Source organism: Cyanobium sp. Maggiore-St4-Cus, assembly GCF_024345615.1.
GTDB lineage: Bacteria > Cyanobacteriota > Cyanobacteriia > PCC-6307 > Cyanobiaceae > Cyanobium_A > Cyanobium_A usitatum.
Genome location: NZ_JAGQBL010000010.1, coordinates 54,498 through 103,123, shown reverse-complemented (window position 1 = coordinate 103,123; position 48,626 = coordinate 54,498). Strand labels below are relative to the sequence as shown.

The following is a 48,626-nucleotide window of genomic DNA, read 5'->3' as shown; positions in this document are numbered from 1 at the left end:
AAGGTCGGCCACCAAGGTGCGGTAGCTGGCCTTATCCACCACCCCCTTAAGGAAGCAGCTCACGAAGCCGGTGTTCTCCGCCATCGTGTGGGCCTTTTTGGTGCCTTCACGCAGTTGGGAAGCGAGCGCAACAGCCATAGGTGCCGGTCTGAGGAACAGGTATATCGGCAGCAACTTAGAGGGGGCACCCTGGATTGGTTTGCCCCTTTGCGAAGAGTTCACGACTGGAGTAGTAGGCCCGCCATGCGCATTGGTCCTGGGGCTGAGTCGATGCTTTGTACGCCCCATTTATGCGATTCCGATGCCTGGCTGGCTCTCACTCATTGAGAGCCAGTCCTCAGCGGACCTGCCGGAATCATGCCCAAGCTGAAACTTGGAACCAGCCCTGGGCTGGCAACATCACTAGGAGCCCGCGTCACGCAACAGCATCCATGGCCGACGCCGACGCCAGCCCCCCCCCGGCAGGCGAACCCATCAGTGAGCAGGAAGCCCTGCGCCGGCTCCGCCAGAGCGAAGACTCCTCCCAGCAGTACTACGGAGCCTGGTGGCTGGGCCGGATGCGCAGCCAGCACCCAGAGGCAGTGCCCCTATTGCAACAAGCTCTGCGCCAACGCCGGCCCAGGGATAGTGGGGCCGGCGTGGAGGAGAACGCAGTAGCCCGCAATGCCGCCCGCGCCCTCGGCAAACTGGCCCCAGCAGCGCAAGCGGCCATCCCCGACCTGCTCGACACCCTGCAGGATGCCGACGACGGACTACGGGAAGCGGCAGCCCGAGCCCTGGGCCAACTCGCAGCAAAGACAGCCATCGAGGCTCTCTGCGAGAAGCTTGCAAGCGGCCCCGCTGTGGCCGGCGCCCAGCAGGCCAACAGCCCCCGCCTGGTGGAACCCTGCGAAGCCCTCCTGGAGGCCCTGGGCGACATCGGTGTCAACGAGCCGCGGGTGCTGGCCGTGGTGAAACCCTTCCTCGCCCACGAGCGCCCCCTGATCCGCAGCGCTGCGGCGCGCACCCTGCTGCAATTGAGCGGTGAGGCGCGCTGGGGGGAACTGCTTGTGGACCTACTTGACCATCCCCAGCTGCAGGTGCGTCGTGCAGCCCTGATGGATCTAGGTGCCGCTGGCTGGCGGCCCGGATTTAAAGCCATTGCCGCCACCCTGGCCGAAAACAGTCTGAAATTGATGGCCCTGCGGGGGCTGGTGGAGCAGGGCAACGGCGACCCCGGCGACGAGGCCCTGCTGGCTTGCATGGACGCCTTGCTGTGAGCATGGATTCACCGGTGGCAGCCCGGATCGCAGCCCTGCAACAGGCCGGCAGTGCCCTGGCCCTACAGCAAGCCACCCAGGAACTGGCCAGCTGCGCCGATGCCAGCGCCGCTCCGGTGCTGGTGGAGGTTTTGGGCTTCAACAACCCCGGTGCGGCAGTAGCCGCCGTGGAGGGGCTGATCAGCCTGGGGACAGCGGCCGTGGATGCCCTGTTGCAGCTCGACCCCGAAAACTACGGAGCCCGGGCCTGGGCCGTGCGCGCCCTCGCCGGCATCGGCGATGTGCGCGGGCTAGAGCTGCTGCTCGATGCCCTCGGCAGCGACGTAGCTGCCAGCGTGCGCCGGGCTGCCGCCAAGGGGCTCGGCCAGCTGCAACTGGCCGAGCTCCCCCCTGCCCAACAGCAGGACGTCCAGCGCCAGTGCCTCGGAGCCCTACTGGCCGCCACCAGCGATGGCGAGTGGGTGGTGCGCTACGCGGTAGCGGTGGGGCTGGAGTTGCTGGCAGCTGGCCTACCAGCGGGAAGTCCGGAGAGGCAGCTGGCCCAACAGGGCCTGCTCACACTCCAGGAAGCGACTGATGGCACTCCTCCGGTGGTGCAGAGGCGCGCCAACTTGGCCCTTTCACGGCTGGAGCTGCAATGAAGAAACGGGTGCTGTTTGTCTGTCTTGGCAACATCTGCCGCTCCCCAGCCGCTGAAGGGGTGTTTTTGCACCTGCTGGAGCAATCTCAGGCCTGTGACCGATTTGTGGTGGATTCGGCTGGCACCGGTGGCTGGCATGTGGGCAAGGCTGCCGATGCCCGCATGCGCGCAGCCGCCAGCCGCCGCGGCATCCAGCTACCCAGCCGGGCGCGACAGCTGGGGCGAGCGGATCTCAACCGCTTCGACCACATTCTCACCATGGACGCCAGCAACCTGCTTCAGGTGCAAGCCCTAGTCGGGGAAGCTGGCGGCAGCAGCCTCGCCCGCATCGAGCCGCTACTGAGCTACTGCAGTCGGTTTGATGTCAGCGAAGTGCCCGACCCCTATTACGGGGGAGCCGAGGGATTTGAGCACGTGCTCGACCTGCTGGAAGACGCCTGCAGCGGCCTGCTGCAGGCCCTAGACGACTAAGCGACTAAAGGTCTAAACGCCGTTAGCGGCGGGCCAGGCCTCCTCCGGAACCCTCTCGCGGAACAGGTCCACGAGTGCCTGGATCACAGCCTCAATGGCCATACCGTCCGTTACCAGCTCCACCGCATCCTCGGCCTGGCACAGCGGCGCCACCTCCCGGCTGGAATCCTGGTGATCACGGGCAACTATCTGGGCCTCCAGTTCAGCCAGAGGTGGCACCTCAAAGCCCCGCCGATCGAGGTCTTGGGCGCGACGGCGGGCCCGCTCCGCCGCAGTGGCCGTGAGAAAAACCTTGAGCTCGGCGTCGGGGAAAACGGCGGTGCCGATGTCGCGGCCCTCGGCCACCAGCCCCCCCTTAAGCCCCATGGCCTGCTGCTGGGCAGTGAGGGCCTGGCGCACACAGCCGTGGGCAGCCACCAGGGAGACCTGGGCCGTTACCTCCGGGCTGCGAATCGCCTCGGTCACGTCGAAGCCATTGATGCTCACAAGCTGCTCGCCGGCGCCGCTGGCACTGAGCTGCAGATCCAAGCCCAGCAGCAGGGGTTCCACAGCCGCCGCATCGGCAGGGTCGGCTTCCTGGCGCAGCACCCACCAGGTGAGGGCCCGGTACATGGCGCCGGTGTCCAGGTAAACCAGGCCCATCTGGCGCGCAAAGGCACGGGTGACGGTGCTCTTGCCCGCCCCCGCTGGTCCATCAATGGCAACGATCGGCAGACGAGACATCAGAAAACAATGGTCGATCAGGCGGCTTGAACCGCAGTGCACCGCAGTGGCGAGCAGGGCCAAGCCTTGCACTTGCTGCAATGGCTCCAGGCTATGGGGAGCCACAAGTTCCACATAATCCACCCTCAGGCCCGCCGCTTCCAGCTGCTGGGCCAGCTGGGAAGTGAGCGCTGGGGCTTGGGAAAGGCCGCCACGCAGTTGGGCAGCCGCAGCCGCCAGACCAGCTGGCAGCGCCGCGGCCTGCTTGCGCTGGGAGGGGGAAAGGCGACGGTTGCGGGAGCTGCAGGCGAGCCCGTCGGCCTCCCGCACTGTGGGGCAGCCCTGAATGCGCAGCGGCAAGCCCAGATCCGCCACCACCCGCCTCAGGATCACCAGCTGCTGCCAATCCTTTTCGCCAAGCAGCAGGAGATCAGGGCGCACCAGGGTCAGCAGCCGAATCACCACGGTGGCCACCCCCTCAAAGTGCTGGGGCCGGTGGAGGCCACAGAGCCCCTGACGCAAAAGCAAAGGCGGCACCACCCGGGTCAAGCCGGCCTCGCCCCGGGGGTAGATCTCCGCCACGCTGGGAGCAAACAGGGCCGTGGCACCGGCGGCGGCGGCTAGATCAATGTCGGAGCGGAGGTCCCGGGGATAGGACTCGAGATCTTCCCCAGGGCCGAACTGCAGGGGATTGACAAACACACTCAGCAACACAGATGGGGGCTGGCCTGACCCTTGCCTCAGTGCCGCTGCTCGGCGAATCAGCTGCTGATGACCCTCATGCAGCGACCCCATCGTGGGCACGAAATGCAGGGGAGCCTGCTGCTGCTGCCGCCAGGCGGCTAGGTCTTGGCATGTTTCGAGCAGGTCCAAGGAAAGAGCGGCGGCAGCCAACAAAAAACCCACCCGCCAGATTGGCGGATGGGCTGATTGAGGGGAGCTGGCTTAGCTCAGCTCACTGGAGCACTTCGAGACGCACTTGAGCAACGCCACTGGCTGTGAGGCCTAAGGACTGGGCAGCTCCATGGGCAATGTCAATGACGCGGTTGCCGTGGAAAGGACCCCGGTCGTTGATGCGCACCACGGCGGTGCGGCCATTCCAGAGGTTGGTCACACGCACCTTGGTGCCGAAAGGCAGGGTGCGGTGGGCCGCCGTGAGGGTGCCAGGACGAAAGACTTCGCCGTTGGCAGTGCGGTTGCCAAAGAATCCGGGGCCGTACCAACTTGCCTGACCCTTGGAGCTATGCACCACACGGGGCGCTGGCTTTGGGGCAGGAGCGATAGGGGTCGGAGGAGCCTGCTTGATCTGGGTGTCACTTGGTGACAGCTCCACATCAACCTCGCGGATGGCGACTGCAGGCGAAGGGCCTTGGGGCTCAGGGCTGGAAACAGCCATCGCTACAGCATCGTTGCTGGTTGAGGCGAGGCTGGACTCGGCGATGGCGGGAACCAAAGCACTGCCGGAGAGAAGCAGGGCGAGAGCCCCAAGGGAGAAGGTGCTGCGCATAACAAACGAAACTCGCCGCTGTTGCGGCAATCACCAGCCAGAGGCAATTAGTGATTCGTCAGCGTTGGATTCGATCTCAAACTGAATGGAGTTGAGATACGAATTCGCGTTCGGGGTTCCTATCGGGAATTGACGACAGGGCAAAGTTAACTGCTTCAGCCGGCCGTTTCGGTCAAAAACGACACCTACAAGATTGATCAGCAATTGTCATCCAAGCGACCAGGGCAGGCGCTTACAGGGCTGAGCGGGGGTAGGCAAGGCCAGCGAGGATCAGCGACCCAAATCACAATCATCAGCGCAGCTAATCGTTTGGGGTGCCAATCGGGCAATTGGCCCCGGATTTGGGCAGGTGGCATCAGAGGATCGGAGCTGCAGATGGGTTCGCACGGGATGGACTACCGCACAGCCGGGGTGGATGTGGTCGCAGGCAGGGAGTTTGTGGAGCGGATCCGGTCCAGTGTTGAAGCGACACGGCGCCCTGAGGTTGTGGGCGGGCTCGGAGGCTTCGGGGGGCTATGCCGACTGCCCGCCGGGCTACGGGATCCCCTGCTGGTCTCCGGCACCGACGGGGTTGGCACCAAGCTTGAGCTGGCTCAGGCCTACGGCCGCCACCACGATGTGGGCATCGACTTGGTGGCGATGTGCGTCAACGACGTAATCACCAGCGGGGCCGAGCCGCTTTTCTTCCTTGATTACATCGCCACAGGCAAGCTCAGCCCGGAGGCCATGGCTGAGGTGGTGGAGGGCATCGCCGATGGTTGCCGCCAAAGCGGCTGCGCCCTTCTTGGCGGCGAAACAGCCGAAATGCCTGGCTTCTATGCCCCGGGCCGCTACGACCTGGCCGGTTTCTGCGTGGCCGTGGTCGAGGCGAGCGCCCTGATCGATGGACGGGCCGTTAGTCCAGGGGATCGCATCCTGGCGGTGGCCAGCAGTGGGGTCCATAGCAATGGCTTCAGCCTGGTGCGCCGCATTCTTGAGAGCCAGGCGGTCGATGAACTCACGACCCTGCCCCACAGCAACCAAAACCTGATAGATGCCCTGCTCGCCCCCACCCGTCTCTATGGAACCTTGGTTAAAGCCTTGCTTGCCAGCAAGTTGCCCATAAACGGCATGGCCCACATCACCGGCGGCGGCCTGCCTGAAAACCTGCCCCGCTGCATGCCCACTGGGGTGCACGGCGTGATCGACCCAACCAGCTGGCAGCGTCCACCTCTGTTCCACTGGCTGCAGCAAGCCGGCGAAGTGCCGGAGGCCGATCTCTGGAACACCTTCAATTTGGGGGTGGGCTACTGCCTAGTGGTGCCGGCAGCTGCAGCGGATCAAGCTCTCGCAATCTGCCAAGACACTGGCTACGAAGCCTGGGAGCTGGGCGCGGTGGCCAATGGCAGTGCTGGAGCGCAACCGCTGGCAGGACTTCCCTTCAGCGCTTGATCAGCCCGGCTGCCAATGGCCAATTGCATCAGAGTGGGCTGTTGGGACGGTCGGAAGACGCTCTCCTGCCTAGGGTGCTGGCCTCGAAGTTGATCAACACCTATCGCCCCGGTTCCTGAGCCAGGGCGATGTTCGAGCCATACGTAGTCGTATTAGGAGTGGCGTCATGACGCAATCAATAGGTTCACCACAGCGAATAGCGGCCCCAAGTCCCCTGGGCTCCTCCGCTGCCCCCCCCCTCGGCACTGGTCAACGCATCACCCGCCGCCGCAGCTCGGCCGGCCCCGTAGCCCCAGCCCGGCCGCAACGCCCCCGAGAGCTTCAGGCAGCCCCCCAGCGGGGTGGAGTGAGGCCCACCTTCCTCACCCTGCGAGATCACGGCAAGGTCTATGTAGCCGACCTGCCCCGGCTCTCAGACGGCCAACTGGCCCACGTGACCAAAGAAGCGCGGGAGGTGCTTGAAAGCCTGGGCCGCCGGCTTGAGGAGCTTGAGGCTCAGCCTTTCCTATCCCAGGCCGAACAGGACACCAGGATCCGGGCTTCCACCAAGCGGGATGTCACGGAGCGCTTCCTGCGCTCAATCGATGACGAGCTGCAGCTTCGCCACAACAACCCCGCCCTGAGGGCAGCGGCTGGTGAGTCGCTGGCTCGAGCCTTCCTGGAGCTGGCACGCCACCGGCTGCCTGGCGCCACCTTCGATTCCCTGCTGCAGGAAGCCCTGGCAGCCTGCGGTCCCGAAGCGGCCGCCGAAGCCGAAAGCCACGGCGACCACGGTCCCAGCCCTGTGGTGCCCCTGGTACGCCCCCAGGCCATGCCGGTGGTGCTCACCCTCGATCCAGCCCCCCAGGCCGGCTAGTCGCTCTGGAAGGGATTGGCAGGCATGCCCACCTCCAATCCCAGCGCCAGATCATCTAGACGGCGGCGCTCCTCCTCAGACAGGTTCCAGGCCAGGGCCGCCGCGGCCTGCTCCACCTGCTCCGGCCGGCGCAGACCGGGAATCGGCAAAGCGCCGTGGGCACGACACCAGTTGAGGGCCACCGCCGCCAGGCTGGCGTCGCGACTGGCCGCGATTCGGGCCATCTCAGCCTGGAGCTCAACCAAGGCGGGAGCTAGCCGGCGGAACAAAGCTCCCCTTGGCCCCCTAGGCAGAGGCCCATCCGCCATTGATCTGGCCAGCAGCCCCAGGGCCAGGGGGCTGTAGGCGATCAAACGGATACCCAGCTCACGGCAGACCTCAGCCACCCCGCCCGGCTGGATCGGATTGGGTGCCAGCAGCGATAGCTGCACCTGGAGGCTGCTGAGCGGCACTCCCCGCTCGGCCAAGCGCCGGTGCACCGACCGCAGGCGACGCGGTCCCATATTTGAAACGCCAAGGGCCGCCACCTCCCCCTGCTGCACTAGATCAGCCAGACCCTCAAGCAAGGGGGCCTCCTGCCAGGGGGCGTAACGAGCCGTGCTCCAGTGCAGCTGCACCAAATCAATTCGACCGGCCAGGCGCCGTTTCGACGCTGCAAAAGCCCGTTCATAGCCGCGGCGCCCCAGTCGCCAGGGGAAGGGGGCGAGCTTGGTAGCCACCAGCAGCTGGTCGCGCTGTGCCGCCGGTAGGGCCGCCGCAAAGCGGCCCAAAAGGGCCTCACTGCGGCCGTTAAGCCTGCCAGTGCCGTAGGAGTCAGCGCTATCAAAGGTGTGCAGGCCGCAGACCACAGCCCGCTGGAAGGTGGCTTCAAGCACCGGATCCTGGCTCGGGTCGTAGCCCCAGAGGAACTGGTTTCCCCAGGCCCAAGTGCCAACACCGATGCTTGGTTGGCCAATTGGATGCGCCATCGTGGAGTTACTTGCCAACCCTGATACTCCCCAAAATGCCCGATGCCCTTAACCCCGGCAGCACCGCCAGCTTGCCCAATGCTGCAGCCGAACCGGCGCTCCCCCCAGACCCAGTTCTTTGCCAACACTGCGGACGCACCGCCAGCAATGGCATCAGCTGCCAGGGCAGCTGCGTGGCCGACTCGGGCTACTGAGCACGCCCATGGCTCGAATGTTCAGCCTGGGCCTGATGCTGCTGGCCTGGGCCAGCGCCGCCCAAGCAGGGGGTTTCGGGCGCTGGGAGATCGGGCTAAGAGGCTGCTCACTGAGGCAGGGCCAGATGGAGCAACCCCAGCTACTGCGCGAACAGAAGCAGAACTGCGTCCGGTTGCGGCTTGAACAAAACATGGAGGGGCTGCTGAGTGTGCGCCTGATCACGCCCTCTGCCAACCAACTATTCGGCAGCAGGAGCCTGGTGTTCGCCGGTGTGCTCGCCCCCGGTCAAAAGCCGATGCGCTGCGGCGCCGATGGCAAATGCAAACCGCAATGGCCTATCCAGCTGGATGTGACCACGGTGGCCACCAACGTGGCATTAGACGGATCTCCAGCGCCCACCTTGCCCCGGGCCCAGCTAGCCAAAGGGACATGCCTGCTGGAACGCCATCGACTGAGGTGCGAGGCCAGTGATTCCAGCGGACAGAGGTGGGAAGCTCAGGCCCGCCTCTGAAATGAGGCGGAGCTTCAAACCGAAGCCATTAAAAAAGGCGGCACCCAGATTCGAACTGGGGGTAAAGGATTTGCAATCCTCTGCCTTACCACTTGGCCATGCCGCCGGCCGGGGAGCAAACTCCCTGCAGCGGATCGTATCAGCCACGGCATGTCCTCCCGTCTGCTGGTTCTAAGCAACGGCCACGGTGAGGATCTGATCGCCCAACGGGTTCTGCAGGCCCTACGGGTGCGGCTGCCCAACCTGGAAATCCAGGTATTGCCCCTGGTGGGACTCGGCGAAGCGTTCAGCGCCGACGCAGCTGCCGGCCACCTGCAGCGGATCGGCCCCCAGCTGCAGCTGCCTAGTGGTGGCTTCAGCAACCAGAGCTTGTGGGGCCTGGCCCGCGACCTCGGGGCAGGCCTGCCCCTGCTGAGCTGGCGCCAACTGCAACTTGTGCGCCACTCGGCCCGTCAAGGCAGCCCGGTGCTAGCAATTGGCGACCTGCTGCCCCTACTGCTGGCCTGGAGCGGCGGCGGCAGCTTCGGCTTCATCGGCACCCCCAAAAGCGACCACACCTGGGCCACGCCGGCACCACCGGACTGGGCGGCGACACCGCTCGCAGATGCCTACCACCGCTGCAAGGGCAGCGAATGGGATCCGTGGGAATGGGCGTTGATGGGCAGCCGGCGCTGCCGGCTCGTTGCCGTGCGCGACCAGCTCACCGCCCAAGGGCTGCGGCGCCACAAGGTGCCAGCCCTGGCTCCTGGCAACCCAATGATGGATGGCTTCCGCCACACCCCTCTGCCGGCCGGGCTAGCAAGCCAGCGGCGCCTAATCCTGCTGGCCGGCAGCCGCCTGCCCGAAGCCCTCGGTAATGCCCGCCGGCTGCTGGGCTGCCTCAGCCTGCAGCAGCCGCGGCAGCCGGCCAGCGTGCTGGTGGCCTCTGGATCGGCGCCCACGGCTGCCGCCTGGGCCGAGCTGTTGGAGCAAGCGGGCTTTACGCCCCTACCGCCTGCAGCAGCCAGTGCCGCCAGCGGAGCTATTAGCAGCTGGCAGCTGGGCAGCTGGACCCTGCTGCTTGGCCAAAACCGCTTCGCCACCTGGGCCGGCTGGGCCGAGATCGGCCTGGCCACTGCGGGCACTGCCACGGAGCAACTAACGGGGCTGGGGGTGCCCTGCCTATCGCTGCCAGGCCCGGGGCCGCAATTCAAATCTGGCTTTGCCCGCCGCCAGAGCCGCCTGCTTGGGGGCGCCGTCATGCCCTGCCATTCCCAACAGGAGCTGGCCCTAAAACTGCAACAACTGCTCGACGATCCAAGCGAATGTGCCCGGCGTGGTGCCCTAGGCCGGGAGCGGATGGGGACGGCCGGTGGCAGCGCCCAGCTAGCCGAGCTGGTGGAGCAACAGCTGCTGGGATGATGCGGCCACCACTGCAGCTCCGTCGCCCATGGCCGGCATCCCCGATCGGGCCTACAACGCCGCCTGCGGCATGTTGGCCAGCCAATTGAGCATCAGCCTGGCGGCCGCCCGCCGCAAGGTCGACGTGCGCAGCTCCCAGGAGGGCCTTAAAGAAACCGCAGCCAAGCTCGCCCTGGCCCAGCAGATGCTTGCGGAAGCCCATGCCAGCGGCGAAAACCACCATGAGTTGCTCAGCTCCCTGCTGGAGGCAGTCGGCAGCGACGAGAACTTCATGGTGGAGGACTGAGCCAGCCAGGGCCCTTCAGCGGTTGCCGCCGGTGGAGTGCTCAAAGAGCAGGTGAAAGCGCTGGCGATCCAGGTCGGCCAGCACCGGGATGCAGCCAAAGCAACGCTCAGCCAGCTGCCAGCGCTCCTCCCGCTTCAGCATGGTTTCCAACCTGTCGCGAGCGGGAAGCAAGTAGCGCACATCGCCGGCGGCGTAGGCCAGCTGGACATCAGAGAGATCTTCCACCCGGCCCCAATCGGAACTCTGGGCCTGCTTGTCGAGCTCAATGCCCACCAGCTCCTGCACCACTTCCTTGAGGCCATGGCGGGGGCTGTAGGTGCGGCCCAGCCGGCTGGCCACCTTGGTGCAAAAGATCGGATCGACGGCAATTGCCAAGTTTTCAGCCAGGGCAGCCACGTCAAAGCGGGCGAAGTGGAAAACTTTTTCAATTGCCGGGTTTTCCATCAAGACCTGGAGCCGGGGTGCCGAGCTCTGGCCGCGGTGGAGGCGGATGCAGCAAACGTTGTCATTGTCGTCGCAGATCTGTACCAGGCAGAGCCGGTCGCGGCCATGAATCAGACCCATCGCCTCGGTGTCCACCGCCAGCGCCCTAGCCCCGGCGTAAAGGGCCGCCCACTCGTCATCAAGATCACCGTCAAACACGGCGAAGCGGGCGGGAGCCGGCAGGTTGCTGGGGGCAGACGAAGCGGTCACACGGAAAGGGCGAATGCCTTGCCATGCTGACAAGCCATGCCCCCTAGGGGTGGCGTCACAATTGGATGGATGGCCAACCTCAGCTCCACCCTGCTGCTCACCCTCCTACTAGCCGTAGGCCTGGTTTTTTTCTTGCGTGCCGCCAGTAAAGACCGCACCACCACAGTCGAGGTGCGCTCCTCGCGGCCGCCGCTGGAGGTGTTGAGCCAGCTGAGCGAATGGCTGCTGCAACGTGGTTGGCGCGCCGAATCCACTGACCCCGAGCGCCGCCACCTCTGCTTCCGCGCCGAGGTGGCTGCCAGTGAGTGGTTGGCGGTGCTGCTCTCCGTGCTGGGAGCGGTGGGGGCCTCCTGCCTTGGGCTGGTGCTGCGCCAGCTGCTGCCCCAGCTGGGCTGGTGGCCCCTGTTGCTGGCCTTACTGGGGCCGGCGGCTGGGCTGATTTATCGCACTCGGGCGATGCGGGCCGAAACCCTGGAGCTGCGCCTGATCAGCCATGACAGCGCCACGGGCAGCGCCTTACGACTGAGGGCCCACCGCGATGAGCTAATAGCGCTCGAATTGGAAATGGGTCCCAAGCTGGGCCTATTCAGCGACGGCAAGCTGCTCAGCTCCCCCATCTGACCCTTGCCTGGCAGTCATGCAACGATTCCGCCCCCTGGCTTTCGTCTTGACCGGAGTGCTTGCGATAGCTGGGGGCGCGGCTGCTCAAGCGCCGCCGCTGGCCAACTTTGATCCGCTCACAGGGCCGCGCAGCCGGCTGAGCAAAAACTGGCGAGGCCTGGCTGAGCTGCCCAGCAGCACCGAAATCCTGGTGCTAGCGGGTCATGCCGATTCCCAGGGGATTGGCGGAGCCGGCACAGGGGGAGAGGCCGTCGACCTCGGCGCAGCCGCGCCGATGCAGCCGGGCATGCGCGACGAGCTCTATTGGAACCTGCTCACCGCCCAGGCGGTTGTGGCCCTTGGACAGCAGCGGGGTCTGGCCATCCGCTTCTACGACCCACCGCTGCGCAGCATTGCTGACGGCGACGATCCACGCACCAACTGGAGCGTGGGCAAAGCCCATGCCCAAGCCGGTGGGTATGCCCTGGAAATCCACTACGACGCCTACGGACCAGATGGTGTGGGTTCGGGCCTGATCCCTCCCCTGCATCGCCCCCCAACCCGCCTAGACGAAAGCCTGGCGCTGGCATTTGGCCCCTATCCCCTGCTCTTCCGCGACGGCCTAGGCGCCCCCAAGCGGGGCATCGCCATTCTCGAGATCGGCAAACTCGAGGGCCAGCTAGAGGCATCTCTGCGAGATCCCCGCAGCCGCAATGGCACTATCCAAGCGATCGCTGAGCGGGTGGTTTCAGCTTTGCAACGGGGTCTGGAGCAGGGCTTGCAACCAGCCCCACCAATGCCTGGTCTGGCCGCCACCAAACCAGCGACCATCAACCCATCACCTAATTCAGCGCCTGATGGGGGGCGCAGCGGTCCGCAAGCGAGCCGTCCTCCAGCCAATCCTGGGGACGAGTGAACAGGTCTGTGAGCAAGGCCTCACGGCTGCCAGCCTCCGGCTGATATCCGTATTCCCAGCGCACCAAGGGCGGCAGAGACATCAGGATCGACTCGGTACGTCCGTTGGTCTGCAAGCCGAAAATCGTGCCCCGGTCAAACACCAAATTGAACTCCACATAGCGGCCCCGCCTGTAGAGCTGAAACTGGCGCTCCCGCTCGCCATAAGGGGTGTGCTGTCGCTTCTCAGCGATCGGCAAGTAGCTGGGCAGGAAGGCGTTGCCGCAGGCACTGGCCAGGGCAAACAGCTGCTCCCAACTCTGCGGCACCGGGCCTAATTGGTTGCTCACAGCCGCCGCAGGCCCATCGGGGTCCTGGCCCTTGTAGAGCACCCCGCGGGGATCCTGGTAGTCGTAAAAGATGCCGCCCACGCCGCGGGTCTCGTCCCGATGCTTGAGGAAGAAGTACTCGTCGCACCAGGGCTTGAACACCTGATAAAAAGCGGGATTAACGCTGTCGCAGGCTCCTTTGAGCGTGCGATGGAAATGCTGGGCGTCTTGCAGGAACGGGTAATAGGGAGTGAGATCGGCGCCGCCGCCAAACCACCACACCGGGCCCGCTTCGAAGTAGCGGTAGTTGAGATGAACGGTGGGGATATAAGGATTACGGGGGTGCAGCACCATCGAGGTGCCTGTGGCAAACCAGCGGTGCCCCTTGGCTTCCGGCCGCTGGCTGAGGATCGAGGGGGGCAGCTCGGAGCCCTCTACCTCTGAGAAGTTGACGCCGCCCTGCTCGAAGACGCGGCCGCCCTTCATCACCCGGGAGCGACCGCCGCCTCCCTCCGGACGCTCCCAGCTCTCCTCGGCGAAGCAACCTTCGGCATCAAATTCTTCTAAACCGGCGCAAATGGAGTCCTGCAAGCCCATCAGCAGGGCCTTAGCCCTGGTGCGGGAGTCGGCCGGTGGAGCTTCCAGCAGGGCCTTAAGCATCGACACTGCGCCACATGGCGCTGGAAACGTCTAACCATTTCAGCCCAGCCTCCCCCCAGACAAGTAATCGAGAGGGTCTGTCACGCCCATGCTGACGGTCAAAAGCAGCAGCGAGGCCCCTAGGATCGCAGTCTCTGATTGGATTTCCGATGGCATCTGTGGAGCAGGCTCAGGCCGCCCTCAACGCCGTTCAGGATGCCGGCAGCGGGCGCAGCCTGATCGAGCTGGGCTGGATCCAGCAGACGCGACTGGTGGGCGATCGGGCCGTATTTCGCCTTGCCCTACCTGGGTTTGCCCAGAGCCAGCGCGATCGGATCGCCGCTGAGGCCAAGGCGGCCCTGCTCGCCCTTGAAGGCATCAACGACGTTCAAATTGAGTTGGAGCAGCCCAGCGGCGGCGCTCCAATCGGTGCCGCTGGCCATGGTCACGTGCCGGAACGCGGTCAACTGCCAGAGCGCCAGCCCATCCCTGGGGTGCGCCAGGTCATCGCCGTCAGCAGTGGCAAGGGCGGAGTGGGCAAGAGCACGGTTGCCGTGAACCTGGCCTGTGCCCTGGCTGCTTCAGGACTGAAGGTGGGCTTGCTCGATGCGGACATCTACGGGCCGAATGCCCCCACCATGCTGGGAGTGGCTGATCGCACGCCTGAAGTGAGCGGCGAAGGCGCCCAGCAATTGATGACACCGATCGAAACCTGTGGCATCGCCATGGTGTCGATGGGCCTGCTGATCCAGGAAAACCAACCCGTGATCTGGCGGGGGCCGATGCTCAACGGCATCATTCGCCAGTTTCTTTACCAAGTCGCCTGGGGCGAACGGGATGTGCTGATCGTCGACCTGCCTCCTGGCACCGGTGATGCCCAGCTCACCATTGCCCAGGCGGTGCCGATGGCCGGGGCGATCATCGTCACCACTCCCCAGCTGGTTTCCCTAGCTGATGCCCGCCGGGGTCTGGCGATGTTTCTGCAGATGGGGGTGGACGTGCTGGGTGTGGTGGAAAACATGAGCGTCTTCATTCCCCCTGACGCTCCAGACAAGCGTTATGCCCTATTCGGCAGCGGCGGAGGCTCCCGCCTGGCTGAAGAGGCAGGAGTGCCCCTGCTGGCCGAACTTCCCCTGGAGATGCCCGTGCGGGAGGGGGGAGATGCAGGACGCCCCGTAGTGCTCAGCCACCCCGAATCGATCAGCGCCCGGGGCTTTTTGGCTTTGGCCCGCCAGCTCAGCGCCGCCCATCTGGTGCCAGCCTGAAGCCCATGTTGAGCCAGTTTGGGCGGCGCAACCCTCGATTTTTTAGTGGCCGCAGCAGCCGGCGCAACCCCCTGGCCGACGTGGACCTGATCCTCTGGGGGGTACCGCTGGCAATGGTGGCGATCGCCGGGATCCTGATTGCCAGCACCCAGCGCCAAGCGAATTACGCCGACTGGTACCAGCACTGGGTAACGGCGGCGGTGGGCATGGTGGTGGCCCTACTGCTGGCGCGAATGCCATTGGATCGGCTGATCCCATTTAAGTGGCCGATTTACATAGCCATGGTCGCCAGCCTGGTGGCCGTCCGAGTTGTCGGCACAAGCGCCCTAGGGGCCCAGAGCTGGATCAACATTGGCGGCTTTTATGTACAGCCCTCGGAATTCGCCAAGGTGGGCGCCATCTTGCTTCTCGCCGGGGTACTAGCCAGACACCCGGTTGATCGTCCTGTTGACCTGATCCGTCCAGTGGGCCTGATCGCCCTGCCTTGGCTGCTGGTTTTTGTGCAACCCGACCTAGGCAGCTCGCTTGTGTTTGGCGCCGTACTGCTGGTGATGCTGTTTTGGGCTGGAATGCCTGGGGCCTGGGTGGTGCTGCTGCTCTCCCCTCTTGTGGCGGCGATAGTGGCAGGCACCCTGCCCTGGCTGCTGCTGGGCTGGGTGCCCCTGATGGGCTGGCTGGCATGGAAGAGCCTGCCCTGGAAGCGGGTGGCCCTGGCGATCAGCCTTGCCGTGCAGGGGATCTTCGCAATCGCCACCCCCTGGCTCTGGGAGCACGGCCTGCGCCCCCACCAGCGAGCCAGGCTCACCCTGTTTCTTGATCCCGCCCAGGATCCCCTCGGCGGCGGCTACCACCTGCTGCAGAGCACCGTGGGCATCGGCTCGGGGCAGATCTGGGGCACCGGCTTGATGCAAGGCTCCCTCACGAAGCTGCGGTTTATCCCTGAGCAACACACCGATTTCATCTTCAGCGCCCTTGGCGAGGAAACCGGTTTTCTCGGCTCGGTGCTGGTGGTGGCGGGCTTTGCCCTGCTGATGTGGCGCTTGCTGCAGATCGCTGGACGAGCCCGCAGCGACTACGAGGCCCTGGTGGTGGTGGGAATTGGGGCGATGCTGATGTTCCAGGTGGTGGTGAACATCAACATGACCATTGGACTCGGTCCCATCACCGGCATCCCCTTGCCCTGGCTGAGTTATGGAAGATCCGCCATGTTGGTGAACTTCATCTCCCTCGGGCTGTGCGCCTCAGCCGCCCGCCGGGGCCGCACGGCCCAGGGCCGCTGGTGAGCCTGGCCGACCTGCGACGTTGTTTGGCTGAAGGGGTGCCAACCGGAGTTGGCAACGAGGACTGCGCACGGCGGCAGTGGTGGGCAGCCCTGGCCACCCTGCAGGAGGATTTCCTGCTGCCCCACCAACCCCTCCAGGGCCTATGGCTGGCCGCGCCACTGCCCGCCCTCTATGAACCAGCCCTGTTGCAGCAGCTGCAGGGCTGGGTTTGGGCCCCAAGCGACCTAGATGGCCTGCTGCCCAGCCCGGCACCCCTTCTGCCAGGAGCCGGCAACCCAGCTCCATGCGGCAGCTTTCAGCGGCTAGCCCTGGCGGAGGAGGACGGCACCGACCCCCTCCTGCTGGTGATAACCCCCCAGCTACAGGTAGCCCTTTGCCTCGATGGCCCGGCTAAAGGCCGGCGCCTGATTGTTCGCTTCGACCCTGAGGCCCTGTCCGAGGCCCTAGGCCTTATTCATGGGCGCCTACTGAGCCAGGATCCCGCAGCCTCGGCAGACCTGCGCAGCGCCCTAGAGCGACTGGGGCCCCTGCGCAGCGACGACCAACTGGGCTTGCGCTTCTGGCCGCGGCTGGGGGAACGGCTGGCCGCCATGGCCCCCAGCCTGACCCTGCAGCCCCTGGTACATGGCGGTAGCAATCGTCCAGCCCAGGCCCAGGAGCGCCAGGCCGGCGACACCCCACGAGCGGTGAGTAGCGAACTAGCCCTGCTCGAGGCCCTCACCCACGAGGTGCGCACACCGCTGGCCACGATCCGCACCCTGATCCGGTCCTTGCTGCGGCGCAACGACCTGCCGCCGGTGGTACGCCAGCGCCTTGAGCAGATCGACGGCGAATGCAGTGAGCAAATCGATCGCTTCGGCCTGATCTTCCTAGCGGCCGAGCTGCAACGCCAACCAGGCTGCGAACAGCCCCTTGAAAGCCACGACCTGGCCCGCACCGACCTCAGTGCGGTGCTGCACCAGCAGCAAGAACTGTGGCAGCGGCAACTGGCGCGCCGCGGCCTGGAGCTGGAGCTGGCGGTAGCCGCTGGCTTATCGCCGGTACTGAGCGATCCGGCCCGGCTCGAAACCATGCTGGGCGGACTAATCGACCGCTTCAGCCGCGGCCTGCCCAGCGGCAGCCGCGTGACCGTGAGCCTGCTGCCGGCCGGCAGCAGGCTGAAGCTGCAGCTCAACAGCGAGGGCCACGACCCCAGCGAGAACGACGGGATGGGGAACGGCGAGCAGCGGGAGCTGGTGGGGCCAGTGCTGAGCTGGAACCCCACCACCGGCAGCCTGCAGCTGAGCCGTCAAGCCACCCAGCGGCTATTCCATCGCCTCGGCGGTCGCCTCACCGAGCGCAACGGCAGCGGCTTGACCGTGTTTTTCCCAGTCTGCTGAAGGGCCGGTTTGTTGACGGGTGTGAAGAGTGGGGCAGAAGCCCCGATCCGGTCAAAAACACGGTGCTAGTTTCCGGCTGAAACGTTCCAAAGCCATGGCAGCGACGGTGCTCAGCGGTCAACTCCCGAAGTACATCGGCAGCACCGGCGGCCTGCTGAACTCTGCTGAAACTGAGGAGAAATACGCCATCACCTGGACCAGCCCGAAGGAGCAAGTCTTCGAGCTGCCCACCGGTGGCGCGGCCCACATGAATGCGGGCGAAAATCTGATGTACTTCGCCCGCAAGGAACAGTGCCTCGCCTTAGGCACCCAGTTGCGCACCAAGTTCAAGCCCCGGATCGAGGACTACAAGATCTATCGCATCTTCCCTGGCGGCGATACCGAGTTCCTGCACCCCAAGGACGGCGTTTTTCCCGAGAAGGTGAACGAGGGCCGCACCATGGTTGGTCACAACCCCCGCCGCATCGGCGCCAACCAGAACCCCGCCAATCTCAAGTTCACCGGCAAGAACACCTTCGACGCTTGAGCTGCGTTGACCAACCCCTATAAAGGCGGGGCCAGGCGCCCCGTTTTTTTTGCCTGCCCGCTTGTCCGATGCCCAGCCCCGATCGCGATGGCTTAGCCCAAGAGGCTTTTCTCGAGGCAGTCGCGGCTGGCCACAACTTCATCCCCCTCTGGAAGCGCTGGCCTGCTGATCTGGAAACCCCTCTCACCGCCTGGCTGAAGGCCGGAACGGGTAGCAGTCATGGTGTGCTGCTGGAGTCGGTCGAAGGTGGTGAGCGCATCGGCCGCTGGAGCTTTGTGGTGTCTGATCCGCTCTGGACCCTCACCAGCCGGGGCGACCAAAGTGTGCGCCAGTGGCGCACTGGCTCCGAGGAACGGCTGCAAGGCAACCCCTTCGACCTGCTGCGCCAGTGCCTAGAGCCCCTGTCCAGCCCGCCGATCCCCGGTCTGCCACCGGTGGGCCAGCTATTTGGCTTCTGGGGCTACGAGCTGATCCGTTGGATCGAACCCAGCGTGCCGGTGCATCCGGCGGCCGAGGGTGCACCACCTGATGGCTGCTGGATGCTGGCCGACAGCCTGCTGGTGTTCGACCAGGTGAAGCGCCAGATCACCGCAGTGGCCTACGCCGATTTGAGTGGCGGCCAGGATCCACAGGCCGCCTACGCCGCGGCCGCAGCCCGGATCTCCGGCCTGGAAGAGCGCATGCACGGCCCCCTGCCCGGAGCCGGCACCCCCCTGAACTGGCACGACGCCACTGCCGGTGACATCGCTACCAATTTGCGGACCACCAGCAACGTCGGCCAGGAGGCCTTCGAGGCCGCCGTGAGCTGCGGAGAAGGGCACATCGAAGCTGGCGACGTGTTCCAGCTGGTGCTCAGCCAGCGGCTGGAAACCCGCATCGATCGCGATCCCTTCGAGCTCTACCGCAGCCTGCGGATGGTGAATCCCTCGCCCTACATGGCGTTTTTCAACTTCGGCGGCTGGTATCTGATCGGCTCCAGTCCGGAGGTGATGGTGAAGGCAGAACCAACGGCCGCAGGGGGAGTGAAGGCTTCTTTACGGCCAATCGCAGGCACGCGCCCCCGGGGCGCCGATGAGGCCGAAGACCTGGCCCTGGAGGCGGAGCTGCTGGCTGATCCCAAGGAGCGAGCCGAGCACGTGATGCTGGTGGATCTGGGCCGCAACGACCTGGGCCGCGTCTGCCAGCCAGGCACCGTCAAGGTGAGAGAGCTGATGGTGATCGAGCGCTACTCGCACGTGATGCACATCGTGAGCCAGGTGGAGGGCCTGCTGGCCGAGGGCCAAACGGTATGGGACCTGCTGATGGCCTCCTTCCCCGCCGGTACGGTCAGTGGCGCTCCCAAAATTCGGGCTATGCAGCTGATCCACGCCCTGGAGCCTGACGCCCGAGGCCCATACTCCGGGGTGTATGGCGGGGTTGACCTGGCTGGCGCACTCAACACCGCTATCACCATCCGCACGATGGTGGTGCTGCCCCACCCCGAAGGGGGCTGGCGGGTGCAGGTGCAAGCCGGTGCTGGAGTAGTGGCCGACTCCAAGCCCGAACTCGAATACCAGGAAACCTTGAACAAAGCCCGCGGCATGCTCAAAGCCCTGGCCTGCCTGCTGCCGGCCCAGCCATGAGCGCCCCCCTATTGCTTAAAGGTTTTGAGGTGGAGCTCTACACCGGCCGTGCCGATGGCACGGTGGTGGGCTGCAGCGCCGAGGCTGCGGCCGCCCTCGAGGGGTTCGTAACCGAGCCCGATTGCCGCAACCTCGAATACATCACTCCCCCGGATGCCGACTACGCCCGGCAACTGCAACTGCTGCTCGAGCCCCGCCAACGGCTGCGCCGCTGGCTCGCCAGCCGCCAGCTCACCCTGCTGCCCGGCAGCACGCTGAGCCTGGGGGACAGCCAGCGTTTTGAGCGCTCAGATCCGGCCAATCCGTATCACGGCTACATCGAGGCCACCTACGGCACCAAGGTGGTTACAGCCAGTGTGCACATCAATCTGGGGCTCACCGCAGGCCACGGCCTCGAGCCAATGACCAGCCTGTTTGCGGGCCTGCGCCTGATGCGCTGCGAAGCGTCCCTGCTCCTGGCTCTCAGCGCCAGCTCGCCCTTTCTCGACGGGGTTGTAACCGCTGCCCATTCCCAGCGCTGGCTGCAGTTTCCCCTGACGCCAGCGGAGGTGCCCCTGTTCCTGGATCACCAGCACTACATCAGCTGGATGGGCGAGCAACTGGCCTTGGGCACCATGCAAAACGTGCGCCATCTCTGGACATCGGTGCGGCCCAATGGCGACAACCGGCCCCACGACCTCAACCGCCTGGAGATTCGCATTTGCGATCTGGTCACCGATCCACTCGTGCTTTTGGCGATCACGGCCTTCGCCGAACTGCGCTTACAGCAGTTGATGCGAGAACCGGAGCGTTACGACCCACTCCAGGCCAGCAGCCTGGACCCATCCCAGCTAGCCGCCCTCGCCGATGCCAACGACCGGGCCGCAGCCCGCTCCAGCCTTGATGCCACCGTGATGCACTGGCGCAATGGGGCCCCGATCCAGGCCCGAGACTGGCTTGCTCAGGAGCTGGCAGATCTGGCTCCACTTGCTGAAGAGCTGGGACTAACCCGGGTGCTCGCCCCCCTGCAGGGCGTCCTTAACCAGGGCAACCAGGCCATGAGCTGGCTAGCCGGACACCAGGCTGGCCTGTCGATCCCGACCCTGCTCAACCAGACCGTGGAGGCGATGGCAAGCCAGGAGGCCGAGCTACTTGAGGCAATCGCCACAGACGGGGTGCCTGGTCCTTTGGGATGATCGAAAATCACTCCGCCGCCAATTCAGCTCCCATGCGGCAGTCCATGCCCACTCCCGCTGCAGCCATAGAAGCGATACCGGCTTCCCAGCGGGTCACGCGGCTGCTGGGCGAGCGTCTCGAATTAGTTGAAGATCTCTGGGAGACGGTGCTGCGCAGCGAGTGCCCCCCCGAGCAGGCCGAGCGACTGCTGCGCCTCAAGCAGCTGAGTGACCCAGACGAGGCTGATGTCACTGGGGCGATCGTGCAGCTGATCCGCGAGATGGATCTGGCCGAAGCAATCGCCGCGGCCAGGGCCTTTTCGCTTTATTTCCAGCTGGTCAACATCCTCGAACAACACATCGAGGAGGACACCTACCTCGACAGCCTCAAAAACCAGGAAAACGGCCCCAGCGATCCCTTCCTGCCGGCCCTGGCCAACCAGACCGACCCGGCCACCTTTCGCCAGCTGTTCGCCCGCCTGCGCAGCCTGAATGTGCCGCCAGCCCAGCTGGAGAAGTTGCTGCGCACCCTCGACCTGCGGCTGGTGTTCACCGCCCACCCCACCGAAATTGTGCGCCATACGGTGCGGCACAAGCAACGACGCGTGGCCACCTTGATCCAGAAACTGGAGCAGGGCAGCGGCCTCAATTGCCTTGAGCGCCAAGGCCTGAGACTCCAGCTAGAGGAGGAGATCCGGCTCTGGTGGCGCACCGACGAACTACACCAGTTCAAACCGACGGTGCTCGACGAGGTCGACTACGCCCTGCACTACTTCCAGCAGGTGCTCTTCGACGCCATGCCCCAGCTACGCGATCGCATTCGCGCCGCCCTGAAGCTGAGCTATCCAGACGTGGAACCGCCACGGGATTCGTTCTGCACCTTCGGCTCCTGGGTGGGATCAGACCGGGACGGCAACCCCTCGGTGACACCGGACATCACCTGGCGCACCGCCTGCTACCAACGCCAGCTGATGCTGGAGCGCTATCTCAAGGCGGTGAACGAGCTCAGTGACCAGCTCAGCATCTCGATGCAGTGGAGCCAGGTGAGCCCGGCCCTGCTGGAGTCGCTGGAAATGGACCGGCTGCGCTTCCCGGAGATCTACGAGGAGCGGGCTGCCCGCTACCGACTCGAGCCCTACCGGCTCAAGCTCAGCTACACCATGGAGCGGCTGCGGCTCACCCACCAACGCAACCAGCAACTGGCCGATGCCGGCTGGGAGTCTCCCTGCGATGGCAGCGCCCCACCGCCGCCGATGGGGGGCAGCATGGCCCCCGCTCCCACCCAGGAGTTGCACTACAGCACGGTTGATGAATTCCGCTACGACCTGGAACTAATCCAAGACAGCCTCGAGCGCACTGGCCTGAGCTGCGAATCGCTGCAGCACCTGATCAGCCAGGCCCAGATCTTTGCCTTCTGCCTTGCCAGCCTGGACATACGCCAGGAGAGCACCCGCCACAGCGATGCCCTCGACGAACTCAGCCGCTACTTGCAGTTAGCCGTGCCCTACGGCGAGATGGATGAGGCCCAGCGGGTCGAGTGGCTGCTCAGCGAAATCCAGACCCGCCGCCCCCTGCTGCCGCCCACGGCCAAATGGAGTGCCGCCACAGCCGAAACCTTCGCCGTGTTCCGGATGCTGCAGAGGCTGCAGCAGGAATTCGGATCGCGTATTTGCCGCACCTATGTGATCTCGATGAGTCACACGGTGTCCGATTTGCTGGAGGTGCTGCTGCTGGCCAAGGAGGCCGGGCTAGTAGACCCACTTGCCCAGCGCGCCGGCCTGCTGGTGGTGCCGCTGTTTGAAACGGTGGAGGATCTCCAGAGGGCGCCAGCGGTGATGGGCACCCTGTTCCGCCATCCTTTTTACCTAGCCCTGCTGGGCAGTGACGGTGGCCAGCCACTCCAAGAAGTGATGCTGGGCTACTCCGACAGCAATAAGGATTCGGGCTTCCTCTCCAGCAACTGGGAAATCCATAAGGCCCAGATCGCCCTGCAGCGTCTGGCCATCGAGCACGGCGTCGCCCTCCGCATCTTCCACGGCCGGGGCGGCTCGGTGGGCCGCGGTGGTGGGCCCGCCTATCAGGCGATCCTGGCCCAGCCCAGTGGCACCCTCAGCGGCCGCATCAAGATCACCGAACAGGGGGAGGTGCTGGCCTCCAAATACTCCCTGCCGGAGCTAGCGCTCTACAACCTGGAAACGGTCACCACCGCCGTGCTGCAGAACAGCCTGGTGAGCAGCCCCGTTGACGAAACCCCCAGCTGGAACGAGCTGATGGGCCGACTGGCGGCCCGCTCCCGCGACCACTACCGGGCCCTGGTGCACGACAACCCCGACCTGGTGGCCTTCTTCCAGCAGGTGACCCCAATCGAAGAGATCAGCAAGCTGCAGATCTCCAGCCGCCCGGCCCGCCGCAAGAGTGGCGCCAAGGACCTCTCAAGCCTGCGGGCCATCCCCTGGGTATTCGGCTGGACCCAGAGCCGCTTCCTGTTGCCCAGCTGGTTTGGGGTGGGAGCCGCCCTGCAGGAGGAGCTCGACCAGGATCCAGGTCAGCTGGAGCTACTGCGGTTGCTCTACCAGCGCTGGCCGTTCTTCCGCATGCTGATTTCCAAAGTGGAGATGACCCTCTCCAAGGTGGATCTCGACCTGGCCCACCACTACGTCCAGGCCCTGGGCCGCAGCGAAAACCGCGAGGCCTTTGAAGCAATCTTCCAGTCGATCGCTGCCGAATTTGGCCTTACCCGCGATCTGGTGCTGGCGATCACCGGCCACAGCCGACTGCTGGATGGCGATCCTGCCTTGCAGCTCTCGGTGGATCTACGCAACCGCACGATCATTCCGCTCGGCTTCCTGCAGGTGGCCCTGCTCAGACGCCTGCGCGACCAAAACCGCCAACCACCGATGAGTGAAACGAGCGCCAGCAGCAGCGACGATGGGCGCACCTATAGCCGCAGTGAACTGCTGCGAGGCGCCCTGCTCACCATCAACGGCATCGCGGCGGGCATGCGCAACACCGGCTGAGTCCATTCCCTTCAGCCCCTACCTAGATAAGCCCAGCTCTGGACTCCCTTTTGATCCCGTTCCGCAGCCAGCCCCAAGCCCCACAACTGAGGGATGGTTATCACCTGCTGGCCGATGGCCTACTGCCCAGTGCCGAAGCCCTCAACAGGCTGCTGGTGGCAGCGGGTGATCAGCCCCGGCAGCCTGAGCGCTGGCAGCGGGTGCTGGAGCTAAGCGTTTGGCACTTGGGCGTGGCGGGCCCCGATGGCCAGCTGGTGGGTTTTGTCAGAGCTACCAGCGACCTCGCCCTCAATGCCAACCTCTGGGACCTTTGCGCCGATCCTGCCGATCCAGCTGAGGCAGAGATCCTGGCGGTGCTTGTCCATGCCGCCTTGGGCCGATTGCGCCGGGAGCTGGCGGGGTGCAGCATTTCTCTTTCAGCCCCGCCCCAGGCCCTTGCTGCCCTAGAGCGCTACGGGTTTGCCGTGGATCCGGGGGGCATCCGCGCCATGGGGCTCAAGCTGGAGAATTGATCTCAAGCTGGAGAATTGATCTCAAGCTGGAGAGTTGATTTCAAGCTGGGCTTGGCCCGCAAACCACAGTTCCTAAGCAAAAACCCCACCGCCTGGGCCTTAACTGCCTCGGCGGTGGGGAGAGGTGGGGCGGGATGCGGTTGGGTGACGAGCATGGAGGGACTCGAACCCCCGACCCTCAGAACCGGAATCTGATGCTCTATCCAACTGAGCTACATGCCCTTAATGGCACCCTGCCTGACTTACCTTAACCGCACACCGCATCAGACCCATCCGGCTGCATCGCCTGGAGCTGCTGCGTTTCCGCAATATCAGTCGGCTGGAGCTGAGCCTGGAGGCTCCCCGGCTGCTGGTGGTCGGGGCCAATGGCGAGGGCAAATCCAACCTGCTGGAAGCGGTGGAATTACTTGGCTGCCTGCGATCCCACCGCACCAGTAGCGATCGTGATTTGATCCAGCACGGCGAGGCCAGCGGCCAGGTGCGCGCCCTCACCAGCGGCGGGGACCAGCTGCAGCTGGAGCTGCGCCGAAGTGCCGGTAGGCAGGCCCAGCGCAACGGCAAGCAGCTGGATCGCCAGCTTGACCTGCTGGGTTCGCTGCGCTGCGTGGGCTTCAGCGCCCTCGACCTCGAGCTGGTGCGGGGCGAGCCCGCTGGCCGGCGTCAGTGGCTCGACCGGGTGGTGCTGCAGCTCGAGCCTCTCTACGGCGACCTGCTGAGTCGCTACGGCCGGCTGCTACGCCAGCGCAGCCAATTGCTGCGGCGCGGCCTGGGGGGAACCAGCCTGCTGGCCCTACTCGACACCTTTGATCTGCAAATGGCCGTGATCGGCACCCGCTTACACCGGCGCCGCTTCCGAGCGATCCGGCGCCTCGAGCCCCTGGCCGCAGCCTGGCAGGAGCGGCTCAGCGGCGGCCGTGAACAGCTGCAACTGAATTACCAAAGCGGCACTGTCTTGGCGGGAGAGGAGGCTGAGGAGCCTTGGCGTCAGTCCCTGCTTGAGCAACTACAGCTTCAACGCCAGGAGGAACTGCGGCTGGGCCAATGCACGGTGGGGCCCCACCGGGACGAGCTAGAGCTGGCCTTGGCCGGCCAACCGGCCCGCCGCTACGGCTCGGCTGGCCAGCAACGCACCCTGGTACTGGCCCTCAAGCTGGCTGAGCTCGAGCTTGTGGGCTCCGTCCTGGGGGAGCCACCCCTGCTGCTCCTCGACGACGTGCTCGCCGAACTAGACCCGGAGCGGCAACAATTGCTGCTCGAGGCGGTGGGCGAAGGTCACCAGTGCCTGGTGAGTGCCACCCACCTGGGAGCCTTCAGTGGGGGCTGGCAGGCCGAAAGCCAGGTGGTGCGGATGCGCGCCGGCAAGCTCGATCCGAAGTTGCCAACTGACTTGGACAGCTAGACCCCAATACCTGGCTGACAGCGTATGGTTGGATGCTTGTTTGGTCGGATTCGATGACCCAGACCCTGCCCTGCCTCCACCCGAACCCGGGATGGACTGAGGCCCCTGCTGCTACCACCGCAGCCTCTCCCCTGCCTTGCCAGATTTCCGAAACGGTCGGGAAACACTGCATCCTTGAGCTTTATGGCTGCGACAGCGCCAAGCTCGACGACGAAGCCTTCCTGAGGGACACCATCACCGCAGCAGCGAAGCGTGCCGGTGCCACCCTCCTCAACCTGATCACCCACCGATTCGAACCCCAAGGGGTTACGGGATTAGCCTTGCTGGCTGAATCCCATATCTCGATTCACACTTGGCCGGAATCGGGCTACGCGGCGGTTGATGTGTTCACCTGCGGTGATCACACGATGCCGGAAAAAGCCTGTGCGGTACTCGCCGCCGAGCTTTCAGCCAACGACCACAAGCTCACCAGCTTCCGCCGCGAGACGCCGCCGTCGATTGCTGATAGCCCGCGTGATCCGTTGCAGGAGCATGGGTTCACCGCCGCGGTGACCCTCTGAGCTCGGGGGGCTAATCACCGGTTAGCTGAGCCAAGTTCTCGGTTGAGCTTGCCGCTCACCAGCCCCTCCAGATCCAGCCCCACGGCGCTAAAGCCCATTTCCAGGAAGGCCGCCACCAGCGCCTCCCTGGTTTCGGGCTTGGCCCACAAACCCAGGGCGCGATCCAATTGGGCGGGAGGCAGTTCAATCCGAGCCGTCTGGCCCTGGGAGCGCACGCGCACCTGGGGCCATCCCCGTGCCAACAACCAGGCTTCCGCTGCAGCCACCCGCTCCAGCCGCTCCGCCGTGATCGGTTCGCCGTAGGGAAAGCGCGAAGCCAGACACGGCTGGGCAGGCTTGTCCCACCAGGGCAATCCCAGAGACCGAGAAATTTGGCGTACGCCGGCCTTGTCAAGGCCCACCTCGGCCAGGGGCGAACGCACTCCAAATTCCTTTGAGGCCCGAATGCCGGGCCGATGATCATCTAGATCCTCGGCATTGACGCCATCGAGCACGGTCGCCCCTGCCGCCGCGGCCGCGATCGGCGCCAGCAGCCGGTGCAGCTCCCGCTTGCAGGCGTAGCAGCGCTGGTCAGGATTACTGGCGTAGGACGGATCTGCCAGCTCCGCCGTAGGGATCTCCCGGTGGGTGATCCGCAGCCAACGAGCCTGCTCCGCCGCCTCCGCCCGCAGGTGGGGGGCTAGGGCCGGAGACACACCCGTAATCGCCAAAGCCGCCTCGCCGCGTTGCTCCACGGCGAGGGCAGCTACTAGGGAACTATCAACGCCACCGGAATAGGCCAGCACCAGCCGATCTAGGCACGCCAACTGCTGACGCAGCGAAGCCAGCGCCAGCTCCAGCGGCGGCGGCAACAGCTCCAACGGGGAAAACAGCATCGCCACCAAACTCCTGCCCAGATATTGGCAACCCCCACCCCAATGACGCCGGTAGCATCGCCATATGAGCAGCACCCAGACGCCGCAACGAGGAACGGGCCGGGGTATCGGCATCCGTACGGCGGCCGGCAGCGATGAGCGCTCCCATGGCCAGCTGCACGTCTATGACGGCGATGGCAAGGGCAAAAGCCAGGCCGCCCTAGGGGTGGTTCTGCGCACCATCGGCCTGGGTATCTGCGAGCAAAAACGCACCCGGGTGCTGCTGCTGCGCTTTCTCAAGGGACCTGGCCGGGCCTACGACGAAGACGCCGCCATCGAAGCCCTGCAACAGGGCTTTCCCCACCTGATCGACCAGGTACGCACCGGCAGGGGAGACTTTTTCAGCGCCGAGGAAGCCACCCGCTTCGACCGGCAGGAGGCCCAGCGGGGCTGGGACATTGCCAAAGGGGCCATCGCCAGCGACCTCTACTCGGTGGTGGTGCTCGACGAGCTCAACCCGGTGCTGGATCTGGGCCTGCTTGATGTCGAAGATGTGGCCCGCACCCTGGCGGCCAAACCCGACGGCATGGAGGTGATCTGCACAGGTCGCGGTGCGCCCCGCCAGCTGGTGCAACTGGCCGACCTGCACTCGGAAATGCGCGCCCACCAGGGCCCCGGCGGCCTTGAAGGCGTCGAGATTTACACCGGTGAAGGCAAGGGGAAATCCACCAGTGCCCTGGGCAAGGGGCTGCAGGCGATCGGCCGTGGCATCAGCCAGGACAAAAGCCACCGGGTGCTGATTCTGCAGTGGCTCAAAGGTGGCGCTGGCTATACCGAAGATGCCGCCATAGCCGCTCTTCGCGAGAGCTATCCCCACCTGGTGGATCACCTGCGCTCAGGTCGCGATGCAATCGTGTGGCGTGGCCAGCAGCAGCCGATCGACTACGTGGAAGCTGAACGGGCCTGGGAGATCGCCCGGGCCGCTATCTCTAGCGGCCTCTACAAAACGGTGATCCTCGATGAGATCAACCCGACAGTGGATCTGGAGTTGCTGCCGGTGGAGCCGATCGTGCAAACCCTGCTGCGCAAACCCGCTGAAACGGAAGTAATCCTCACCGGCCGCTGTAAAAACCGCCCTGCCTATTTCGACCTGGCTTCGGTGCACTCCGAGATGGTGTGCCACAAGCATTACGCCGAGCGCGGCGTCGATCTCAAACGCGGCGTGGATTACTGAGGCTGAACTACTGAGACTGGATTACTTACTGAGACCAGGCCTCAGTAGCGCATCACACTCGGATCAACTTCCTGGCTCCAGGCGTCAATCCCTCCGGCCACGTTGATGCCCTCGATGCCGTGGCGTTTCAGGGCAATCAGGGCCTTGGCACTGCGGCCGCCCAGCTTGCAGTGGACGTAGAGGCTTTTGCCCGCCGCCAGCTGCTGGATGCGTTCTACGGCCGTGCCGTTCTCGATCTGATCGAGGGGAATCAAAATAGCGCCGGGAATCACGGCGATCTCAGCCTCGGGGGGGTTGCGCACGTCGATCAGCACCAGGCCACTGGTGTCACCATCCAGCAGCGTTTTGAGCTCGCCCACGCTGATGCTCTCCACAGCTCCGGATTCTTCCTGGCCAGGGGCAGTGCCGCCAACGCCGCAAAACTCTTGATAGTCAATAAGTTTGTCGATCACCGGGCGCTCGGGGTTGGGCCGCAGCTTGAGCTCGCGGAACTTCATCGCCAGGGCATCGAACAGGAGCAGGCGGCCGCTGAGGGTGGTGCCGATGCCGGTGATGATCTTCACCGCCTCGGTGGCCTGGATCACGCCGATGATTCCGGGCAGCACCCCCACCACTCCGCCCTCGGCGCAGGAGGGCACCATGCCCGGCGGCGGCGGCTCGGGGAACAGGTCGCGGTAGTTCGGGCTCTCGGCATCGAGGTTGAACACCGTGGCCTGGCCTTCAAAGCGGAAGATCGAGCCGTAGACATTTGGCTTACCCAGCAGCACGCAGGCGTCGTTCACCAGGTAGCGGGTGGGGAAGTTATCAGTGCCGTCACAGACCAGGTCATAGCCGGAAATGATCTCCAGGGCATTTTCGCTGGTGAGGGCGGTCTCGTAGAGATCCACCTGGCAGTGGGGATTGATCTCCAGGATGCGGGCCTTGGCCGATTCAATCTTGGGCTTGCCAACCCAGCTGGTGCCATGGATCACCTGGCGCTGGAGGTTGGAGTGGTCGACCACATCGAAATCGACGATGCCGAGCCGGCCTACGCCGGCAGCCGCTAGATAAAGAAGCAGGGGCGAGCCCAGCCCACCGGTGCCCACGCACAGAACAGAAGCTGCCTTGAGCCGCTTTTGCCCCTCCATACCCACCTCTGGCAGGATCAGGTGCCGGGCAAAGCGAGCAACCTCATCGGGGCTGAGCTGGACGCCGCTGGTGTCGGGAGGAAGCATGGCCTCTTGGATCAGGACACCATTCTCCATGGCAGGCGCAGGGGCGCGGCCGGAGCTTCCGGCAGCCACCAGGCAACCAACTCCCCACCAAGGGTTGGGGCCCCGAGGATCACCATCAAAGTGGATATCCCACACAGACTGCGATCGGTGCCAGAAGGCACGGCCCCACTAGTGGGGTGGCTGTGGGCCGAGCCCAGCAGCTCCAGCCCCTGAGCCCTGCCCCACTTCTGCGCCTGCAGCTGCTCCCTTGGATCAATCGCAAAGCGCTGGCAGCGTTGCTGAGGCTGGGGCCAGACGTTGCAACACGGCCAGACCAGGCGCAGTTGCCAGTCGAAGTCCAAGCGTTCACCAAGCAGCAGGGCACAACCCTCCTCCGGTTCTGCGCTGGCCAGAACGGGGCGCAAAACGGTGAGCAGGTGCAGATCTGCCCTGATTTGCTCTGGCGCTTGGGAGAACACGCCGATACCTTATGAGTCATTCCAAACATTCGCCTCCCAACCGGTCCATGAGCGATACCACCACCGACGCGGTTGAGCATGGCACTGCCACTGAAGTGGAGACTGACGCCACCTCCGGTGCAGCCGATGCCAGCTTCAGTGAGCGTTACAGCGAAATTCTTGCCAAGGTGAACGGCACCCTGGACCAGGTGGACTGGAGCCAGATGGGACGGATCGGCAAAGCCAGCGGCGTGATTCTGGCTGTGATCGTCGCTCAGATCCTGATCAAAGGAGTGCTCGACGCAATAAACCTGCTGCCCGTGGTTCCTGGCCTGCTGGAGCTGCTGGGCTTGGTGGTTGTCGGCCAGTGGAGTTGGCACAACCTCACCACCAGCGAAAAGCGTGGTGCCGTGGTGGCCAAGGTCCAGAACCTCCGCAAGGAATATCTGGGCTAATCAGCTCCTATCTACTAGCAGCTGATCAATGCTGGCTTGAGCCTGGCGCCCCCAGCCACCGCCAAATATATTGGCGTGATTCAAAAGGTGATACAGGTTGTAGAGGGCGACCCGAGCCTTGGCACCAGGCTCCAGCGGCCAGACATCTTCGTAACCGCTAAAAAAAGCTTTCGGAAATCCGCCGAATAGCTGGGCCATCGCCATATCCACCTCCCGATCCCCCCAGTAGCAAGCGGGGTCGAAAATTGTGCTGAAGCCATTGGTCAGCAGGCCCGCATTGCCGCACCAGAGATCCCCGTGCACAAGCACCGGCTCACAGTGATGGCCGCTTAGCCGTAGCGGCACCAGCTCCAGCAGCTCCCGTGCTCCCCGCAGCGGCTCTCCCCGCCTAGCGGCCCAGGCCAGCTGGGGCGCCAAGCGGCACTCCGCAAAAAACACCCCCCAATCGGAGCGCCAGCCGTTGGGCTGGGGGGCTGATCCAATGAAGTTGTCTGCCGCCGCGCCGTAGCCCTGGGCTGGTGCCGAGCCGGCACTGCTGCGGTGCAGCTGGGCCAAGCCCTGGCCGCATTGAAACCAACCACTTTCAGCTGCGGCGCCAGGTGAGCCTGCCAACTGCAGCCAGCTGAGCAGCAGCACGGCGAGATCGCCGGCCACTCCCCATGCCAGGGGCGCTGGAATCACCAGCGCGGCAGGCGCATGCTGTGCCAACTGCTGCAGGCCGCTTAGCTCCGCCTCAAACATGGGCAGGGCTGCGGCCGCGTTGGTCTTGGCAAACAAGCTGCGACCATCAGCCAACTCCAGCCGCCAGGCCTGGTGGATACAACCACCCCCCAAAGGCGTCTGGGCCACCACGGCGCAGCCGAGCTGCTGCTCTACCCAGGCCTGCATCGCGCGCCCGCGCACCTGGTTGCCAGCATGGCGCCATGGAGAAGCGCCTCGATGTGGTGGTGGTGGGCGCCGGCATCGCCGGCCTCACCGCCGCAGCCCTGCTGGCCCGGGAGGGCCTCACGGTGGAACTGCTGGAAGCCCACCAGCAGAGCGGCGGCTGCGCCGGCACCTTCCGCCGCGGCCCCTACACCTTTGATGTGGGCGCCACCCAGGTCGCTGGCCTGGAACCTGGCGGCAGCCACCAGCGCCTGCTGGCCCACTTCGCTCTGCCATTACCGCAGGCCACCCCCCTGGATCCGGCCTGCGTGGTGGATCTGGCCGATGGCCAGCCGCCGGTGCGGATCTGGCGCGATCCGGAGCGCTGGGCCGCCGAGCGGGAGCAGCAGTTTCCCGGCAGCGGCCGCTTCTGGCAACTGTGCGCCGTCCTGCACCAGGCCAACTGGGCCTTCGCTGGCCGCGATCCGGTGCTACCACCGCGCACCCTCTGGGATCTGCGCCAGCTGCTGCCGGCCCTGCGCCCCGCCAACCTGGCCAGCGGCCTGCTGGCCGGCGCCACGGTGGCCGATCTGCTGGCGCTCACGGGCTGCGGCGGCGACCCGCGCCTGCGCCGCTTCCTCGATCTGCAGCTACGCCTCTACTCCCAGGAGCCCGCCGATCGCACCGCCGCCCTCTATGGCGCCACCGTGCTGGCCATGGGCCAGGCACCGCTGGGGCTCTGGCACCTGCAGGGCTCAATGCAGGTGCTCAGCCAGCAGCTTGAGCAGGCCCTGGCTGCCGGCGGCGGCCAGCTGCGAATGCGGCATCGGGTGAAAGCCCTGCAGCGCAACAACGAGCCTGGAGGCGGGCCCGGCAGAGCGGGCTGGAGGTTGCAGGGCGAGCAGCTAGGGGGGGCCGGCAAGGGGCAGGCGTTCAGCTTGAGCGCTACCAATGTGGTGCTGGCCATACCGGTGCAAAGCCTGCCCGCTCTGCTCGGGCAGCAGCTACCTGCGGGCTACCGCAGCCGGATAGAAGATTTGAGCGATCCATCTGGGGCATTGGTTTTTTACGGTGCCATTGAGCGAACATTGCTGCCTGCCAACTGCCCCAGCCACCTACAACTCGATTGGGCCGATCCGGGCACCTTGTTTGTGTCGGTGAGCCACGAGGGCGACGGCCGGGCGCCGGTGGGCCTGGCCACGGTGATCGCCAGCGTTTTCACACCAGCGAAACCCTGGTTTGGCCTCGAACCCACCGCCTACGACCAAGCCAAGGCCGAATCGCTGGCCGCCATGCAGCGGGGGTTGGAGTCGCTGCTGGGCATCTGCCCAGCACAGTGGCGCCACGCTGAGCTGGCCACACCCCGGGGTTTTGAGCGCTGGACCGGGCGGCCCTTTGGCTTTGTGGGCGGCCTGGGACAGCACCCCAGCCGCTTCGGGCCCTTCGGCCTAGCCAGCCGCACCCCTCTGCCGGGCCTGTGGCTGTGCGGTGATTCGATTCACCCTGGAGAGGGCACCGCCGCCGTGGGCCTCTCAGCCCTGATGGCCTGCCGGCAGCTGCTGGCAGAGCGGGGCCAGACGCTGAGCCTCAGCGCGGACTGAGCACCTAGCCATGTCAGGGGGATCAGAGAAACTGCGGCCGCAACTCCTGGCTGCGATCGAGCTCCTGCCGCAAGCCCTGCCAATCCCCCTGGCTCACCTGCTGCTCGAGGGCTTCCAGCTGCTGCCGGTAGACCGCCAGCGCCACTAATAGAGCCTCGCGGTTGCAGCGGGCCATCAGGGTGCCCAACTCCGGATTGCCGCCGCCCACCCGGCTGGTGTCGGCAAAGCCGCTCGAAGCCAGGGCGCGCACTAAACCAGCTAGATCCCCGGCGCCCGCAGCGCCAGCCCGATCAGCCGTATGCAGCAGGGCGGCACCCACCAAAACCGGCAGGTGTGAGATCAGCGCCACCGCTTGGTCGTGCTCAGCGGCGCCGCAACTGAGCCAGTGGGCCCCCACAGCCTGGGCCAAGCCCTGAACCAACGCCAGCGCCTGCGGATCGGTAGCGGCAGCGGGGGTCGCCACCCAAGGGCGCCCGTGAAATAACCCGTGCTGCCCCGCCTCCACCCCCGCCTCAGCCGTACCGGCCATCGGATGACTAGCGACAAAACGGGGATGCAGGCCCTGCCAGAGCTCCAGCACCGGCGCCTTCACCGAACCCACGTCGGTGATCACCGCCTGGGATGGCAACGCCGCCACCAACTCCTGCGGCGGCTCCAGCAGCCGGTCTAGGGGCAGGGCCAACACCACCAGGCTGCAGCCGGCCAGCACGGCGGGGTTGGTGCCCACCTCGGTGGCCAGGAGCCGCTGCCGGGCTCGCTCGGCGGTGGCCTCACGGTGCACTAAGGCACGCACCTCCACGCCTTGGTGCTGCAGATCCAGCCCCAAGGAGCCGCCAATCAATCCCAAGCCCACGATCCCCACGGGCCCCTGCCGCCACGGATTGGCAGTGCTGTGAGCACGAGCCTGGAGGCTGGGCAAGGAATCGGGAGTCATCGGGGCGCAGGAGCCATGCCGCCAGCTTCCTACGCTTTTGACCTGTTGGTTGGCTGGGAATGCTCGAAGCCCGCGCCCATCAGCAACTCAAAGACCTATTGCGCCAGGAGGGCAGTGCTCCCTGGCCCCACCACCTCAGCCTCAGCCGCTTGGTGGCCCGCAGCCTGCGCCGCAGCGACCACACCCTGGTGCGACTAGCCCCAGGCAGCGAACCAAGCTGGTGGATCAGCCTGCTGGTACCCCTTGCCCTGAGCGAGTGCCCCCTGGCAATAGTGGTGGGCGAGGCCCAACGCCAACGGCTGCTACAGGTGGAGCTGCCCAGGCTGGCAAAGGCCGAACCAAGCATGGCCCTGCCCTGCTTCGAGGGCGACCGAGCACCAGAAGATGCCCGCGTCTGGTTGCTTAACCATCAACAGCTGGTAGCGGCCTGGCAAAAGGGGTGGCTGGGGGAGCGCCAACTGGTGATCCCGGAGGCGGAACAGCTCGACACCCTGCTGCGCCAAGCCCTGGAGGTGGTGGTCACGCCCCAGCACTGGGACCAACTGCGGCGGGCCCAGCCCGCGGCCGAGTCCAGCCTGCTGAGCCTGCACCAACGGCTCAATCGCCGGGTGCTCAGCGCCCCCCACCGTCCCAACCAGCTGGTGGCACTGGCCCCAGACGACGAAGCCCCCCTGCGCCATCTACTACAGCTGCTAAGCCCCCTACCCGCGCCATGGCCCGACTGGCTGGCCGCCAAGGGCGCCGGCTGGACCAGCTGGGCCCAGCTGAATCCCCAACTGCTGCAATGGCAACTGCACCGCCACCCCCTCGAGCCCTTGGCGGTGCTGCGCGGCCTGCTGGAGCGGCGGGGTGCGGTGCTGCTGGGCCAACTTGCGCCGGGGAGTGAATTGGGGCTGCAGCCGGTTGTGGAGCTGAATCTCGGCGATGCGCCCCTTGCCGACCCCCTGCCCCTATTTGCGCCGCTGCTCCAACCGCTGCCGAATAGCCCGAACTACGGACAGCACCTGCTCGAGCAAAGCCGGCGCCTGATCCTTGGCCAAGCTGGGCTAACGGTCGTGCTGATCGATGACGACGCCCTGCGATTAGGACTGACCAGTGGGCTGGCAGCGGAATTCGGCAGTCGAGTAGTGCACGAGAGCACCGCGCCCGAAGGCAATGGGGTGATTTGTGCACGCTGGTGCTGGTGGCTCGAACAGCAGGCCCGGCTGCCACTGCCAAGCCAGATCGTGATCGCCCTGCTGCCGATCGCCAGCCTCGAAGATCCCCTCACCGCTGCGCGAGTAATGGCATTACGCCAAGGGGGCCGCGATTGGTTCCGAGAGGGCCTGTTGCCAGATGCCCTCACCCGTTTGCAGCTCGGTGTAGCGGGGCTGAGGCGCGAGGGCGCTGGCCGGCTGGCCGTACTGGATGGGCGGCTGCGGGGGCGGAGCTGGGGCCGCCAGGTGCTTGCGGCCCTGGAACCCTGGATCAACCTCACCCGCCTACTGCCTCACTGACGTGGGATCCTGACTTCACCATCTAAGTAGTGGAGGCCATGGGGGAAGCCAAGCGTCGCAGCATTCAGGGTCTGCCACCCAAGCTGGTTAAGCCGAAACGGCCCAAAGAAATTGACACCTCGCCACGCGTCGCAGCCTGGCTGCCCCTGACGCGCAACCAGGCTGATCGCTTCGTCACCCTCACCACCAAAGGGGCCTGGATAGGCATCGGCGCCCTGGTGCTGTTCTGGCTGACGGTGCGTTTTGTCGGACCCGCAGCCGGCTGGTGGAACCTGTCCGACGGCTGACCCGCGAAATTCTGAAGAAAAGATTAGGATCTTTTTGAATCCGCCGGGTCGTCGTGTTCCCACGCTTAGCCGAGCAGTACAGATCTGTGGTTCACGACCTGGTGATGAGTCTTCAGGCTCTCGCCAAAAGCCTTCAAGACCGGAGCATTGCTGCCACCTGCTACGTCTGCGGTGATGGCCGGGATGGTCACGGAGCCTCCTTCGTCGCCAACCTCGACGCGAACCACATGGTGCGGTTTTTAGTTTCCGATTTCGGCATCAGCTGGGTGGAATCCCGCGATGGCCATGAACTGGTGAAGCTGGAAGGAGCCGAAGCCATCCAGGAGTTACAGCGAGTCGCCCAGGTGCTCCAAAGCCCCGTGGCAGCAAAGGGATCGCGAGCTCAATCCCCAGCCAACCTGCCTAACCCCAACCAGCTCAAGGGAGCATTCACACTCCCTTGAGCTGGGACAAGCCGCTCAGCTAGCCACCAGCAACTCTTCGAGGCCATCGCCCGCTTCAGCGAGCCCTGATGCTGCAACAGCCGCCTTAGCCGCCGCGGCGAGGGGCTTCATGGAATTTGCGGTGACCTCTGAGCCCTCCTTCAGCTTTTGCCGAGTGAGTTGCTCAATCACCTCAGCCTGGGCTGGGTTTTGCTCCAACCAGGTGATCGTGTTGTCCCGGCCCTGACCAATGTTGTCGCCCTCGTAGCTGTACCAGGCACCTTTGCGGATCACCACACCGGTCTCCTCGGCCAGGTCGAGCAAACAGCCCAGGGTGCTGATGCCACGGCCAAACAGGATGTCGAATTCGGCGATCCGGAAGGGCGGGGCGACTTTGTTTTTTGCCACCTTCACCTTGGCCCGGATGCCGTACTCCTCGGTGCCCCGCTTGAGGGTCTGAATCCGGCGAATGTCCAAGCGCACCGATGCATAAAACTTGAGGGCATTACCACCGGTGGTGGTTTCCGGATTGCCATAGGTGACGCCGATCTTTTGGCGCAGCTGGTTGAGGAAGATCACGGTGCAGCCGGATTTACCGATGTTGCCGGTGATCTTGCGCATGGCCTGGCTCATCAGGCGAGCCTGGGCACCCACCGCCAAGTCGCCCATTTCACCTTCAATTTCAGCGCGGGGGGTCAAGGCCGCCACCGAGTCGATCACCACGATGTCCACGGCCGCTGAACGCACCAGCTGGTCGACGATCTCCAAGGCCATCTCACCGGTATCCGGTTGGGAGACCAGCAGGTTTTCAATGTCAACGCCAAGGGCCGCTGCATAGACGGGGTCGAGGGCATGCTCCGCATCCACAAAAGCGGCCACACCACCTCGCTTCTGCACCTCGGCAATGGCATGCAGCGTGAGGGTGGTCTTACCGGAACTCTCCGGCCCATAGACCTCAACTACGCGGCCTTTGGGATAGCCCCCACCCAGGGCCAGATCCAGGGTGAGGGCCCCGGTGCCGATGGTTTCCACCCGCATGCGGGACGCATCCCCTAGGCGCATGATCGAACCCTTGCCGAAATTGCGCTCGATCTGATTCAGGACAAGCCCCAAGGCCTTGTCGCGCTCAGCTGCTGCCCGGCTATCGGCAGTCGAACTATTAGCGGAAGAGGCAGTAGCTGAAGAATTAGTAGCTGAAGAGGTGGTAGCCGCAGAAGAGGCAGAAGCCGAAGCAGAACTGGCTGAGGCGCGGGAAGCAGGGGGCACGGAAGAGCTGGAGGGGGAGTTAGGGGTAGTGGGCATAACAGCAATCAAATGCGAAGAAACAGGCCGCAAAGACGCAAAGCAGGGCGGGGAGCGAGCCGTAAATCGGCATGACCCGCAGGCACGATCTCCAGGCAAACCCGAAGACGGCCATCCTGCGACCTCTAAGCAGCAAGTGCCCCTAAAGCGGGCCGGCGTATCAATTGCTTATAGTACGAGCGTACTCTAGCTCACTGGGGCCATTGCGCCAGGGGGGCAGCAAATAGCTCCGGCGTCAGCCAGCCGATGTCAGCAGGCAAAGCCTCGGCGTCCTGGGGAGCCAAGTACCCCCAACTCACCAAAAAACAACGGACCGATGCCAAGCGGGAATCGGCCCGCACCGTTGCCAGCGTGGGGCGTCGGTCTTCGACAAACCAGAGCGGGCGCCCATGATCCAGCAGCTGGTGCAGCACCTCGGGCTTGCTGCCGTGCTCGTGGCCATAAAGGGCGGAAGGCTCTAGAGCCGCAGCCGCCAACAGCCTGGCCGCAAAAGCGGCGCCCTTTGTGGTTAGCACCATCCAGTCGGCCCCTTCCTGCCCCAAGCGCTGTAATCGCTCCTTCACCCCCGGGTAAAGCCTGTGGCGGGAAAGCCAGGCAGCAGGCGCTTCAGCGATGGCGGCATTGCGGACCTGCTCGAGCTGGCGCTGCAGCCGCTCCGGCTGCCACCCCCAACGGGCCAGAGCGGCAGGTAAGGCCCCGTCGTAATCGGCCAGCAACTCCTCCAGATTGAGATCCGGGCGGCCCAGCTCCGCTGCCATCAGCACCATCTCCCAACCCTTATGAATCAGGGGCCGCAAGCTGGTGAAACCTGCCGGTGCCTGCTCGGGGAGCACCAGCTCTGGAGCCAGCTGCAGGGCCGCCGCCCGGGCCGACCACCAGTATTCGGGCATGCCATCCATCAACACCCCGTCGAAATCAAAGACGATCAAGGGGCCAGATCTAGCCCAAAAGCCAGTCGCAGCAGGGGGAGCGAAAGACATGGATCAAAACTGGGTCGCTAGGATTCGAACCTAGGAATGGCGGTACCAAAAACCGCTGCCTTACCGCTTGGCGACGACCCAATGGCGCTCTGAAAGAGCTTGAACCAAACCTAATGGATGGGCTCAACCGGAATTTCCGGTACCCAGATAGTTACCCATAGAGCCCGGTCCTTCGTCAACCGCGGCAGCCACCGGCTCCTAGCTCAGACAGGAAATAGCCGCAGTCGCTGCTCCACACCGCGACCAAACACAGCGGTGCGTAGCCGGTAGCGATCAGCTAATTCCGCCTGCATCAGCCGCACCCTCTCGCTGCGGGGCAGCAGCTCTACCGGCTGGCCGTGGGGCAACACCACCTGTTCAACCGCCAGCCGGCATTCCTCCAGCCCGGCGAGTGCGTCATCGGCCTGGGCGCTGCAGGCAGCCACTGCGACTGGATCCTTTTGCGCCTGGCCCTCACGATGACGCTGGAGCAGCCGCTCTAGGGCGCGCTGCAGCTGGGGCGGGGCCGCCGACTTCAGGACCAAAATCGGCAGGCCCAGGTCCTGAGCCTGACGGCGCACATGGGGATCACGGCCGAGATGTTGGCGCAGGCTGAGTACCGCGTCAGCCAGCTCGACACTGCCCACAAGCTCCACGGGCAACTGACGGGCCCGCACCACCTGCTCCAGCGGCCCCAGGCTGAGGCCCGCTCCGTACACCCGCAACATCGCTGCAGCGGCTTCAACCGCTGGTCGCTCTGACGCCGCGTCAGCGTCCTCCAAATTGGGCAAGGGTGCGGCCGCCAGCCGGGGTCGCCCATGGGGCCGCGGCGCCACTGCCTCCCTGGCAGCTGGGGCAGGCGCCGACTCCTGTTGCCGCTGCAGCTGCCCATCAGCACCGAGTTCCCGGATCTCAGGGCGCCCCACCTGGCCCCGCAGCAGCATGTCCACCGTGCGGGCCACATCCCTGTGCACATGCCAACGATGGCGGCTGTGCATCTCCACCGCCATGGCGAAAGTGGGCTCGGCAGCCCTCTCCAACACGGTTTTCTGCGTGCGGCGGCGGCGGGCCTCCTCATCGCCGAGCGTCACCGCCTGAATGCCACCCACCAAATCGGAGAGGGTGGGGTTTTTGATCAAGTTTTCGATGGCATTGCCATGGGCCGTGGCCACGAGCATCACGCCACGTTCGGCAATGGTGCGCGCCGCCTGGGCTTCCAGCTCGGTGCCGATCTCGTCAATAACGATTACCTCGGGCATGTGGTTTTCCACGGCCTCGATCATCACTTGGTGCTGAAGCTCCGGCCGGGCTACCTGCATGCGCCGGGCGCCGCCGATGGCGGGATGGGGAATGTCGCCATCCCCAGCGATTTCATTGCTGGTATCAATCACCACCACCCGCTTGCCCAGGTCGTCGGCCAACACCCGGGCGATCTCGCGCAGGGCGGTGGTCTTGCCCACACCAGGGCGCCCCATCAACAGCAGCGACTCGCCGGCGTCGAGCAGGTCGCGCACCATGGCCACTGTGCCAAACACTGCTCTGCCCACCCGGCAGGTGAGTCCCACGATCGTGCCGGTGCGGTTGCGGATCGCACTGATGCGATGCAGGGTGCGCTCAATGCCGGCACGGTTGTCGCCGCCGAAGCAGCCGAGTCGCTCCACCACTGCAGCCAGGTCGGCGCGCTCCAGGGGCTTATTGCCCAGGGCGCTTACCTGGCCCGGGTAGCGGGCCTCGGGCACCCGGCCCAGGTCGAGCACAACCTCCAGCAACTGCTCACGCGACTCGGCGGTCGCCAGGGCCGCCTGCACCACCTCAGGCAGCAGGGCCAGCAGGCGATCGAGGTCGTCGGTGACGCGCTGGGGGGCTATCAAAGCAGGGCTGGACACCGAATCGCAAGGCACTAGGTACGTTCTAGCCAGGGATTAACAAGCTCCCGAGCCAGCCCCAGGGCAAGGGGGAAAAGCTCGGGATCGGCCAGCAAAGAGCGTCCCCGCCCCTGGGCCTCTAGTAGCAGAGGCTGCAACAGCCGGCGAGCCACGCCACCAAAGGCGACGCCAGCGATTCGACGCTGCAAGGGATAGCTCGTCAACTGCGGCAGCGTGTGAGCGTTGGTGCCCCCAGCCAGCTGCACTGGGCCGGGGGGAGCCTGGGGGAGCACGGCCGCAACCAACTTGACGGCCGCCCGGGCCGTACCCGCCCCCACATCACCACTCATCGGCCGGCCATCGAGCTGCCAGAGGGGACGAAAGCCGGCGCCGCGCAGCAGGCTGAAGCGCTGCCATAGCTCCGCTACCAACGCAGAGGGCGACTGGGCTGTGCCCTCAAGACCCGCACTCACCGCCAGCCGCTGCAGCGGCACGCCACTGGCCCGCAGCTGGCTAACCCGCTCTGCAAAGGCCACGCCGCGACCGGGGTGGGTGTGGAGTTCCACCGCATCAGGGCGCAACTCCGCAAGCATGGGAGGCACATCCGCCCCTGCCAGCACCTGACTCCGCTCCTCAATAAGTCCGTGGGGGCAAGCAGGCAGGCAGCGGCCACAGCCGTAGCAGCGCTCCGCCAACACTCCTGGAGCGCCAGTAGCAGCAAGCCCGATGGCCAAGGCAGGACAAACCCGCTCACAGGGGCGGGTGCAAGCCGCCGGGCAGCAGGCGGGGTCGAACCAAGCCTTACGGAAATGGGGATCGTCGCCATCGCTGAGGCTCAACATCAGCCAGGGCCGACTGGCGCCACGGGCTTCGGCCCAATCAATCCCGCGGCGGATCGCGGCCACTACTGCCGCATCTACCGCGCCATCTATGCAGTGCACCCCGGCCAGAGAAAAAATGCCACAGAGGTCTTCGATCCCAGCCAGATCCTGGTTGCTAGCCCCACAGATCAACTTGACCCAGCGGCCTGAGACGAGAGCCTCCTCAGGCGTCAAGCAGCTGCTCAAGGGGCTGCCAGCGCAGTTCACGGGAACCGCCCATCTCCACCACAAGCTTGAGGCGAGGCTCACGCTGGCAGAGAGCAATCAGAGACCCCAATTCAGCCTGAGACAGAACCTGACCCTCCAACAACCACAGCAGGATCGGCTGCATGCCCTCGAGCAAAGCCCCCAATTGGGGCATCACCCGCTGCACCTCGCCCACGGCTGCACCCCTGCCCACACTCTGGTGACCCAGGTGGGGCGGACGCACACCGTGCAACTGCAAAAGAAATGCCTCAGGATCACCAAGGCCCCGCGCCGATGTGAGCTGGGCGCGATAACCAACAGCCCGCATCCGGCGCATCAAGCGAGTCTCTGCGCCACCCTCAAGGGGTGCAAATAAGGCCAGAGCACCAGCGCGCTCAAGGTCCTGGCGGAAACCGCGACCGGAGAGCAGCAGGGGCATTACGGGTAATTGCTAGCTAGACACCACTTTGGCAGCCCAAGCAGGGTTAGGTGGTGGGGTATGTTCATCAACTGTGCCATTGATATGTGCCCGACCGCTAGCCGGGCCTCCAGATCACGGCACACGATCACCAGTGGTGGTGATCGTCCTCGGCCAGCACGGTTCCAGCAGCTTTAAAAGGTTGCAGGTCCCGTCGGGAAACTGCCAGAACGCACTGATCTCACGCCTGTTGAGTCCAGTCCGGTTCCGATAAGTCCCAGCCGCGCTGATCCGAATCAGATCAGCCTCGCTAGCCCATGGAAATCGCAATCCGTTGATGGAGGCCCATGCTTCCGCGGCGAAGAGCGGCCCCTCGGCCGAGCCAGGCAACATCCTGACCGCTTCAGTTTCACCGTTGTCCTTGAGCTACTTGCTCACTGCGCTCGGTGGTCCAGCTGGCGTTGTTTCCCCTCCTATGTCTATCGGCATTCTTGGGAAGAAATTGGGCATGTCCCAGTTCTTCAACGACGAGGGCAAGTCCATCCCGGTCACCTTGATCGAGGCGGGTCCTTGCCGCATCACCCAACTCAAAAGCACCAGTACCGACGGCTACAACGCCGTTCAGCTTGGTTTTGGCGACATTCGCGAAAAGCTCGTGAACAAGCCAGCCAAGGGGCACCTAGCCAAATCTGGTGATGAGGTCCTGCGCCACCTGAAGGAATATCGGGTCGACAGCGTGGATGGCCTTGAGCTGGGTGGCTCCATCTCCGTGACGGCCTTTGAGCCTGGTCAGAAGGTTGATGTGAGCGGCGACACCATGGGCCGTGGCTTTTCCGGCCTCCAAAAGCGCCACGGCTTCAGCCGGGGCCCCATGACCCACGGTTCCAAGAACCACCGAGAGCCTGGCTCGATCGGCGCCGGCACCACGCCGGGCCGCGTCTACCCCGGCAAGCGCATGGCGGGCCGCTACGGCGGCAAACAAATCACCACCCGCGGCCTCGTCATCCTCAAAGTGGATGTGGAGCGCAACTTGCTGGTAGTGAAGGGTTCGGTGCCCGGCAAGCCTGGCGCCCTGCTCAACATCCGCCCGGCGAACCGGGTGGGCGCCAAAGCCGGGAACTGAGGAGAAAACCAATGGCTAATTGTGTAATTCGCGACTGGCAAGGCAAGGAGGCCGGCAAGGCTGCCCTTGAACTCAAAGTCGCTAAGGAATCGTCTGCCACAGACCTGGTGCATCGCGCCGTGGTGCGTCAACTGGCCAACGCCCGTCAGGGCACTGCCAGCACGCTTACCCGCGCTGAAGTAGCCGGTGGCGGCCGCAAGCCCTACAAGCAAAAGGGCACAGGTCGGGCCCGCCAAGGCTCGATTCGAACCCCCCTCCGCCCCGGCGGTGGTGTGGTGTTTGGTCCCAAGCCCCGCAGCTACACCCTGGCGATGAACCGCAAGGAGCGTCGCCTGGCCCTGCGCACCGCGTTGATGAGTCGCATCAACGACATCACCGTGGTCAAGGGCTTTGGCGTTGGGCTCGATACGCCCAAAACCAAGGAAATCACCGCCGGCCTCGGCCGGCTTGGTATCGAAGCCGGCACCAAGGTGCTGGTGGTGCTCGACGGAGCCTCCGAGGCCGTGCGCCGCTCGGTGCGCAACCTCGAGAAGGTCAAGCTGATCGCTGCGGATCAGCTCAACGTGTTTGATTTGCTCCACGCCAACAAGTTGGTGGTGAGCGAGGAAGCACTCGCGAAGATTCAGGAGGTCTACGGCGATGGCTGAACGTTTTTCGAGCCGGCTTGCGGATGTGATCCGTCGGCCGCTGATCACCGAGAAGGCCACCCGGGCCCTCGAGCAGAACCAGTACACCTTTGAGGTGGACCATCGGGCTGCAAAACCCGACATCAAGGCTGCCGTTGAACAGCTGTTCGACGTCAAAGTCATCGGCATCAGCACCATGAATCCCCCTCGCCGCTCCAGGCGGGTGGGCCGCTTCGCCGGCAAACGTGCCCAAGTGAAGAAAGCAGTGGTGCGCCTCGCCGAAGGCAATGCCATCCAGCTGTTCCCTGAGTCCTGAGGGGTCTGAAAAGAAATGGCTATCCGTAAATACCGACCCATCACCCCCGGCACCCGTACCCGTGTCGCCAGCGACTTCTCCGAAGTAACTGGCCGCGAACGGGAGCGAGGCTTGGTGGTCGCCAAACACCGCCGCAAAGGCCGCAACAACCGTGGCGTGATCACCTGCCGCCACCGCGGCGGTGGTCACAAGCGCCTCTACCGCATCGTCGACTTCCGCCGCGACAAGCTGGGAGTCGTCGCCAAAGTGGCGGCCATCCACTACGACCCGCACCGCAACGCCCGCCTAGCGCTGCTCTTCTACGCCGATGGCGAGAAGCGCTACATCCTTGCTCCGGCTGGCATTGAGATCGGACAGCAGGTGATCTCCGGACCCGAGTCGCCGATTGAAACGGGGAATGCCCTGCCTCTTTCTGCCATCCCCCTCGGCTCCAGCGTTCACAACGTGGAGCTCTATGCCGGTCGGGGCGGCCAGATGGTCCGCACGGCTGGTGCCAGTGCCCAAGTGGTTGCCAAAGAGGGCGACTACGTAGCCCTCAAGCTGCCTTCCACCGAGGTGCGCCTTGTGCGCCGCGAGTGCTACGCCACCCTTGGTGAAGTTGGCAACTCCGAAGTGCGCAACACCAGCCTGGGCAAGGCTGGTCGCAAGCGCTGGCTTGGTCGCCGGCCTGAAGTGCGTGGATCGGTGATGAACCCCTGCGACCACCCTCACGGTGGTGGTGAGGGCCGTGCCCCGATCGGACGCTCTGGTCCGGTCACCCCCTGGGGCAAGCCTGCCCTTGGCTACAAAACCCGTAAGCGGAACAAACCCAGCAATCGGTTTGTGCTCCGGAAACGTCGCCGTACCTCCAAACGGAGCCGTGGCGGACGCGATTCCTGATGATCAACACCGCTTTGCTGTTCGCTTAATCAACCATGGGACGTTCGCTCAAAAAAGGACCGTTTGTTGCCGACAGCCTGCTTCGCAAGGTTGAAAAGCAAAACGGCGCAGATGACAAGTCCGTGATCAAAACCTGGTCACGTGCTTCCACCATCCTGCCGATGATGATCGGCCACACCATTGCCGTTCACAACGGCAAATCCCATGTTCCCGTCTACGTGACGGAACAGATGGTGGGCCACAAACTCGGGGAATTTGCCCCCACCCGCACCTTCCGGGGCCACATCAAGGATAAGAAAGGAGGCCGCTGACGCTATGGCAAACACACCTTCCAACCAGGCTCTCGCCCACGGCCGCTTCATCCGCGGTTCCGTATCCAAGGTGCGACGAGTTCTCGACCAGATCCGTGGCCGCAGCTATCGCGAGGCCCTGATCATGCTCGAGTTCATGCCTTACCGCTCAACCGGCCCAATCACCAAGGTGTTGCGCTCGGCTGTGGCTAACGCCGAGAACAATCTCGGCCTGGACCCCTCGACATTGGTAATCGCTTCAGCGATCGCCGACATGGGTCCCTGCCTGAAGCGCTTCCGCCCACGCGCCCAGGGTCGTGCCTACGCGATCAAAAAACAAACCTGCCACATCAGCATTGCTGTGGCTCCTTCCACCTAACCCCCGAGGACACCGAAAGATGGGACACAAGATCCATCCAACCGGCCTGCGCCTGGGGATTACCCAGGATCACCGCTCGCGTTGGTACGCCCCAAGTAAGACCTATCCAATCCTGCTTCAGGAAGACGACCGCATTCGCAAGTTCGTCCATAAGAAGTACGGCGCCGCAGGCATCAGCGACGTGCTGATTGCCCGTAAGGCAGATCAACTAGAAGTTGAACTCAAGACCGCCCGTCCCGGCGTGCTTGTTGGCCGTCAGGGCAGCGGCATCGAGGAGCTACGTACCGGCATTCAGAAAACCCTCGGTGATGCCAACCGTCAGGTGCGCATCAACGTGGTGGAGGTAGAGCGGGTCGATGCCGACTCGTTCTTGCTGGCTGAATACATCGCCCAGCAACTGGAGAAGCGCGTTGCCTTCCGCCGAGTCATCCGCATGGCCGTGCAACGGGCCCAGCGGGCTGGCGTGCTCGGCCTGAAAATCATGGTGGCTGGCCGACTCAACGGCGCCGAGATCGCCCGGACCGAATGGACCCGGGAAGGTCGCGTGCCCCTGCACACCCTGCGTGCCGACATCGACTACGCAACCAAGCTGGCCAGCACGACCTACGGAGTGCTGGGTATCAAGGTGTGGATTTTCAAAGGCGAGGTGCTGCCTGGCCAGAAAGAGCAGTTGCCCGTGGGTGCTGCGCCCCGCCGCCGGACCAGCCGGCAGCCGCAACAGTTTGAAGACCGCTCTAACAAAGAGTGATCCGGAGCCCTGAACCATGCTGAGTCCAAGACGCGTCAAATTCCGCAAACAACAGCGAGGCCGCATGCGCGGTGTCGCTACCCGGGGCAACACGATTGCCTTCGGGGAGTTTGCACTGCAGGCCCAGGAATGTGGCTGGATCACCTCCCGCCAGATTGAAGCCAGCCGCCGAGCCATGACCCGCCACGTCAAACGCGGCGGCAAGATCTGGATCCGGATCTTCCCTGACAAACCAGTCACCATGCGCGCCGCCGAAACCCGTATGGGTTCCGGTAAGGGCAACCCGGAATTCTGGGTAGCCGTAATCAAACCGGGGCGCATTCTGTTTGAAATGGGTGGTCCTGAAATCACCCCCGAGATCGCCAAGGAAGCCATGCGCCTGGCGCAGTTCAAGCTTCCCCTCAAGACCAAATTCCTGAGCCTGGCGGATCAGGAAACCGCAGCCCCAGTGGAGGCCTGACCGATGGCAAAACCCAACATTGCCGATGTGCGCAAGCTCACCGGTGACCAGATCAACGAACAGGTCAACGCCACCAGGCGTGAACTGTTTGAGTTGCGCTTCCAGCAAGCCACCCGCCGGCTGGAAACTACTCACCGCTTCAAGGAGGCTCGCATCAAGCTGGCCCACCTGATGACGGTGCAGCAGGAGCAGCAACGCTCCGCCGCCACGGCTGCTTCAGCCTCCTGATACCCCCTCGATCCCCATGGCACTCAAGGAAAGGGTCGGCACCGTCGTCAGCGACAAGATGGACAAAACGGTGGTGGTGGCGGTGGAAAACCGCTTCCCCCATCCCATCTATCAAAAGACGGTCAGCCGCACCACCAGATACAAAGCCCACGATGAAGCGAACAGCTGCAAAGTGGGTGACCGGGTTCGCATCACCGAGACCCGCCCGCTCAGTCGCACCAAGCGCTGGGCAGTGGCCGAAGTTCTCACCAACAGCACCGCCGGTTGAGGAGAACTCCTAATGATCCAACAAGAAACCTATTTAAACGTCGCTGATAACAGCGGCGCCAAGCGCATCCAATGCATCCGGGTGCTCGGCACCAACCGTCGCTACGCCCACGTGGGCGACGTGATCGTGGCAGCCGTCAAGGATGCCATGCCCAACATGGGTGTCAAAAAATCGGATGTGGTCAAAGCCGTAGTGGTGCGTACCAAAGCCACCCTGCGCCGTGACACCGGCAATTCAATCCGGTTTGACGACAACGCAGCCGTGATCTTGGGTAACGACAACAACCCCAAGGGAACCCGAGTCTTCGGCCCGGTTGCCCGTGAACTGCGCGAGCGCAACTTCACCAAGATCGTTTCACTCGCTCCGGAGGTCATCTGAAATGGCGACCGCAACTCCGAAGGCAAAACCCGCTGAGCGCATCAAGATGCGCGTCAAAAAGGGTGACACCGTCCAGCTGATCTCCGGCAAGGACAAGGGCAAAACCGGAGAGGTGCTACGCACCCTTCCCTATGAAAATCGTGTCGTAGTGCAGGGAATCAACCTGCGTACCCGCCACGTCAAACCCACCCAGGAAGGCGAGAGTGGCCGCATCGTCACCGAGGAAGCCTCTGTGCATGCCTCGAATGTGATGCTCTACTCCAGCTCAAAACAGGTGGCAAGCCGCGTCGAAATCGTGGTGGAGAAAGACGGCACCAAAAAGCGTCGCCTCAAGAAGACAGGAGAAATCCTCGATTGAGCTCCAGAGGCGTGCCCCGCGATCACTCGCACAGGCCCCGCCAACTTCAACTCCAGTCCCTGTCAGCCTTCTGACCCAGACCAGAAGCGCACCCCCCTCTCCCCGTCATGTCACTGAAAAAGCGCTACCGGGAGTCGATTCAGCCCAAACTCCTAAAGGACCTGAATCTCTCCAATATTCACGAAGTTCCAAAGGTGGTGAAAGTCACCATCAACAGGGGCCTCGGCGAAGCGGCCCAGAATGCCAAAGCCCTCGAGGCCTCAATCACCGAACTGGCCACAATCACTGGCCAAAAAGTGGTGGTGACTCGAGCCAAAAAAGCAATCGCCGGCTTCAAAATTCGCCAGGGGATGCCAATCGGTGTCGCCGTCACCCTGCGTGGTGAGCGGATGTATGCCTTCCTGGAGCGCCTAATCAATCTTGCTCTGCCTCGCATCCGCGACTTCCGCGGTGTGAGCCCCAAGAGCTTTGACGGCCGGGGGAATTACACCCTGGGGATCCGCGAACAAATCATTTTCCCTGAGATCTCCTTCGACAAAATCGATGCGATCCGGGGGATGGACGTCACGATTGTGACCAACGCCCGTAACGACGAAGAGGGCCGGGCCCTCCTCCGCGAGATGGGAATGCCGTTCCGCAGCAACTGAGCCCTCTTCGGACCCGACCATGGCCAATCACGACCCAATTTCAGACATGCTCACCCGCATTCGCAATGCGAGTGAGAAGCGCCACGAGACCACCAAGATTCCTGCATCCCGACTGGTGCGTAACGTCGCCAATGTGCTGCAGCAGGAAGGCTTCATCGCCGCAATCACCGAAGAAGGTGAGGGCGTCACGAAGCACTTGGTGCTTGAGCTCAAGTACAGCGGCAAGCATCGCCAGCCCACGATTCGCTCTGTCCAGCGAGTCAGCAAGCCAGGCCTGCGCATTTACAAGAACAATCGCCAGTTGCCCAAAGTTTTGGGCGGCCTGGGAGTTGCCATCATCTCTACGTCGAAAGGGGTGATGAGCGACCGCGATGCCCGTAAGCAGGGCGTCGGTGGCGAAGTGCTCTGCTACGTCTAC

Annotated in this window: 57 protein-coding genes and 3 tRNA genes (1 of these 60 only partly in view); 41 read left to right on the top strand and 19 right to left on the bottom strand. The window is 64.5% G+C overall.

Annotated elements, in window-relative coordinates:
- Positions 1–138: biliverdin-producing heme oxygenase (locus KBY99_RS10700; RefSeq protein ID WP_254999001.1), on the bottom strand; the 138-nt coding region annotated here is incomplete at its 3' end.
- Positions 139–431: 293 nt separating this feature from the next.
- Here KBY99_RS10700 and KBY99_RS10695 point away from each other — a divergent pair.
- The 3 genes from KBY99_RS10695 to KBY99_RS10685 are packed head-to-tail and all read left to right on the top strand — an operon-like array spanning position 432 to position 2,370.
- Positions 432–1,259 carry a HEAT repeat domain-containing protein gene (locus KBY99_RS10695; protein WP_254998992.1) on the top strand — a complete coding sequence of 276 codons (828 nt, stop codon included), beginning with the start codon at positions 432–434 and terminating at the stop codon, positions 1,257–1,259.
- A 2-nt stretch (positions 1,260–1,261) separates the two neighbouring features.
- Positions 1,262–1,900 (top strand): HEAT repeat domain-containing protein, encoded by a 639-nt coding sequence (locus KBY99_RS10690; RefSeq protein WP_254998991.1) that lies wholly within the window; start codon positions 1,262–1,264, stop codon positions 1,898–1,900.
- Positions 1,897–2,370: a low molecular weight protein-tyrosine-phosphatase gene (locus tag KBY99_RS10685; RefSeq protein WP_254998990.1), complete on the top strand. Its 474-nt coding sequence runs from the start codon at positions 1,897–1,899 to the stop codon at positions 2,368–2,370. The genes KBY99_RS10690 and KBY99_RS10685 overlap by 4 nt, the downstream gene beginning before the upstream one ends.
- Before the next feature lie 12 nt (positions 2,371–2,382).
- Here the strand turns inward: KBY99_RS10685 and KBY99_RS10680 are convergent, their stop codons facing one another.
- Positions 2,383–3,966 (bottom strand): bifunctional pantoate--beta-alanine ligase/(d)CMP kinase, encoded by a 1,584-nt coding sequence (locus KBY99_RS10680; protein ID WP_409996561.1) that lies wholly within the window; start codon positions 3,964–3,966, stop codon positions 2,383–2,385.
- Between the two features lie 61 nt (positions 3,967–4,027).
- On the bottom strand, positions 4,028–4,579 hold the full coding sequence (locus tag KBY99_RS10675) for a septal ring lytic transglycosylase RlpA family protein (RefSeq protein ID WP_254929500.1): 552 nt from the start codon (positions 4,577–4,579) through the stop codon (positions 4,028–4,030).
- A gap of 390 nt (positions 4,580–4,969) precedes the next feature.
- Here KBY99_RS10675 and purM point away from each other — a divergent pair, with 390 nt between their 5' ends.
- The gene (purM, locus tag KBY99_RS10670) at positions 4,970–6,010 is read left to right on the top strand and encodes a phosphoribosylformylglycinamidine cyclo-ligase (protein ID WP_254998999.1); all 1,041 of its coding nucleotides are present in this window, start codon (positions 4,970–4,972) and stop codon (positions 6,008–6,010) included.
- 166 nt (positions 6,011–6,176) lie between these two features.
- The gene (locus KBY99_RS10665; RefSeq protein ID WP_254998989.1) at positions 6,177–6,866 is read left to right on the top strand and encodes a hypothetical protein; all 690 of its coding nucleotides are present in this window, start codon (positions 6,177–6,179) and stop codon (positions 6,864–6,866) included.
- On the opposite strand, the gene KBY99_RS10660 is transcribed toward KBY99_RS10665, so the two are convergent.
- Entirely contained in the window at positions 6,863–7,834 is a 972-nt protein-coding gene (locus KBY99_RS10660; protein ID WP_254998988.1) for an aldo/keto reductase, read from the bottom strand. The two genes, KBY99_RS10665 and KBY99_RS10660, sit on opposite strands and share 4 nt — an antisense overlap.
- 35 nt (positions 7,835–7,869) lie before the next feature.
- Between KBY99_RS10660 and KBY99_RS10655 the strand changes: the two genes are divergently transcribed.
- Positions 7,870–8,028, top strand: coding sequence for a hypothetical protein (locus KBY99_RS10655; RefSeq protein WP_254998987.1), 159 nt, complete (start codon positions 7,870–7,872; stop codon positions 8,026–8,028).
- A gap of 8 nt (positions 8,029–8,036) precedes the next feature.
- Positions 8,037–8,540: a hypothetical protein gene (locus KBY99_RS10650; protein WP_254998986.1), complete on the top strand. Its 504-nt coding sequence runs from the start codon at positions 8,037–8,039 to the stop codon at positions 8,538–8,540.
- Between the two features lie 35 nt (positions 8,541–8,575).
- Here KBY99_RS10650 and KBY99_RS10645 read toward each other — a convergent pair.
- Positions 8,576–8,646, bottom strand: a tRNA-Cys gene (locus KBY99_RS10645).
- Between the two features lie 44 nt (positions 8,647–8,690).
- On the opposite strand from KBY99_RS10645, the gene KBY99_RS10640 reads away from it, so the two are divergent.
- Positions 8,691–9,941 (top strand): lipid-A-disaccharide synthase-related protein, encoded by a 1,251-nt coding sequence (locus KBY99_RS10640; protein ID WP_254998985.1) that lies wholly within the window; start codon positions 8,691–8,693, stop codon positions 9,939–9,941.
- A gap of 28 nt (positions 9,942–9,969) precedes the next feature.
- Positions 9,970–10,227 (top strand): hypothetical protein, encoded by a 258-nt coding sequence (locus tag KBY99_RS10635; protein ID WP_254998984.1) that lies wholly within the window; start codon positions 9,970–9,972, stop codon positions 10,225–10,227.
- Positions 10,228–10,242: 15 nt separating this feature from the next.
- On the opposite strand, the gene KBY99_RS10630 is transcribed toward KBY99_RS10635, so the two are convergent.
- Entirely contained in the window at positions 10,243–10,920 is a 678-nt protein-coding gene (locus KBY99_RS10630; RefSeq protein ID WP_254998983.1) for a ribonuclease D, read from the bottom strand.
- A gap of 69 nt (positions 10,921–10,989) precedes the next feature.
- Here KBY99_RS10630 and KBY99_RS10625 point away from each other — a divergent pair, with 69 nt between their 5' ends.
- Together KBY99_RS10625 and KBY99_RS10620 are read left to right on the top strand one after the other, a co-directional pair.
- Positions 10,990–11,541, top strand: a complete 552-nt coding sequence (locus KBY99_RS10625) for a cofactor assembly of complex C subunit B (RefSeq protein ID WP_254998982.1) — start codon at positions 10,990–10,992, stop codon at positions 11,539–11,541.
- Positions 11,542–11,557: 16 nt separating this feature from the next.
- Positions 11,558–12,436 carry a dehydrogenase gene (locus tag KBY99_RS10620; protein WP_254998980.1) on the top strand — a complete coding sequence of 293 codons (879 nt, stop codon included), beginning with the start codon at positions 11,558–11,560 and terminating at the stop codon, positions 12,434–12,436.
- Here the strand turns inward: KBY99_RS10620 and hemF are convergent.
- Positions 12,363–13,403, bottom strand: coding sequence for an oxygen-dependent coproporphyrinogen oxidase (gene hemF, locus KBY99_RS10615; RefSeq protein ID WP_254942362.1), 1,041 nt, complete (start codon positions 13,401–13,403; stop codon positions 12,363–12,365). The two genes, KBY99_RS10620 and hemF, sit on opposite strands and share 74 nt — an antisense overlap.
- A gap of 149 nt (positions 13,404–13,552) precedes the next feature.
- Between hemF and KBY99_RS10610 the strand changes: the two genes are divergently transcribed.
- The 8 genes from KBY99_RS10610 (at position 13,553) to KBY99_RS10575 (ending at position 24,140) form a co-directional block, all read left to right on the top strand.
- Positions 13,553–14,647, top strand: a complete 1,095-nt coding sequence (locus KBY99_RS10610; protein WP_254998979.1) for an Mrp/NBP35 family ATP-binding protein — start codon at positions 13,553–13,555, stop codon at positions 14,645–14,647.
- A gap of 5 nt (positions 14,648–14,652) precedes the next feature.
- The gene (rodA, locus tag KBY99_RS10605; RefSeq protein WP_254998978.1) at positions 14,653–15,930 is read left to right on the top strand and encodes a rod shape-determining protein RodA; all 1,278 of its coding nucleotides are present in this window, start codon (positions 14,653–14,655) and stop codon (positions 15,928–15,930) included.
- Positions 15,927–17,309 carry a sensor histidine kinase gene (locus tag KBY99_RS10600; protein ID WP_254998977.1) on the top strand — a complete coding sequence of 461 codons (1,383 nt, stop codon included), beginning with the start codon at positions 15,927–15,929 and terminating at the stop codon, positions 17,307–17,309. The genes rodA and KBY99_RS10600 overlap by 4 nt, the downstream gene beginning before the upstream one ends.
- A 94-nt stretch (positions 17,310–17,403) precedes the next feature.
- Positions 17,404–17,835, top strand: coding sequence for a photosystem I reaction center subunit II PsaD (locus KBY99_RS10595; RefSeq protein WP_254998976.1), 432 nt, complete (start codon positions 17,404–17,406; stop codon positions 17,833–17,835).
- Between the two features lie 68 nt (positions 17,836–17,903).
- Positions 17,904–19,457 carry an anthranilate synthase component I family protein gene (locus KBY99_RS10590; RefSeq protein WP_254998975.1) on the top strand — a complete coding sequence of 518 codons (1,554 nt, stop codon included), beginning with the start codon at positions 17,904–17,906 and terminating at the stop codon, positions 19,455–19,457.
- Positions 19,454–20,632: a glutamate--cysteine ligase gene (gshA, locus tag KBY99_RS10585; RefSeq protein WP_254998972.1), complete on the top strand. Its 1,179-nt coding sequence runs from the start codon at positions 19,454–19,456 to the stop codon at positions 20,630–20,632. The genes KBY99_RS10590 and gshA overlap by 4 nt, the downstream gene beginning before the upstream one ends.
- Complete coding sequence (gene ppc / locus KBY99_RS10580; RefSeq protein ID WP_409996560.1) at positions 20,629–23,628, top strand: phosphoenolpyruvate carboxylase; 3,000 nt, start codon at positions 20,629–20,631, stop codon at positions 23,626–23,628. Before gshA ends, ppc begins: the two co-directional genes overlap by 4 nt.
- 50 nt (positions 23,629–23,678) lie before the next feature.
- A complete protein-coding gene (locus KBY99_RS10575; protein WP_106632363.1) occupies positions 23,679–24,140 on the top strand; it encodes a GNAT family acetyltransferase in 462 nt (153 codons plus the stop codon).
- 148 nt (positions 24,141–24,288) lie between these two features.
- Here KBY99_RS10575 and KBY99_RS10570 read toward each other — a convergent pair.
- Positions 24,289–24,362 (bottom strand) — tRNA-Arg (locus tag KBY99_RS10570).
- A gap of 64 nt (positions 24,363–24,426) precedes the next feature.
- Here KBY99_RS10570 and recF point away from each other — a divergent pair.
- A complete protein-coding gene (gene recF, locus KBY99_RS10565) occupies positions 24,427–25,539 on the top strand; it encodes a DNA replication/repair protein RecF (RefSeq protein WP_254998996.1) in 1,113 nt (370 codons plus the stop codon).
- 53 nt (positions 25,540–25,592) lie between these two features.
- Complete coding sequence (speD, locus tag KBY99_RS10560) at positions 25,593–26,099, top strand: adenosylmethionine decarboxylase (protein ID WP_254998969.1); 507 nt, start codon at positions 25,593–25,595, stop codon at positions 26,097–26,099.
- A gap of 14 nt (positions 26,100–26,113) precedes the next feature.
- Here speD and larE read toward each other — a convergent pair whose 3' ends face one another.
- A complete protein-coding gene (gene larE, locus KBY99_RS10555; protein WP_254998968.1) occupies positions 26,114–26,974 on the bottom strand; it encodes an ATP-dependent sacrificial sulfur transferase LarE in 861 nt (286 codons plus the stop codon).
- Between the two features lie 64 nt (positions 26,975–27,038).
- Here larE and KBY99_RS10550 point away from each other — a divergent pair, with 64 nt between their 5' ends.
- Entirely contained in the window at positions 27,039–28,187 is a 1,149-nt protein-coding gene (locus KBY99_RS10550) for a cob(I)yrinic acid a,c-diamide adenosyltransferase (RefSeq protein WP_254942608.1), read from the top strand.
- Positions 28,188–28,228: 41 nt separating this feature from the next.
- On the opposite strand, the gene moeB is transcribed toward KBY99_RS10550, so the two are convergent.
- Positions 28,229–29,401 (bottom strand): molybdopterin-synthase adenylyltransferase MoeB, encoded by a 1,173-nt coding sequence (gene moeB, locus KBY99_RS10545; protein ID WP_254998995.1) that lies wholly within the window; start codon positions 29,399–29,401, stop codon positions 28,229–28,231.
- Positions 29,402–29,412: 11 nt separating this feature from the next.
- Positions 29,413–29,859: a M67 family metallopeptidase gene (locus tag KBY99_RS10540; protein WP_254942606.1), complete on the bottom strand. Its 447-nt coding sequence runs from the start codon at positions 29,857–29,859 to the stop codon at positions 29,413–29,415.
- Positions 29,860–29,906: 47 nt separating this feature from the next.
- Between KBY99_RS10540 and KBY99_RS10535 the strand changes: the two genes are divergently transcribed.
- Positions 29,907–30,293, top strand: a complete 387-nt coding sequence (locus KBY99_RS10535) for a CAAD domain-containing protein (RefSeq protein WP_254998967.1) — start codon at positions 29,907–29,909, stop codon at positions 30,291–30,293.
- Here KBY99_RS10535 and KBY99_RS10530 read toward each other — a convergent pair whose 3' ends face one another.
- Positions 30,294–31,181, bottom strand: coding sequence for a fructosamine kinase family protein (locus KBY99_RS10530; RefSeq protein ID WP_254998966.1), 888 nt, complete (start codon positions 31,179–31,181; stop codon positions 30,294–30,296). It abuts the gene before it with no gap.
- A gap of 35 nt (positions 31,182–31,216) precedes the next feature.
- On the opposite strand from KBY99_RS10530, the gene crtD reads away from it, so the two are divergent.
- A complete protein-coding gene (gene crtD, locus KBY99_RS10525; protein WP_254998965.1) occupies positions 31,217–32,758 on the top strand; it encodes a C-3',4' desaturase CrtD in 1,542 nt (513 codons plus the stop codon).
- A 22-nt stretch (positions 32,759–32,780) separates the two neighbouring features.
- Here crtD and KBY99_RS10520 read toward each other — a convergent pair whose 3' ends face one another.
- Positions 32,781–33,692 (bottom strand): prephenate/arogenate dehydrogenase, encoded by a 912-nt coding sequence (locus KBY99_RS10520; protein ID WP_254998964.1) that lies wholly within the window; start codon positions 33,690–33,692, stop codon positions 32,781–32,783.
- 59 nt (positions 33,693–33,751) lie between these two features.
- Between KBY99_RS10520 and KBY99_RS10515 the strand changes: the two genes are divergently transcribed.
- The 3 genes from KBY99_RS10515 to KBY99_RS10505 are packed head-to-tail and all read left to right on the top strand — an operon-like array spanning position 33,752 to position 35,918.
- Positions 33,752–35,188: a helicase gene (locus tag KBY99_RS10515; RefSeq protein WP_254998963.1), complete on the top strand. Its 1,437-nt coding sequence runs from the start codon at positions 33,752–33,754 to the stop codon at positions 35,186–35,188.
- A 38-nt stretch (positions 35,189–35,226) separates the two neighbouring features.
- Positions 35,227–35,475 (top strand): DUF2839 domain-containing protein, encoded by a 249-nt coding sequence (locus KBY99_RS10510; RefSeq protein WP_254941839.1) that lies wholly within the window; start codon positions 35,227–35,229, stop codon positions 35,473–35,475.
- A gap of 53 nt (positions 35,476–35,528) precedes the next feature.
- Positions 35,529–35,918, top strand: coding sequence for a DUF1815 family protein (locus KBY99_RS10505; RefSeq protein ID WP_254998961.1), 390 nt, complete (start codon positions 35,529–35,531; stop codon positions 35,916–35,918).
- Positions 35,919–35,933: 15 nt separating this feature from the next.
- On the opposite strand, the gene recA is transcribed toward KBY99_RS10505, so the two are convergent.
- The 6 genes from recA to KBY99_RS10475 all read right to left on the bottom strand — a co-directional run bounded on the left by recA (position 35,934) and on the right by KBY99_RS10475 (position 41,529).
- Positions 35,934–37,163, bottom strand: coding sequence for a recombinase RecA (gene recA, locus KBY99_RS10500; RefSeq protein WP_254941841.1), 1,230 nt, complete (start codon positions 37,161–37,163; stop codon positions 35,934–35,936).
- Between the two features lie 227 nt (positions 37,164–37,390).
- A complete protein-coding gene (locus KBY99_RS10495; RefSeq protein WP_396123098.1) occupies positions 37,391–38,128 on the bottom strand; it encodes an HAD family hydrolase in 738 nt (245 codons plus the stop codon).
- Positions 38,129–38,188: 60 nt separating this feature from the next.
- A tRNA-Gln gene (locus tag KBY99_RS10490) sits at positions 38,189–38,260 on the bottom strand.
- A gap of 122 nt (positions 38,261–38,382) precedes the next feature.
- Positions 38,383–40,026 (bottom strand): AAA family ATPase, encoded by a 1,644-nt coding sequence (locus tag KBY99_RS10485; RefSeq protein WP_254998994.1) that lies wholly within the window; start codon positions 40,024–40,026, stop codon positions 38,383–38,385.
- A gap of 32 nt (positions 40,027–40,058) precedes the next feature.
- Positions 40,059–41,078: an LdpA C-terminal domain-containing domain gene (locus KBY99_RS10480; protein ID WP_254998959.1), complete on the bottom strand. Its 1,020-nt coding sequence runs from the start codon at positions 41,076–41,078 to the stop codon at positions 40,059–40,061.
- The gene (locus KBY99_RS10475; RefSeq protein WP_254998957.1) at positions 41,068–41,529 is read right to left on the bottom strand and encodes an NAD(P)H-quinone oxidoreductase subunit N; all 462 of its coding nucleotides are present in this window, start codon (positions 41,527–41,529) and stop codon (positions 41,068–41,070) included. Before KBY99_RS10475 ends, KBY99_RS10480 begins: the two co-directional genes overlap by 11 nt.
- A gap of 454 nt (positions 41,530–41,983) precedes the next feature.
- On the opposite strand from KBY99_RS10475, the gene rplC reads away from it, so the two are divergent.
- The 14 genes from rplC to rpsH all read left to right on the top strand — a co-directional run.
- Positions 41,984–42,631, top strand: coding sequence for a 50S ribosomal protein L3 (gene rplC / locus KBY99_RS10470; RefSeq protein WP_106632380.1), 648 nt, complete (start codon positions 41,984–41,986; stop codon positions 42,629–42,631).
- A gap of 11 nt (positions 42,632–42,642) precedes the next feature.
- Complete coding sequence (rplD, locus tag KBY99_RS10465; protein WP_106632381.1) at positions 42,643–43,278, top strand: 50S ribosomal protein L4; 636 nt, start codon at positions 42,643–42,645, stop codon at positions 43,276–43,278.
- The gene (locus tag KBY99_RS10460) at positions 43,271–43,573 is read left to right on the top strand and encodes a 50S ribosomal protein L23 (protein ID WP_094560045.1); all 303 of its coding nucleotides are present in this window, start codon (positions 43,271–43,273) and stop codon (positions 43,571–43,573) included. Before rplD ends, KBY99_RS10460 begins: the two co-directional genes overlap by 8 nt.
- 15 nt (positions 43,574–43,588) lie before the next feature.
- Complete coding sequence (gene rplB, locus KBY99_RS10455; protein ID WP_254937624.1) at positions 43,589–44,452, top strand: 50S ribosomal protein L2; 864 nt, start codon at positions 43,589–43,591, stop codon at positions 44,450–44,452.
- Between the two features lie 35 nt (positions 44,453–44,487).
- On the top strand, positions 44,488–44,763 hold the full coding sequence (rpsS, locus tag KBY99_RS10450) for a 30S ribosomal protein S19 (RefSeq protein WP_106632383.1): 276 nt from the start codon (positions 44,488–44,490) through the stop codon (positions 44,761–44,763).
- 4 nt (positions 44,764–44,767) lie between these two features.
- Positions 44,768–45,121 (top strand): 50S ribosomal protein L22, encoded by a 354-nt coding sequence (gene rplV, locus KBY99_RS10445; RefSeq protein WP_106632384.1) that lies wholly within the window; start codon positions 44,768–44,770, stop codon positions 45,119–45,121.
- 19 nt (positions 45,122–45,140) lie between these two features.
- Positions 45,141–45,869: a 30S ribosomal protein S3 gene (gene rpsC, locus KBY99_RS10440; protein ID WP_106632385.1), complete on the top strand. Its 729-nt coding sequence runs from the start codon at positions 45,141–45,143 to the stop codon at positions 45,867–45,869.
- 16 nt (positions 45,870–45,885) lie between these two features.
- A complete protein-coding gene (gene rplP, locus KBY99_RS10435; RefSeq protein WP_254941846.1) occupies positions 45,886–46,329 on the top strand; it encodes a 50S ribosomal protein L16 in 444 nt (147 codons plus the stop codon).
- Between the two features lie 3 nt (positions 46,330–46,332).
- Positions 46,333–46,557 (top strand): 50S ribosomal protein L29, encoded by a 225-nt coding sequence (rpmC, locus tag KBY99_RS10430; protein WP_106632387.1) that lies wholly within the window; start codon positions 46,333–46,335, stop codon positions 46,555–46,557.
- Between the two features lie 16 nt (positions 46,558–46,573).
- Positions 46,574–46,825, top strand: a complete 252-nt coding sequence (gene rpsQ / locus KBY99_RS10425; protein WP_254998956.1) for a 30S ribosomal protein S17 — start codon at positions 46,574–46,576, stop codon at positions 46,823–46,825.
- 12 nt (positions 46,826–46,837) lie between these two features.
- Positions 46,838–47,203 carry a 50S ribosomal protein L14 gene (rplN, locus tag KBY99_RS10420; RefSeq protein ID WP_106632388.1) on the top strand — a complete coding sequence of 122 codons (366 nt, stop codon included), beginning with the start codon at positions 46,838–46,840 and terminating at the stop codon, positions 47,201–47,203.
- A gap of 1 nt (position 47,204) precedes the next feature.
- A complete protein-coding gene (gene rplX, locus KBY99_RS10415; RefSeq protein ID WP_106632389.1) occupies positions 47,205–47,561 on the top strand; it encodes a 50S ribosomal protein L24 in 357 nt (118 codons plus the stop codon).
- Between the two features lie 107 nt (positions 47,562–47,668).
- A complete protein-coding gene (rplE, locus tag KBY99_RS10410; RefSeq protein WP_254941848.1) occupies positions 47,669–48,208 on the top strand; it encodes a 50S ribosomal protein L5 in 540 nt (179 codons plus the stop codon).
- Positions 48,209–48,227: 19 nt separating this feature from the next.
- Positions 48,228–48,626, top strand: the 5' portion of a protein-coding gene (gene rpsH / locus KBY99_RS10405) for a 30S ribosomal protein S8 (protein ID WP_254998955.1). It continues 3 nt past the right edge of the window; only the first 399 of its 402 coding nucleotides appear in the window; its start codon is at positions 48,228–48,230; the stop codon falls past the right edge of the window.

Coding starts and splice junctions, on each gene's coding strand:
- rpsS (WP_106632383.1), top strand. CDS start 44,488: ATGGGACGTTCGCTCAAAAAAGGACCGTTTGTTGCCGACAGCCTGCTT.
- speD (WP_254998969.1), top strand. CDS start 25,593: ATGACCCAGACCCTGCCCTGCCTCCACCCGAACCCGGGATGGACTGAG.
- KBY99_RS10475 (WP_254998957.1), bottom strand. CDS start 41,529: ATGCCCCTGCTGCTCTCCGGTCGCGGTTTCCGCCAGGACCTTGAGCGC.
- rpsQ (WP_254998956.1), top strand. CDS start 46,574: ATGGCACTCAAGGAAAGGGTCGGCACCGTCGTCAGCGACAAGATGGAC.
- KBY99_RS10625 (WP_254998982.1), top strand. CDS start 10,990: ATGGCCAACCTCAGCTCCACCCTGCTGCTCACCCTCCTACTAGCCGTA.
- KBY99_RS10590 (WP_254998975.1), top strand. CDS start 17,904: ATGCCCAGCCCCGATCGCGATGGCTTAGCCCAAGAGGCTTTTCTCGAG.
- rplN (WP_106632388.1), top strand. CDS start 46,838: ATGATCCAACAAGAAACCTATTTAAACGTCGCTGATAACAGCGGCGCC.
- rplC (WP_106632380.1), top strand. CDS start 41,984: ATGTCTATCGGCATTCTTGGGAAGAAATTGGGCATGTCCCAGTTCTTC.
- KBY99_RS10460 (WP_094560045.1), top strand. CDS start 43,271: ATGGCTGAACGTTTTTCGAGCCGGCTTGCGGATGTGATCCGTCGGCCG.
- rpsC (WP_106632385.1), top strand. CDS start 45,141: ATGGGACACAAGATCCATCCAACCGGCCTGCGCCTGGGGATTACCCAG.
- larE (WP_254998968.1), bottom strand. CDS start 26,974: ATGCTGTTTTCCCCGTTGGAGCTGTTGCCGCCGCCGCTGGAGCTGGCG.
- KBY99_RS10640 (WP_254998985.1), top strand. CDS start 8,691: ATGTCCTCCCGTCTGCTGGTTCTAAGCAACGGCCACGGTGAGGATCTG.
- rplX (WP_106632389.1), top strand. CDS start 47,205: ATGGCGACCGCAACTCCGAAGGCAAAACCCGCTGAGCGCATCAAGATG.
- ppc (WP_409996560.1), top strand. CDS start 20,629: ATGATCGAAAATCACTCCGCCGCCAATTCAGCTCCCATGCGGCAGTCC.
- hemF (WP_254942362.1), bottom strand. CDS start 13,403: ATGCTTAAGGCCCTGCTGGAAGCTCCACCGGCCGACTCCCGCACCAGG.
- moeB (WP_254998995.1), bottom strand. CDS start 29,401: ATGCTTCCTCCCGACACCAGCGGCGTCCAGCTCAGCCCCGATGAGGTT.
- KBY99_RS10665 (WP_254998989.1), top strand. CDS start 6,177: ATGACGCAATCAATAGGTTCACCACAGCGAATAGCGGCCCCAAGTCCC.
- KBY99_RS10550 (WP_254942608.1), top strand. CDS start 27,039: ATGAGCAGCACCCAGACGCCGCAACGAGGAACGGGCCGGGGTATCGGC.
- KBY99_RS10655 (WP_254998987.1), top strand. CDS start 7,870: ATGCCCGATGCCCTTAACCCCGGCAGCACCGCCAGCTTGCCCAATGCT.
- KBY99_RS10610 (WP_254998979.1), top strand. CDS start 13,553: ATGGCATCTGTGGAGCAGGCTCAGGCCGCCCTCAACGCCGTTCAGGAT.
- KBY99_RS10695 (WP_254998992.1), top strand. CDS start 432: ATGGCCGACGCCGACGCCAGCCCCCCCCCGGCAGGCGAACCCATCAGT.
- rplD (WP_106632381.1), top strand. CDS start 42,643: ATGGCTAATTGTGTAATTCGCGACTGGCAAGGCAAGGAGGCCGGCAAG.
- rplP (WP_254941846.1), top strand. CDS start 45,886: ATGCTGAGTCCAAGACGCGTCAAATTCCGCAAACAACAGCGAGGCCGC.
- purM (WP_254998999.1), top strand. CDS start 4,970: ATGGACTACCGCACAGCCGGGGTGGATGTGGTCGCAGGCAGGGAGTTT.
- KBY99_RS10635 (WP_254998984.1), top strand. CDS start 9,970: ATGGCCGGCATCCCCGATCGGGCCTACAACGCCGCCTGCGGCATGTTG.
- KBY99_RS10520 (WP_254998964.1), bottom strand. CDS start 33,692: ATGACTCCCGATTCCTTGCCCAGCCTCCAGGCTCGTGCTCACAGCACT.
- KBY99_RS10535 (WP_254998967.1), top strand. CDS start 29,907: ATGAGCGATACCACCACCGACGCGGTTGAGCATGGCACTGCCACTGAA.
- KBY99_RS10515 (WP_254998963.1), top strand. CDS start 33,752: ATGCTCGAAGCCCGCGCCCATCAGCAACTCAAAGACCTATTGCGCCAG.
- rodA (WP_254998978.1), top strand. CDS start 14,653: ATGTTGAGCCAGTTTGGGCGGCGCAACCCTCGATTTTTTAGTGGCCGC.
- KBY99_RS10660 (WP_254998988.1), bottom strand. CDS start 7,834: ATGGCGCATCCAATTGGCCAACCAAGCATCGGTGTTGGCACTTGGGCC.
- rpmC (WP_106632387.1), top strand. CDS start 46,333: ATGGCAAAACCCAACATTGCCGATGTGCGCAAGCTCACCGGTGACCAG.
- KBY99_RS10510 (WP_254941839.1), top strand. CDS start 35,227: ATGGGGGAAGCCAAGCGTCGCAGCATTCAGGGTCTGCCACCCAAGCTG.
- crtD (WP_254998965.1), top strand. CDS start 31,217: ATGGAGAAGCGCCTCGATGTGGTGGTGGTGGGCGCCGGCATCGCCGGC.
- KBY99_RS10675 (WP_254929500.1), bottom strand. CDS start 4,579: ATGCGCAGCACCTTCTCCCTTGGGGCTCTCGCCCTGCTTCTCTCCGGC.
- rplV (WP_106632384.1), top strand. CDS start 44,768: ATGGCAAACACACCTTCCAACCAGGCTCTCGCCCACGGCCGCTTCATC.
- gshA (WP_254998972.1), top strand. CDS start 19,454: ATGAGCGCCCCCCTATTGCTTAAAGGTTTTGAGGTGGAGCTCTACACC.
- KBY99_RS10650 (WP_254998986.1), top strand. CDS start 8,037: ATGGCTCGAATGTTCAGCCTGGGCCTGATGCTGCTGGCCTGGGCCAGC.
- rplB (WP_254937624.1), top strand. CDS start 43,589: ATGGCTATCCGTAAATACCGACCCATCACCCCCGGCACCCGTACCCGT.
- KBY99_RS10595 (WP_254998976.1), top strand. CDS start 17,404: ATGGCAGCGACGGTGCTCAGCGGTCAACTCCCGAAGTACATCGGCAGC.
- KBY99_RS10690 (WP_254998991.1), top strand. CDS start 1,262: ATGGATTCACCGGTGGCAGCCCGGATCGCAGCCCTGCAACAGGCCGGC.
- KBY99_RS10685 (WP_254998990.1), top strand. CDS start 1,897: ATGAAGAAACGGGTGCTGTTTGTCTGTCTTGGCAACATCTGCCGCTCC.
- rplE (WP_254941848.1), top strand. CDS start 47,669: ATGTCACTGAAAAAGCGCTACCGGGAGTCGATTCAGCCCAAACTCCTA.
- KBY99_RS10530 (WP_254998966.1), bottom strand. CDS start 31,181: ATGCAGGCCTGGGTAGAGCAGCAGCTCGGCTGCGCCGTGGTGGCCCAG.
- KBY99_RS10620 (WP_254998980.1), top strand. CDS start 11,558: ATGCAACGATTCCGCCCCCTGGCTTTCGTCTTGACCGGAGTGCTTGCG.